Origin of the sequence: Streptomyces sp. NPDC058086, assembly GCF_042885015.1 — a bacterium.
Classification (GTDB): domain Bacteria; phylum Actinomycetota; class Actinomycetes; order Streptomycetales; family Streptomycetaceae; genus Streptomyces.
The window spans coordinates 207497-248582 of the sequence record NZ_JBHVST010000005.1 but is presented as its reverse complement, the minus strand read 5'-3'; the positions used below and the strand labels follow the sequence as shown (position 1 = coordinate 248582).

The following is a 41086-nucleotide window of genomic DNA, read 5'->3' as shown; positions in this document are numbered from 1 at the left end:
GACGTACTCGGTCGCCTGGGGAGCCCCATTTCGTCGGTTGCCCTCAGCAGGCGGCAGGTGCGACGGCGGCCTCAGGCCTGCTTCGGGGGTAGCTCGCGTTCACGCGGTGGATCGGCGGGCACGGCGCCGTGTCGTCCCCGCACCCGCGGGGGCATTTCGAAGGTCGCCCATGGCCATGACTGCGGCAGAGGCGTTGTCCCTGCGGACGCAGGGGACTTCGACGTCGACCTTTCGTCCTCCACCACCCGCCCTCCCGACGCCCTTGCCCAGATGATCGATTCCGAGGGGTCAGTGGTCGGTAATCAGGGATCGGGGGATGGGTCGGCCAGTGGCGAAGGAGCCTCACCAGCGCCGGCGGGTCGTGGACATAGTTGCGTCGCTCGCCGGGTAGCGCGACCGGATCATCTTGACCTGAAGTGGGGTTGAGATTTCACGATGGTGCGGTGACTGATAACGGAATCACCCTGATCGACGCGTGGGAACTGCCCGAGGACCGGATCGACGAGTCCATCGCACGCTGGCGGGAGCGCGTCGGGCTCATCCACACCGCCGCCGGTTTCCGGGATGCGCGGCTACACCGCAGACTGTTCCCGGAGTCCCGGCTCGGCCTGGTCAATGTGGCGCACTGGGACAGCATCGAGGCCCGGGACGAGGCTCTGGCGAATCCCGGCTTCACCGCGTCGGCAGCCACCGCCGCCAGTTATGCCACCGTGCACGGCGGATGGTACGAGGTGGCGGCCGAATTCCGCGCAGTGGGAAACGGTTCGGGCGAAGGGCCGGGAATCACCTTCGTCAATGCCTTCGAGCTGCCCGCCAAGCGGATCGATGAATTCCTGCCTCACTGGCTCGGCCGCGCAGAGCTGCTGAGCAAGGCGCCCGGCTTCCGGGACAACCGGCTGCACCGTGCGGTGGCCCCGGACACTCGCTTCCAGCTGGTCTGGATCGCGCACTGGGACAGCCCCGACGCATGGCGCACCGCAGACAACGACCCCCGCTTCCAACAGCGCCTGCCCTCCTCCCCTGACTTCGCCATCGCCGACCCCGCACTCTTCCGGGTTGTCGTCGGGTTCTGAGCGCGGGTCGTACGCTCCCGAGCCGTTCGCCTTGGTGGTCGGATCCGCCAAGTAGGCAAGGGGCAACCAATACGAGTAATCCGAACGCCGGGCGTGCGCCCTCGATGCTGTTCGAGATCGAGTTGGCCCTTGAAGGTCTCATTGACCGACTCGGTGACCTGCCGCAACGGCTTGAAGAGGGGAGCGCCGGGCCGCTCCGGCTCGGTCTTGCGGACCGACCGCAGCAGCCGGATGTCCTGCTTGGCCAGCTCGTGTTCGAAGCCCCGGCCGAAGTAGTTCCTGTCGCCGATCAGCGTCTGGGCGGGACGCGCGGCGACGAAGCCGGGTTCGTCGGACAGGAGATCCAGCAGGGTCTCGCGCTCGTCAGCCTTGGCCCCCGTCAGGGCGAACGCGACCGGCAGGCCCTGACGGGTGCACACCAGGTGCAGCCGCAGGCCCCAAAGGAAGCGGCCGTGACTGGCGCAGTACCCGTACTCGGCCCATCCGGCCAGGTCGGAATGTTTGACGGTCTCGCGTGAACGGCCGCATTCCACCGGCGTGGAGTCCACCATCCACGCGTCGTCGCTCCACACCGAGGTATCGGTGGCCAGGAGCCGGGTGACACGCCGAAGCAGTCCGACGGCTTTGCGCAGCCGCTTGTTGTAGCCCGGGTTGCTTGGGCAAGTACGGGAAGAGATGCCGCAGGTGGGAATGGGCGTGGCGGAGCCACCTGACCTGAGAGGTCACGAGGGTGTCCAACTCTGTCTTCACGCACTGACGTTGGACGCCCTCGTTCTATGCGCGCAGCCGATCCCTTGGAATCGATCAGCCAGGGCCTGGGGCTGGCGACCCGCCTGACCGCGGTACACCAGAGGGCTGCTCGCACCGCTGTACCCCCGGAGGCGCGCGGACCGCGATGGCCGTCGCCGCGACGCTGGCCCGGTCTGTTACGGCCCGGAAGCCGGTGTGCCGGTGCTGATCTGTTCACGAGTCCGCGTTCTGGCTCATGTGGTGCCTCGCGCGCCGATGCCGAGCAGGCGCTGCTCGGCATCGGCCTCCACATCGTGGACAGCGGCGGAGAGGCCGTTCGGCCGTGCCGGGGTGAAGGGGCCCGGCACGGCCCGTGGGTCGTGGCTCAGTTCACGGTGAGGACGGCGGAGTCGTTACGGCTGTTCGGATCGAAAGCGGGCCGGTGGGAGTCGGCCGGATCCGGTCCCCAGACCAGCTGGACGCCGCCCTGGGCGTGCGTGACCACGTCGTCGACCCGGAGGGTCAAGGAGAAGTTGGTGACCTGTGCCTTGGGCACGATGATGCCCGGCAGACTGCAGACATACGGCCCCTTTGCCTCGGCGGCCGGGTTGTTCTCCTGCCACGGGGCGCAGTTGGCCGAATGACCGACGGCGGTGGTGCCGGGCGGGAGCGTCACCCAGGCGGTGGGCACTCCCTCACCGCCGCTGCGGTCGTACAGGGTCGCCGGACCGTTGGCGGTCAGGTGGAAGGCGAGGGTCGCGGTTGCGCCCGCCCCGGCTTGAGCACTCGCGCCGGACACTGCGAAGTCGGCCGTGTTGCGGGCCCTCAGGGTGGCGATCCAGTAGTCGGTGACGCTGCCCGTCTGCGGCAGGGAGACGGAGCCCGCCGGGACCGAGGACCGCCGGCCCGCCTTGACCACCTTCAGTTTGAGCGCGACCCCCTTGCCCCACGTCCACTTGATGCCCTGCCCGTCCGGCCAGCCCGGCTGCCCGAGAGGCGCGGTGAGCGCGTCGAGGTAGGTGTTGAGGGCGGTGGAGCCCACGTGCAGACGCACCGGGGCAGCCAGGGCAGCCGTCTCGCCGATGTTGATGACACCCTTGGGGTAGCACTCCGCGAAGTGGATCGCGCCGTTGAACCCGTACTTGCAGTTGGAGTAGTGGTCGGCGAAGTCCAGGCCGGGTGAGGCCGCCAGGACGGTCTGCACACCGCGGGCCGGACGGTTGCCCACGTTGGTGAACCGGACCGGTTCGGCGACGTTGCTGCCGACCTTCAGGTTGGTGTGGTCGGCGAGGTGGTCAAGGCCGAAGGACGGCCCTCCCACGGTGACCGATCCCGTGCCGCCCACGATCCGCGCATGAGCGGACCGGCCAGTGATCTTGTACGTTCCCGTGGCGCCCAGTCGGCTGCCCCTGAGCGCGGTCAGGGTCAACCGGGTCATTGACCCGAGGCCGATGTTCGGGTTGGAGCCCGACTCGAACGACTCCGAGCACGTGGCGACCAGGCCATGGGCGGTGCAGTTGCTCGAGAACGCCACCTTGGCGATCTTCGACAGACCTCGGGCGTCCACGGTCAGCGTGACATCGTGTGCCGTCAGGTTCTTGGTCTTGGTGTGGAAGTCGAAGTACACACCTTCCGTGGCAGGAGCAGTCGGCAAGGCCGCCGGTGTCGGCGCGTCAAGAGTGAGCACCGGCCGGCCGGAAACAGCACCGGCCGGGCCGGCGCCCAGCAGCGATGCGGCCAGACCCGCAGCTGAAACGAACACTGCGGCTAAACCGGTGACGGAATTACGTCTCATCAACATCCTTACGTTTGAAGGGGCTTTACGCAGGCCGCCGACCGGCGGTCAGCGTGGTGCGGCCGGGGCTGGAGTCCCGCCCGGTCGGTTCAGTGAGTCATCCGCCCGTCTCCTTCGCGGCTGTGGCTGGAGCACGGCATCAGCAAGCCGGTCGCGCGGCCACACCACACCCCGGTGGTGACGCGATGGTTCACAAGGAGGTCTCTTCCCACTCCCAGGGCTTGGCGTAGATCTTCTGCAGCAGTTCGGCGAAGGCATCGCTGTCGTAGAGCAGGCCGTTGTACTCCGTCGGGATCTGCTTGCCGTTGATCACCGCGGTGGGCGTTCCCGGTCCTTCGGGGTCCTTCGCTCCCCCGGCCCGCTCGTACGCTTTCTGGGAGGCGGTGACGAAGGAGCGGTACGTCATGTTCTTCACGGCCGCGTTGAACTCCGGGCCGCGCAGGCCCTCGACCTTGCCGGCCAGTTCCAGCAGATAGGCGTCGGTGTAGCCGTCGGTGCTCTCCTCGGGCTGGTGGGCGTAGAGCACCTCGTGGTACTCCACGAACTTGCCCTGCTCCAGCGCGGCGCGCAGTGCGTTGACCGCCTTCTTCGACCCGCTGCCGCCGGCCCGGTCGTCCAGGAAGGAGGCGAGGGTGTACTCGGTTCTCGTCCGGCGGTCGAGCATCGCTTCCCGCAACTTCGAGGAACCGCCGGTGGTCTCGAACTTCTCGCAGTACGGACAGCGCGGATCCTCATACAGGTGCACGGTCATCTTCGCGTCCGGATCGCCCACCAGGATGGTGGTGCCGTCCTTTCCGAGCCTCTCCGGCAGTTTCTCCGCGCTCTCGAACCCGGGTTTGGCCTGCGCCGCCCGCTGCCCACACCCCGCCAGCGTCAGCACCGCGGCCGCGCACAGCACAGCCCACCGTCCCCCACGCGCCATGCGTCATCCCCTCCCCAGAGAACAACGCGACCTTAGATCACCGGTATGACAAACACCCACGCCATTTGCCCTGAGGGACCGTCAACCACCGGCACGGCGGCCGAATACGAAGAGGAAGCGCAGGGCGTGCCGGTCCTGCGCGCGTGGCTCGGGAACGGCCATGACCTTCCATTGCTCGCTCTGTTCGGTCCGCCAGCCGATCTCCCCGTTCCACCAGGCGTGCGCTCCACCTGGTGGCCAGACTCTTCCTCGTCCTGACCAAGGCCGGGAGACTCCGGCCGTGGCATAGGCACGCGTCTGTCGGCCGGTCTCGCGATCACCGCTCCAGACCGCCGTCATCGGGCAGTGGGCTGCTCCCTGAGGCACGCGCCTGCTCAGGCTGAGGTGCTGCTGCGGCAGGCGCAGCCAGCAGGCTCTCCATGAGGGCCTGGTAGCGCTCCAGGTCCCCGGCCCAGCCGGGCAAGGTCACCCGCGGCGCCGGCAGCCCGGCCGCCGCCCTCGCGATGGTGTTGAAGCTTGTCGAGTCCGCCCAGGCCCGTTGGCGCGCGATCACCGGAGCCCACCTCGTCGCCCTTGTCCGAGCAGGAGCCCGCTTCGAACGTGGTCGGCTCGTCGGACGTTCTGAAATGATCGCGGCGTGATATCGAACACTGACGGGCCGGCTGTCTTGGCTCCGCGCGAAGTCTGCATACCTGTCCCCGCTGGCGGTCGGCTGTGGGCCGAGCGCAGCGGTCATGGCAGCCCAGTGGTGCTGCTGCACGGCGCTGGCATGGACTCTCGCCTGTGGGACGCCGTTGTTCCCGAGCTGGCTCGTCACCGCGACGTGATCCGCTACGACGCCCGGGGGCTGGGACGCTCCACGCCACCGGGTGAGCCGTTCAGCGACATCGACGATCTGCGCGCCGTTCTTGACCACTTCGGTCTGCGTCAGGCTGCCCTGGTCGGGTTGAGCATGGGTGGGGAGACCTCGCTGGACTTCGCCCTCACCCACCCGGAGCGGGTCACCGCACTGGCCTTGATCGGCGCCTCGGTCAGTGGTCACGTCTGGCCGCGAAGCCCCGAGTTGTCGGCCTACGCCACGGCGCGCCGGGAGCAGGACACGGCAGCCCTGGCAGAGCTGGAACTGTCGATCTGGGCAGCGATGGGCCACACGGCTCCTGGAGGAGAGCTCATCGAGGCGATGGTGATCCAGAACGCCAAGCGGCGCGTCGTGAGCGAACAGCACTCCAGCGCGGGCCCCAATGCCGAAGCGCGCCTCGGGGACATCGCAGCACCAACGCTGGTGGTCCACGGCGACCGCGACCACCCGGAGATCGGTGTGATCGCCGAACGGCTCGTCACCAGCATCCCCGACGCCCGCGGCGAGGTGATTCCGAACGCCGACCACTACCTGCCGCTCCGCACACCCGAATCCCTCACCAGACTACTGCTGGCACACCTGCCCTGACACAAGCTCCGTCAACGGCCGCACCCACAACCATTGCCAATTGCTCCTCATGTCGAGGGCAGCACCCGGAATCACGAAGTGACGCTGGTTCATCCACCAGGTTTGAGCCGGTTCACTACTTACCGAGCTTCATCCACTGGTTCACTCTCGCTACACCTTCTGACCTCGCCAGCCGGGCCCGCACCGTCTGGTAGTCCCGGCACGTCCCGCCGATGTCAGGGCCGCTTGCCACCCGCCCCGGCGATCCCCGGGGCGGGCTGCCCCCAGCTTCACCAGGCCGCTGCGACGGCCCGGCGGAGAAGGTCTTTCACCTCTGTCCCGTCTCACATGATCCGGTCTGCGAGCAGGGCTGAGACCTGGGGCGACCAGATCAGTCGAGACGCTGGGTCACTGAAAGTCACAGCGGACCTGGCCCAGGAAATCTGGATGTCCGGTGTCGTCTCGGTTGATCTGGTCCAGCCAACCCGCGACACAGGCCGACAGGGCTCGTAGCTCCTCCCCCGCTCACGGTCTTCGCAGGCACCCGCGACCTGATCCCCCCGAGAGCCGCCGCCTTGCGGACCGGGCCGACGTGGGGGGGGGGGTCCAACCCCCACCCCGCCCGGCCACCCCGCCCCTCCCCCCCCCCGCCCCGGGCCGGGTGGCGGCGGGGGGCGCGGGGGGGGTGCCCACCCCCCCCCGCCCCCCCCGCCCCCCCCCACGTCCATCCGCTCCTGCCGACCTCCGAGGGAGGCGCCTCCCGCCCCGACCCCGGGCCGCAGTACTTTCCCCGACGGCCCTCACGCCGCCGCGTCGTACACGGCCCGCAACCGGACGCCGCCGCTGGTCCGGGGCCTCGGGGCGCGCTCCGCGAACACAGTCAGACGCAGCACGAGATAGCGGCCGATCCCGACGAGCGCGGTGGCCGACAGGTACACCGTCTGCTGCAGGACGAGTCCGGCGCCGGGACGGAGCACGGCCAGCGAACCGACCGCGGCGGACGTGACCAGCCAGCCGAGGGCAATGGTTGCCGCGCTCTTCAGATGGCCGGCCAGACCGGGCCGTCCGTGGCCGAACGAGACGCGGGCGTGCAACTCGGTGGCGACCACGGTGGAGGCGACGGTGGTCAACGCGTTCGCCGCCATCCACGGGATCCACTGCGAAAGCAGGACCAGGGCCGCCGAGGCAGCCAGGGTGACCCCGCTGCCCAGCCCGGCGAAGCGCCCGAAAGCGGCCGCGTGCCGACGGATCAGTCGCAGGCCGTTCATGGTGATCCCCTCCCGGGCCGCTGCCCCTAGGCCCTGTCGTCAAATTCCCGTCTGCCCCGCGACGCCATGCACGCACTCTCACCGCACCAGGCACAGACCCAAGTACGTCCAGTACGAGGGCCTGTGCCCGGCACGCCGAGAGCACGCACCTGACGCCGCAGGACCCGCCCTCCGGGCGGACGACGGGAATTTGACGACAGGACCTAGCGGGGCCGTCGTTGTCATGCCGCAGAGCGTGGCCGACCCACCATTCAGCGCGGTTTCAGAGCGTTCTCAGGGGTGCCGGCGGTGGTGAAACCGGTGCGGCGATACACCGCCGCCCGTCTCGACCGTCATCAGCTGCTCAACGGCCTGGAGTTGGGGAAGCGCCCCGAGCCAGCCATGCCCGACGGGTGGACCACCGTCACCGTCAAGGCCGCCCGCTCAACCACCACGATCTATGGACCCTGGAGGGAGTTGGCATCCGCGAGGAAAAGCAGCCGATGATCCTCGGGCTGCGACGCGGCCGGCAACGAGGTCGCACACCGCAATGAGCGACGACCAGGCCTCGACGGTCCAGATCACCTGAAATGGTTTCTGCTTGTTGTTCTCCGGGGCCCTTATCTACGTTGCGCACAGGTGCCCACAGCTGGCGCAGCCGATCATGGTCGGTTTGGCGGGACTGACCTTGCCGGCTGCCGTACTCGGCATCATCGCCACCCATTGACCTGCAGTTCTTTTGCTGCTGGGGGGCTGAAGTGGATCAGTTCCGCTTGCCCTGGGCCGCACCCGCACGCTGTTGAACAGCACGACCACGTCAACAGCCATTGGCGGAGCGCGGGGTTCACCGCGGTGGTTGAGCCGTTATGCGCCTGTCGTCGAGCCGGGGCGGACGATCATCAGGACCACCACGATCAGCCAGGTGAGGGCGAACAAGCCGGTGATCATCGACAGGCGGGGCAGCCGGGCGATCAGGGACTGAGCGGCGGTCGACGTCTGGTCGGGCTTGTCGAGCTGGGTGACCACGTTGTCCTGGGTGCCGAGCACCGCGATGCCCAGCAGGACGGCGGCCACCGCTGTCAGAGCCATGGAGGCGATGAGCCAGGCGCTGCCCATCACGCCCATCACCTCGGCGGTGCCGATACCGAGGGCCGGGACGGAGATGCCGACCACGGCGTAGACCCGGCAGATCCGGTGCAGTAGCCGGACCGATCCCTCGGCCGACTGCTGCTCGGGTCCGTCGGCAAGTGCCTGGCGTGCATAACGCGGGAACAAGCTCGCCGCAATGGTGACCGGTCCGATGAGCAGGATCGCCGCCAGCACGTGGATGCTGAGCAGGATTTTGGCCATGGCGGTGTCTCCTTTTCGCGCGCACGCTGGCGCGGGGCGTCAGGCGCACGGTTTCAGTCTGGCTAAAAGTGGCCTGATGGTTGATCACGGCGTCGCCCGGGGGTCCGGCCGTCCGTTTGACCGATGCTCGGTTCGCGGGCGGTGCCGGTGTTGATGCTTGTGCTCAGCGATCAACACCGGCTGTTCCGGGTGAGGTTGTTCGGCCGGAAGTCCTGCGGGCGCCTCACACCGTCCCGTTGACGTACCGCTTACGCTTCGGCGGATGTCCGGGGACTGTGAACCTTGTGGCGGACGAACAGCGCCGCAGGCACGGCCATGACGATCAGTACGACTCCGCCTATGGCGTTGCCCAAGTGCACGGCGTCGGTGAACGCCCTCGGTACCGCGGTTCCCACCACGCGAGCGAGGGACGTGGGGAGGTCTGTCGCGCCGCCGCCGTGTGACGCACCCTCCACGATCCTGTCCGCCTGCGGCGAGGGGATGCCTGCCTCGACGAGACGGTCATGCAGGTTGCGGGGGAAGCGACTGGTGACGACAGTTCCGAGCACACTGGGACCGAGCACCGTTCCCAGCTGACGAGCCATGTTCACCGCTGCTGCCGCCATGCCCTCCTGCTGTGGCGGGACACTGTTGACCGCGGCAGCCGTCGAAGGCGCCGTCAGGAGGCCCGCGCCGATGCCCGCAATGAGCAGCCCGGGCCACATCGCCCCGTAACCTCCCGAGGCATCGGTCGCGAGCAGCGCGAGAGACCCGGCTCCGATGAGGACCAGACCCGCGGTGATCAAGGGTGTGAGGCCGACCCGGTGTACCAGCACCCGGGCGGCCACCACGGTGACCAGGAGGAACGTTCCGAACAGCGGCAGCAGGCGCACGCCGACGTCGAGGGGGCTGGTCTGTCCCACGCGTTCCATGTAGAGCACGCTGAGCAGGGCGACACCGACCAGTCCGAAAACGCTGACAGCAGCCACGCCCATGACGGCCGAGAAGGAAGCGCTCCGAAAGAGTCTCAGGTCCAGCATGGGGTCGGGGTGACGAAGTTCTACGCGCACGAACATGAACAGGGATACGGCGAAGACCACATACATGGTGATGATCGGCGCCTTGGTGTATCCGGCGGCGCCACCCTGAATGATCGCGTAGGTAGCAGAGGCCGTCATCACTGTGCCCAGGACAAGGCCCGCAAGATCGGGCTTGCGCGTGGGGTGTCTGGACTCGGCCACGAAGACCGGGGCCAGGAGGAGGGCCGCGCCGGCGATGACGATGTTGGCGATGTAGACGGCGTGCCAGGAGAAGTGTTCGAGCAGGGCTCCGGCGAGGATCGGGCCGATGGCCAGGCCCACTCCGGAGCACGCGGCCCAGATGCCGATCGCGGAGGTGCGCTCGTGCGGGTCGGTGAAAGTGGCACTGACGATCGCCAGGCTCGTCGGCAACACGGCTGCCCCGCCGAGGCCCGCGATGGCCTGTGCGGTGATGAGCATGCCGGCGCTGTCGGCGAAGACAGCGACCACGCTGCCGGCCAGGAAGACGGCGGCACCCAGACGGAACACGCGTCGACGCCCCACGAGGTCGCCGAAGGTCCCGGCGGACATCACGAAGCTCACGACAGCGAGGCTGTACGCGCTGGTGATCCATACCAGCGTGCTCGCGGTGACGTGCAGGTCGCTTTGGATGTCGCCCAGGGCCGAGATGGTGGAGGTGACGTCGACGAAGGCCATCATGACGCCGAGACAGACCACCAGAAGGCCGAGCCAGCGGGCCCGCCCGCTGCCTGGCACCGTGGCGCGGTAAGCCTGAGCCGGAACGGACGCCGTCATCGGACTGCCACCGCCCTTTTCTGCGAGACGCCCAGCGACACCACACCCGCGACAGCCATGAGGGCCATCGTGACCAGCCATGCGTGCCGATAGGTCTCCAGGGAGGCTCCACCGGAGGCGGTGCCGAGCATGGCGACCAGGATGCTGATGCCGACGACCGAACCGATCTGAGTCGACATGGTCACGATCGCGCTGCCGGTGGCGGCCTGCTCGGGGCGCAGACCGACCGTCGCGGAAGAGACGACGGTCGGGAGCGCCAAACCGGCGCCGAACCCGAAGAGCAGCCAGCACGGGAGGACTCCGGAGGCGTAGTTCGGGTCGTTGTGCAGCAGAACGGCGAAGAGAAGGATGCCGGCAGAGGCGATCGCGCTGCCGGCCGCCGCGATGACGCCGGACGGGATCCGGAACCGGCGCTGGAGGGTTTCACTGGCCGTGGCAGCCAGGGCGAAGCCGATCGGGCCGGGAAGACTGGCGCACCCGGTTTTGATGGCGGAGTAGTGCCAGTGGGTCTGCAGCCAGAGGATCGTCGACAGCAGGAGGCTGCCGAACGCGGCCACTTGCAGCATGCCGGCGAGGTTCGCCGAGGCGAAGATGCGGTCACGGAAGAGAGAAAGGTCGACTACCGGCACCTGGTGCCGTGACGAGCGGAACAGAAACGCCAGCAACCCGACCACTGCCACAACCAGGGACATGACGACCCGGGTGTCCGACCAGCCCCAGTCGGGCGCCTTCACCACGCCGAGAGCCAGGGCACCGACCACGACGATCAGCAGGACGCCGCCGAGCAGGTCGGGGATGCGGGCGTCCTGTTCGTGCTTGGCGTTGGCCACGAGCCGGGCGGCCAGCGCGATGGCGAGCAGCCCGACGGGAATGTTCACCAGGAACAGCCACCGCCAGGAGACCTGGACCAGCAGCCCGCCGAAAATCGGTCCGCACACCCCGGACAGCGAGCCTGCGGTGAACCAGATCTTGACGTACCGCTCCACCTTGTCAGCGGGTGCGCTCGTCAACACCAGGCCGAGGCTGGCGGGGGTCAGCAGGGCGGCGCCCACCGCCTGAAGGGCACGGAAGACAACCAGCACCCATACGTCGCCGGACAGGGCCGCCCCGAGACTCGCCGCTACGAAGACGGCCATGCCGAGAAGGAAGCCGCTCTTGCGTCCGAAGCGGTCGGCGAGCCGCCCCGCGGGGACGAGAAGGGCGGCGAAGACGATCGCGTAGCCATTGAGCACCCAGCTCAGGTCCGACAGAGAGGTCGCACCCAAGCCCTGCCCGATGTTCGGCAGACCGACGTTGGTGATCCACACGTCGAGTTGGCCGAGGAAACTCGCCATGGCCAGCACAGCGAGGATGAGGGCCGGCCGTGCTCTCGATGTACCCCCGCCTTCTGTCTGCGCTCGCGCAGGGGCCATCTGATCTTGCGAAGACATGCGTCTCGTCCGTTCCGTGGGCTTTGAGGGATGCCGTGAGTGACTGGCGGCAGAGTTCTGGACCGCTCCGTCAAGAACCCTACGAAGTTCTGGAACGACATGTCAAGAATGCTCGTGTGACCTGTAAACTGGCCCCATGGGACGCCCACCAGGATTCGACAAGGACAAGGTCGTACAGGCCATCGAGCGACAGTTCCGCCGTACCGGATACGCCGGTACGAGCGTTGACGACATCGCCAAGGCCGGCGGGCTGGGCCGCGGCAGCCTCTACGCCGCCTTCGGCGACAAGAGCAAGCTCTACCTGCAGACGCTGGAGGCGTACTGCGACCGCAATGAGACCGCCTGGGCGGCCGTACTCGAAGGCCCCGACGAGACCGCGTTGGAACGACTGCGGGCATATCTCGTGAAGTCGGCGCGATTCGTCCACGACGACCCCGACCGGCTCGGCTGCATGGTGACCGGCTTCGTCATCGAGGGCGTCGACCACGATCCGCGGGCCAACGAACGAGTCCGACAGGCCCTCAGGAGAATCGAGGGTTCACTGACCGAGTGCGTTCAGGCTGCACAGCGCCATGGCGACCTCGAACCCGAGGCGGACGCCTCCGAAATCGGCCAACTGCTCATGACCGTCAACCGCGGCATGGAAGTGATGGCCAGGGCCGGGCTCGACTCAGCCGCCCTGGAGCGCGTTGCCGATCACGCGTTCGGAGGACTCCCGCTCACGGCACGGTCCCGGTCCCAGCAGACGCCCCGCCCAGTCACCTCAGACGCTTCCTGAACGTTGCGCGCTTGAGGGTCCGCACTCCGCAGTACGGTCAGCGTTCTGCGGCGAATGACTCGATGTAGCCCAGGGCCCCGTACAGCGCGTCACGCAGGGGTGTGGACTCGCCAGCCGCCTGGTCCAGCAGTGCTCCTCCCTGGAATGCGGCGGCGAGCAGGTGGGCGAGTGCGGCCGGGTCGGCCTCCGCCCGCAGTTCGCCGCGCTCGCGCATCTTGCTCAGGCCGCGCTTGAACAGCTCCTGCCACCGCTCGAAGCCGTGGGCCACCGCGTCCCGGTGGGAGGGCTCGGTCTTGACGACCTCGGCGGCCAGGGAGCCGAACGTGCAGCCGCCGCGCAGCATGTCCTGCGAGGAGATGTAGGAGTCGGCCCACCGGCGCAGGGCGGCGAAGCTGTCCAGCTCGCCCAGCTCGGGCGCCTGGTGGCGGGCGACGATACTGTCGGCCTGCCAGGCGAGCACCGCGCGCACCAGGGACTCTTTGGTGGGGAAGTGGCGCGTCAGCTGCGAGCCGCTGACCCCGGCGGCCTCCCGGATCTGCTCGTTGTTGGTGTTCTGCGCACCGTGTTCGTAGATCAGCTCGGCGGCCGCCCTGACGATGCGTTCGCGTGTGGCCAGGCCTTTGGCGGTCAGCTTCCGGCCCGGCGCTTCGCCGGTTGTGGTCATGGTGACCATCGTAGCGCAAAAAGGGGCTTGACAACCCATTCTGCGAGATGTCTCCTGGAGGCAGACAGAAAAGGGCTGCCAAGCCCATTCCTCTGGGGAGGCGGACAGGATGTCCACACAGGCTGCACCGCAGGCGGTCGCGACAACACCGCACACCGGCCCGGCCCCGGCCGCCACCGAGGTGGGTCACCCACGCCGCTGGAGCATCATGGCGGTGCTGGGAGCCGTCGCCTTCATGGCACAGCTCGACTTCTTCGTCGTCAACGTCGCCCTCGACGGGATCGGGCAGTCGTTCTCGGGCACGGGCGTCGCGAGCGTGTCGTGGGTTCTGTCGGCCTACGCCATCGTCTTCGCCGCCATGCTCGTGCCCGCGGGCCGGATCGCGGATCACTGGGGGCGCAAGAAGATGCTGCTGTCCGGAGTGGCACTCTTCACCCTCACCTCCGCAGTCGCGGCCGCCGCACCCAGCCTCGGCGTGCTGGTCGGCGCCCGGGCTCTCCAGGCCGTCGGCGCGGCGATGATCGTGCCGACCTCGCTCGGCCTGCTCTACCCGAGCTTCCCCAAACGCCAGCACACCCTGGTGGTCGGCCTGTGGGCGGGCGTGGGCGCGATCGCGGCCTCGGCGGGCCCGCCCGTCGGCGGTCTGCTCGTCACCCTCGACTGGCGGTGGATCTTCTTGATCAACGTTCCCGTCGGCATCGCCACCCTCGTCGCCGGCGCGCTGCTGCTGCCCGAGGTGCGTCAGCCCAAGGGTGCCGCTGTGCCGGACGCGGCTTCTGCCCTCGCACTGTTGCTGGCCGTGAGCCTGCTGGTGCTCGCCACCGTCCAGGGGCCGGGGTGGGGCTGGACGGACATCCGCACCGTGGCCCTGTTCGCCGCAGCCGCCCTGGCCGCTGCCGCGACCGTCGAGCGCACCCTGCGCGCCAAGGCGCCGGTGATCGAGAAGCAGCTGTTCGCCGGCAGGCCGTTCACCGCCGCCACCGTGGCCCTGTTCCTGTTCTCAGCCGGCTTCGCCATCGTCCTGCTCAGCACCGCCCTGTTCATGCAGGAGGTCTGGCACTTCAGCCCGCTGCGCGCCGGCGTCTCCATCGCCCCGGCCCCCCTGACCTCGATCGCCTTCGCGATGAACGCCGGCCCCATCCAGCGCCGCTTCGGACGCACCGCCCCCGCCGTGACCGGCACGCTGGCCATGGCACTCGCCGCCGGCTACTGGATCGCGACCGTGCACACCACCCCCGACTACTGGAGCGGCATGTTCCCGGGCCTGATCCTGATCGGCCTGGCCGGCGGTCTGACCCAGGCGCCGCTGTTCGCCGCCGCCGGCACCCTCGCACCCGAACGCGCCACCACCGGCAGCGCCGTACTCAACATGGGCCGGCAGATCGGCAGCGCCGTGGGCGTGGCCCTGCTCGTCGCCCTCACCCCCCAGGCCACGACCACCGGGTTCGACCATGCCTGGTCCGTCCAGGCCGGCGCCGGCATCGCCGCAGCAACCGCGCTGCTCGCCCTCCGGCCCCGCCACACACCCTGACCACAGGGCCGCGGCCACTCGGCTCGGGCCCGCAACCACAGCCTCCTGCTGGACGGGCATCGCACCGCCTCACTCATCTTCTGCGACACCCGTTCGAAGGACTGACGCTGGAGTTCCCGCCAGCTCCCTCTCAAGAAACGGAGATCACCCTCATGGAACGCAACCTCCTCGTGATCGGGGCCACCGGCAAGACCGGCGGCCACACCACCGAACTCCTGCTCCAGCGCGGCCACCGCGTCCGCGCACTCGTCCGCGGCCTCGACGGGCGCGCCGAGCGGCTCGCCGCCCTCGGAGCGGACGTCGTGGAAGGCGACGTCCTCGACCTGGACTCCCTGGCCCGGGCGACCACGGGGATCGACGCCCTGTACTTCACCTATCCGATCCATCCCGGCCTGCTGGACGCCACCGCGAACGTGGCCCAGGCGGCGGAGGAGAACGGGGTCCAGGCGATCGTGAACATGTCGCAGGTCTCCGCCCGCCGCAACACCGCCAGCAACGCGGCACGTCAGCACTGGGTCGCCGAACGCGTCCTGGACCACTCCCCGGTCCCCGTCACCCACATCCGCCCGACCTTCTTCGCCCAGTGGCTGATCGACACCTGGGCCGACGGAACCGGCGAACTGCGCCTGCCGTTCGCCGACGGACGCCACGCCCCCATCGCGGAAAGCGACCAGGCGAAGGTGATCGCGGCCATCCTGGAAGACCCCGCCCCGCACGTCGGCCAGATCTACCCGCTGTACGGAGCCGAGGAGCTCAACCACTACGAGATCGCCGAGAAGATGTCACGGGCGCTGGACCGTGAAGTCACCTACGTGCCCATCGAACTCGACGAATTCGCCGCCATCCTGCACGGGCGCGGCGCGCCGGACCACCTGATCCAGCACCTGCTCGCCGTGGCCGTCGACTACCGCAACGGCGTCTTCGCCGGCACCAACGACCTGGTGAGGACGATCGGCGGCAGCGACCCCCTCGACGTCGAGGGCTTCATCGCCCAAAACCGCGCAGCCTTCGACCTGCCCACTGCCTCAACACCGGAGTAGACAATGAGCGTTTGGTTCATCACTGGATCGTCCCGGGGCTTCGGCCTGGAGATCACCCGTGCCGCCCTCGCCGCCGGCCGCCAGGTGGTCGCGACCGCGCGGAAGCCCGAAACCGTCCGCGAGCAGTTTCCCGACGCCGGCGACGCGCTGCTCACCGTGCCGCTGGACGTGACGGACCCGCAGAGCATCCGGGCGGCCGTTGACGCGGCGGTCGAGCGGTTCGGCCGGATCGACGTCCTGGTCAACAACGCCGGCACCGGACTGCTCGCCGCCGTCGAAGAGTCCGACGACGCCGCAGTACGCGCGGTGTTCGAGACCAACGTGTTCGGCCCGCTCGCCGTCCAACGCGCCGTACTGCCGGTACTGCGGCGCCAGCACTCCGGCCACGTGATCAACATCAGCTCCATCGTGGGCTTCGCCACCGCGCCGGGCTGGGGCATCTACGCCTCCACGAAGTTCGCCGTCGAAGGCTTCACCGAGACCCTCCGCACCGAACTGGCCCCCCTCGGCATCCATGTGACGCTCGTGGAACCGGGCTTCTTCCGCACCGACTTCCTCGACCCCACCAGCCTGCACACCGGCCCCGACACGATCGACGACTACGCGCCCACCGTCGGCGCCATGCGTGCAGCCGCCGCGAGCCTGAACCACGCCCAGCCCGGCGACCCGGTCAAGGCCGCGCGCGCCATGGTCGAGATGGCCGCCTCCCCCGAGCCGCCCCTGCGCCTCCCGCTCGGAGCCGACACCCTGCAAGCCTTCGACGCCAAACTGGACACCTTCCGCAAGGAGATGGACGCCTGGCGGCACGTCGCCCTCTCCACCGATCACGACTAGGACAACACCACCGAATCCAGCTTCTTCGGCACCACGGTCCAAAGCCCTTCAGGAGCTTCGGTCGCGCTTCGATCACCCATGACCGGAAGGACGTTCCCGTGACCGCACAGCAGCCGTCCGTACTCGCCCACCATCAACCCCCGATAGTCCACCTGGACCCGGCCCGTCGCCGCCATCGCCTCCAGCCGCGCCCCCTGCTCCCGCTCGGCGGCCGACGCGCGGACCGGCCGGTGATCTTGTACGTTTCCGTGGCGCCCAGCCGGCGCAGGGAGCCCACGGCGTCGCGGCCACACGTCCGGCAACGGCCGGTCGTCGCGGGCCGGTTCGGCTCGTGCCCGCCTGTGGCCAACTTGCCCTCTCATCGGCTCCTGCGCACCTGCGTGTTGGGCGGCGTGATCAGTGAGTACCGATACGTGGCTTGACCGGCCGACGAGTTTCCGAACGGCACACCATGTCCGGCGCTGTCGTCGGCCGCACACCCCGCAGCGATCCCTGAGCCTGCTCCACGGCTCCGTCGCCCGCACCGTGGATGCGGTGAGGGATTCGGCCAACTAGCCTCCGTCTAAGGCCAGTTGACCCGCTCTTTCCTGCTCGCGGGTCGACACGCTTCGGCAGGCGGCTGATACGTTGAACCGTGGCCCGACACAACGGACGGAAAGCCGATCCACAAGGGCCGCAGCCCACCCCGCTGTGGCGAAACCGGGACTACAACATCTGGTGGTCCGGGGTGGCGGTGTCGAGGCTGGGCACCAGTGTTTCCACCTTGGCGTTCCCGTTGCTGGTCCTGGCTTCCACCGGGTCCGCCGCCGCTGCCGGGAGCGTCGGCACCTGCGGCAGTGTCGGTCTGGTGGCCGGTCTGTTGCCCGCGGGGGTGGCCGCCGACCGCTATCCGAGACGTGCTCTGCTGATCGGGTCCTCACTGGTCCAACTGGCCGCCATGGGTGTCGTCTTCTGGATCGTGGCCGCCGGGCGCCTGTGGCTGCCGCTGATCGCGGTTGTGGCGCTGGTGCAGGGCGTGGCGTCGGCGGCGTTCGCCGGCGCGGCGACACCACTGGTGAAACGCATCGTCCCAGCGTCACAGGTCAGGACCGCCTTCGCCCGGGTCGAGGCACGCGACTACGGTGCCCAGTTGGCCGGAGCACCGCTCGGCGGGGCGCTGTTCTCATGGGCACGCTGGGCACCGTTCCTCGTGGACGCCCTCTCTTTCGGGGCCGTCGCCCTCGCCTGTCTGTTCCTGCGCACCCCCCTGGGACCCGACGCCACCAACCGGCCCGCCGGCCGCCCTGCGCTGCGCCACGACCTGGGCGCGGGGCTGGCATTCATCCGGGGCAGCGCGTTCCTGCGGTACGCACTGCTGTGGATGGCGCTGATGAACCTGTTCTTCACCGGAATCGGTTTCATGTTCATCGTCACGTTGCGGCACCACGGCGCGTCGCCCTCGCAGATCGGCGCGGCCGAGTCGATCGCCACCGCGTGCGGCCTCGGCGGCGCGCTCGCCGCCGGATGGGTCGTGCGACGCCTGTCCGGCTACCGGATCATCCTGATCGTCTCCTGGATGGTCGCCGTGGGCGTCGGCGGGATCGTGCTGCTGGCGTCCCGGCCATGGCTGGCGGCCCTGTGTCTGGGCGCGAGCATCCTCTTCGTGACTCCGCTGAACGTCGTGTTCGCCAGCGGCATGGTGGCGATGGTTCCGGACGCGATGACCGCACGCGTCATGACATCGGCGAACATGGCCTCGCAGTCGTGCGGCTGGCTCGCCCCGGTGGTGTGCGGGGCGCTGGCGGACGGTCTCGGAGTCCAGGTCCCTCTGATCGCCATCGCCGTCGGCCTGGCGCTGCTGGCGGTCGCCAACCATGTCGTGCCGGTCGTACGCCAGTTGGGCGAACCGCCGGAGGGCGGCGGGGAATCGGAGTCCCGCGCCGACCCGGACGGGCAGACCGTCCTGTGAGACGGGCCGCCGGCCCGGGGCTCGGCGGCGTCACCCGGCGGCGGACGCTCCCACGACCAGGCAGGTGTAGTCCACGCCGATCTCCCCGCCTTCCTCAGCGTCGAGGAAGGCGGCCACCGCGCCCAGCAGCCGCCGCCGCAGCGCCTCGGGCAGGGCGAGGTGGCGGCTCTCGGTGGCCAGCAGTTCGCAGAACTGCCGGGAGGTGAGGCGGGTCTGCCAGGGCACGGCGGTCCTGGTCACGTGCCGGAAACCGTGGGATCGCAGTTCCTCGGCGTAGCCGTCGAGGTCGGACTCCGACAGGGAGACCCGGCCGCCCGGCCCGGCCGGCAGGCCGCCGGGGAGGACAGCGGCGTAGACCTCGTTGAGACGGGGCGCGTCGCGCAGCGCGTAGGAGCCGAAGTTCCAGGCGAGCAGGATGCGGCCGGTCGCGCCGAGGCATCGCGCTGCCTTCTGCGTCCGTTGTCCGGGGCGCAGCCAGTGCCAGGCCTGGCCGCACGCCACCAGGTCGAACCGCCTGCCGTCCGGCTCCCATGTCTCGAACGCGCCGACCTCGACCGCCAGCCCGCCTGCCGAGGCGACCTCCGCCATCCGTGCGTCCGGCTCGACCCCGGTGACCTCGTGGCCGAGCGTCGTCAGGGCGGCCGCGAGCTTGCCGGTTCCGCATCCGATGTCGAGTGCGGTGCCCGGCGGGCCTGCGCCCAGGGCGGCCAGGGCCCCGGTGAGGGCTTCGAGGGGGTAGCCGGGGCGCAGCCGGTCGTAGTCGTGCGCGCGGGCGCCGAAGCTGGTGGGTGCCCACGCCGCTCGGTCCGTCACATCAGTCCTCCGATCAGGGTCACGAACGTGTGCTGCGGAAGGAAGAGCACATAGGTGCCCACCGAGGCGAGGCTGAAGGGTACGAGGCGTTTGGGCAGCAGTGCGGTGAAGGCGGCGTGCGTGAGGAGGCCGAGAAGTGCGCCCGCCGGCCAGGTGGCCGGGAAGATCAGCAGGAGAGGGAGCGCGGCCTCCACGGCGATCGTCGCCAGTGAGGGCAGGAGCCAGCGGCGGGCGGCGAGCGAGGGTTCGGCGGTGGCGACACGGCGCGTGAACCAGTCGGGGAAATAGTATTCGCGCCGTCCCGGGGGCAGTTCGTCGCGCAGAGAGGCCAGTTGCTCGAACATCTTCTGCAGAGTGTCCCCGCTGGTGAACTGGCGGGAGGCGGCCTTGAACCAGGCGCTGCTCCAGTACACCTGGAACATCAGCACGACGGCGGCGGCCTGCGGCCAGGAGGGTCCTGTTGGCCCGGGTGCCCGCGCGGGATCGAAGAACGCGGCCGGGGACGGGGCGTCCAGCAACGACTGCAGGCTCAGATAGGCATCGGCCCCGGAGGCGAAGACGAAGGGGACGCACATCATGCCAAGGAAGAGGGTGTTGAACTTGCGGTCGAAGGTGAACTCGAACATGCACCAGGCGGCCACGACTGCCGCGGCGAGCGGGGTGAGCACCCCCGCCAGCAGACACAGCACCGCCACGGCCCGGGCGGCGTAGAAGACCTTGAACGCCGTGGGGCTCAGCAGCACCTTGACGGCCATGTCGTCCTGCTCGTACCGCCAGCGCACCAGTGACTTGGGGTGGAGGTCGAAGAACCGCGCCATGCCGTAGGCGTGGTCGGCGGTGATCTTCCACAGCAGGGCGGCTGCCAGGATCAGGCGGAAGCAGCACAGCGCCGGTCCGGACGCCGTGCCGTGGACCGGAAAAGCGGTCGGCAGCAGGTCATGCACGCACGATCCTGCCGTTTCTGACCGCGATCCTGAGGTGACCGAAAGGCACCAGGAGTACGCCGTCCCCGACCACACGCAGGCCGTGTTCCTCATCGAGGTAGCGCACCAGCGAGGCGAGCGCGTCCGGGGAGCCGAAGTGGTCCTGGCGCAGTTCGTACTCCCAGGGGCAGACGGGCCGCCCGTCGCGTACGTCGTGCAGCCGGGCGCGGTAGCCGCCGATGTGAGAGAACATCGCCCAGGAGCCGAAGGACCCCGGCGCGGTGAAGAACCCGCGCCACACCAGCCAGACCACGGCCCCGCAGGCGAGGACCGCGGCCGCGACGTCATTGACCATGCCGACTCCTTCGAGAGGTCGGGTCAGGAGGTTGGGGCACCGGTCACAGGACCATGGACGGGACGGGCCACCGATCGATGAGGCAGGGAGCCCACCAGTCGAGGCCGCCGAAGTCCAGTACGAGGTGCTCGGCGCGCAGCGCCACGAGGACATCGGGATCGACGCCGCTGACCTGCTGCTGCTCCAGCAGGGTCACTGCTTGCACATATGCGGGCTGGAGCAGGTTGAACCGTTGCAGCACTCCGTCCCGCCGGTCGCGGATCTGTACGAAGCCGGGGCCCCGGCGCCAGACGCAGCGGCCGATGTAGAACCGGTTGCGCCACTCGGTGAGACGTTCGGCCGGGCGGGCGCCGTCGAGGGAGGCCGGGGGCTGAAGGTGTGTCAGGTCGCGTGCGGTCAGGGCCGGATCGGCGCGCCGGCCTGCCCGCAGTTGCCAACGCACCAGCAGGCCGCGGGCGGTGGCGACCCGGACGAAGTCGAGGGCGCGCAGATCGCGGGGGGTGGGCGAGCTCAGGTTGACGGGCTCGTGGAGTTCGGCGTAGCGCACGCCGCGCGCGTACAGGTCGTGCACTTGACGCGCGGGGAGCGAGCCGTTCGAGGTCGTGGACGGCGGGGTCAGGAGATCGTCACGCATGTGGACTCCTCGGCCAGTTCCAGGGCCAGCTCGGGTCCGCCGCTCTGCGAGTCGCGCCGGATGCGGCACAGCAACTGGTTCTCGTCCTCGGTGGCGAGGTGGACGGCACGGTCGGCCTCGACGAAGATCAGTCCCTGTCGTCGCCAGTCGCCCAGCAGGGCCTCGACGCGGTTCTCGTCCCAGGTGCGACCGACCTGGACCGCGCGGCGTACCAGTTGAGCGACGGACCTGGGGTCGTGCAGGGCGCGGAACAGTTCGGCCTCGACGGGGTCCTCCAGGGTCATGGACCGCCAGGAGAAGCCCGGCCGGGAGTTGGTGAGCGTGATGCGGTGACCGAGGTCGACGTAGGACAGGCTGCTGCGGATGTAGTTGTCGGCCCACTCCTGAAGGGCTTCGGCGAGCCGTTCGGCGAGCTTGCGGTCGATGCCCTGGGCGGGGGTGTCGAACAGGTAGGCGAGATCGGCCAGTTCGGCCTCCGGGAGGTCATAGGTGATCTGGTACTGCGGGTTCGGGTGCCGGTCGGCGAAGCCCAACTCAGGGCGGTCGAAGTAGGGGCTGAAACGCTCCAGCGCGATCCTGTTCGCTCCGGTGCTGGGGTGGAGGTGGTGCAGGGCCGGAAACTGCTCGATGAGGGGCAGGTAGTCGTCCTGGGTCTCACCCGGGAACCCGTACAGGTAGTTCCACGCCACCGACAGCCCGTGGGTCTCGGCGTCCCGGAGGAACCGGATGTTGTGGGTGCCGCTCACGCCCTTGTCCATGATCTTCAGCACGCGGCTGCTGAGGCTCTCGATGCCCGGCTGGACGCTGACCACACCCGCCGCACGCATCTGGGCGATCTGCGACAGCTTCATGTTCGACTTGACCTCGTACTGGATGCGCAGGTCGAAGGGGGCCTCGGCGAGCTTGTCCAGGACGGAGTCGAGGTAGGACATCTCCAGGATGTTGTCCACGGCGTAGAAGTCCAGCACATGGTGGCGCCCGGCGAGCGTGAGGATCTCCTCCAGATAGGTGTGGGGGCTCTTGCTGCGGAAGGTCATCGCCGAACCGTTGAGCCCGCAGAACGTGCAGTGGTGCTTCTCGCCCCACCAGCAGCCGCGCGCGCCCTCGACCACGAGCACCGGCTCGTACCAGGACTGCACTCGCGAGCGCCTGAGGCGCTCGAAGTAGGCGTCGAAGTCGGGCGCGGGGATCTCGGACGGCGCCAGGAGCCGCTCGGTGGACGGGTTGCTCACGCTGGCGCTGCCGTCGCGCCGGCACAGGCCGGGTATGTGCGAGGTGTCCGGCTCGCCGTCGGCGCGAAGGGCCTCGACAAGTTGTGGGAACGTCCGCTCCGCCTCGCCGCGTACGACGTAGTCGACGAAGTCGAAGTTGCGGTGCAGCGCCTCCCCTTGCGGGCCGTCGCAGTTGGCTCCGCCCATGACGGTCGTCGTGCCGGGGGCCAGTTCCTTGATCCGGCGCAGCAGGGCGAGCGACGCCACGTTCTGCTGGAACGTCGAGGTCGCGCCCACGAGATCGGGACCGTCGGCGACTATCTGCCGTGCGGTGGCTTCGATGAAATCGGGAACGATCCGGTGCAGTCGAAGACATGTCTCCAACTGGTTGTCCGTGATCTTTCCCTTCAATCCGGCGGTGAACTCGTCGACCCGCCACGAAGGGTCCTTGTAGAGGGCAGAAGAGAACACCCAGTCGCCGCATCCCAGAAAGTAGCTGTGCAGGGAGAAAAAGCTGAACTCCGGGGCGCCGAGTCCTCCTTGCTGGTCCATCCAATCAGCGAACTCGATGTTGGCGTAGACGGTCTTCGTCTCGATTTCCGGGAATGTGTCAGCGATCCTTCGCGAAAGGATCCCGAGTGCGAGCGAGGGGGTTGCTGTCGTGGCCCACGGCATGCAGACCAGCGTGATCTTCATATGCCCTCCGGCGTGAGCCCGTGTCTCCCGGGCGGAAGCACGGAGCAAGGCTTGGAAGCGAGGCCGCGCTGGTCAGAAGGTGACGTACACCATCACCGATATCACCGTCGAATCGACGTCTTCGCGGTTTTCCATCTGCGGGTTGTTGTGCACAACGGTCTTCTCCATGACCCTCCTCCCCCGGCCGCTCGATGGTGACAGGGCGGGCATGGCATTCGGCTCGCCCCGACGAGGTGACCCTGCCATGCCGATGTTCTTTGAACGCTTCCGGTGCGACCGGATCCTCGGGTTGCACCGGAAGCGTCTGAAAGACCCCCCGGGAATACGGTCGGGGTCCTTCTGGACAGCGTCAGAAACTGACGCTGACTCCCACTGTGACCAGGGCAGAATCCGGATCGTCGATCTGCGGGTCGTTCTCCACGACGGTCTTCTCCATGATGTTCCCTCCCCTCCGCCGCTCGATGGAACCGGCACTCGAAAGGTGCGAAAACAGCGCCAGCGCGTCGTAACTCTTTCGAAAGTGTGGTGGCCGTGGAACGGCCTGTCGTGCCCTGTTCCACTCAGCGGAACCGAAGGCCCGAAACGGCCGGTCCGCCGCCCCGGCTTACTGGGGCCGGACCGGGATGTGGCCGGACGGCCTGCCGGAGGTGGCCGCGGAGCTGAGGCGGTCGAGGATTTTGGCGCGCAGGGAGTCGTCGTCGGGCAGGCCGAGTTCGCCGGTGAGGGACAGGGCCCGGGTCCAGGCGTCGCGGGCCGCGTCGGGCTGGTGGGCGCTGCGGTGTGTGTCGCCGAGGCAGAGCAGACAGGCGGCCTCACTGTGGCGCTCGCCGGTGGCGCGGAACAACTCCGCCGCCTGCCCGTAGCAGTCGACCGCCTGCTGGTACCGGCCCAGGTGATGATGGATGTAGCCCAGACTGTCCAGGATGTGGGCCTGCCCGTCCACGTCCCCGGCCTCGTGCGCGAGCTCAAGGGCCTGCTCGCAGTGTGCCAGCGCGCCGAGGTGGTCGCCGAGGTTGGCCTGCCGCCAGCCGATGTGGTTCAACGCCGCGGCCTGTCCCGCCCGGTCACCCGCCGTCCGGTAGTGCTCCAGGCTCCGGTACGCGTGCTCGAGCGCCTGCCGGGGGCGGCCCTGTGCCCCCGACATCCGCGAGAGATGCTGATGTGTACGGGCCTGCCCCGCGTCGCTGCCCAGCGTGCCGAACAGCTCCAGTGCCCGCAGGTAGTGCTCCCGGGCCGGCCCCGGGCGCTTCAACCGGTCCAGTGCCAGCCCCAGACCGCGGTAGGAACCTGCCTGTCCGGCGAGGTCGCCCTCGCGTCGGGCCGCCGCCAGCGCGCTGCGCCCGGCCGCCAGCAAGGCCTGCCAGTACCCGTGCCGGTCCAGAAAGCTGGTCAGCACCGTGACCAGCCGCCACACATGGCCGTCGAAGTCCGGCGGCGGCTGCCGCACGATCTCCAGCAGCACCGCGTGCTCGGCGACGAGCCAGGCCCGTGCCTGCCCATGGTCGGCGGGCTCCCCCACGTTGGACCCCGGCGCGGCCGGCCCCGTCGCCACCGGATTGGGCTGCGGGGTCACCAGAACATCGGCCGCCCTCGCGGTGTGCAGGTAGTGATCCATCATCCGGTGCAGCGCCGCCCGCCGCACCCGCTCACCGTCGTAGGCGGCCGCCAACTCCCCGGCGTACACCCGCAGGAGGTCGTGGAACGTGTACCGCCCCGGTACGTGCTCGACCAGCAGGTGTCCGCCGGTCAGTTCACTCAGCAGTCCCCGGGCCCGTTCCGGCGACACCCCCGCCAGCGCGGCCGCCGCCGCCTGTCCCACGTCCGGCCCCGGATGCAGCGCCAGCAGCCGGAACATCCGGGCCGCACCGGTGCTGAGCGCGCTGTAGGACCAGGAGAACACCGCCCGCACCTGACTGGCCTCCTCTCCCCCGTCCAGTGCGTCCAGCGGGCCGCCTCCCTGCCGCAGTTCATCCGCCAGCGCTCTCAACGGCCTGCGCGGCTGTACGGCCGCACGGGCCGCGACCACGGCCAGCGCCAGCGGCAGTCCCGCGCACGAGGCGACGATGTCCGCCACGGCCTCCAGCTCGGCCGCCACCCGTCCCGCCCCGAGCCGCTCCGCCAGCACGTCGCGCGCCGCGTCCGGACTCAGCGAGTCGACCGCCAGCAGATGGGCGCCCTCCGTCACCGCCAGCCCGGTCAACCGGTTCCGGCTGGTCACCAGCGCCATGCAGCCGACTGCGCCCGGCAGCAGCGGACGGACCTGTTTCTCGTCCCGCGCGTTGTCCAGCACCACGATCATCCGCCGCCCCGCCAACAGACTCCGGTACAGGCCCACTTGGGCCTCCAGGTCCGGCGGCACCCGCTCGGGCCGCACCCCGAAGGCGTCCAGAAACCCCCGTACCGCCTCCGTCAGAGGCACCGCCGCCCCCTGCGGATCGAATCCCCGCAGGTTCACATACAGCTGCCCGTCGGGGAACGCGCCTGCCATCCGGCGCGCCCAGTGCACCGCCAGCGCCGTCTTCCCGACCCCCGCCATGCCCGACACCACCGAGATCACCACCGCCGCGGAGTCTCCCTCCGCCGAGGCGAGGATCGCCGCGAGGCGGGCCAGTTCTTCGTCACGGCCAGTGAACCCGCGTACGGCCATGGGCAGTTGGGCGGGACGTTCGCCCGGTCGCGCCACCGCGGACGGCGGCTGTATCGGAGGCTTGGGCCGCGAAGCGGACCCGGACTGGTGGCCCCGCAGGATCGCCTGGTGCAGTTGCCCCAGCGCCGGTCCCGGATCCGCACCCAGCTCCTCCGCCAGCCGCTCACGGACGGCGGCGTAGCAGTCCAGTGCCTCCGCGCTTCGCCCGGTGGCGTGCAGCGCTCGCATCAGTGCTTCGGCCAGGGGTTCTGCCAGCGGATACTCACCGAGCAGGCCGGTCAGCGGGCCGATGACGGACGCGGGATCACCCAGGCGCAGCTCCGCGCGGGCCCACCCGACGGCGGTGTCCTGGCGCTGACGCCGCCAGGCCTCGCGCATCCGCGCCGCCCACTGTCCTTGCAGACCGGACAGGGGGTCTCCGCGCCACAGGCCGAGTGCATCATCCAGCAGCCGCGCCGCCCGCGCCGGGTCGGTCCGCTCCACCGACCGTGCCTGGTCGATCAGTTGCCGGAACCGGTACACGTCCACCTGGTCCAGGCGGGCTTCCAGCAGGTACCCGCCCGAGCGCCGCACCAGGCGTAAGGGCTCTCTCGCCGTTTCGGCGGCCTGTTCGCACATCCGCCGGATCCGGGCGACATGGGCGTGCACCGCGGCCCGCGCCCCGTCCGGCGCACGCGTGCCCCAGACCCGCTCGATGACCACGTCGACGGCGACGGGTCGGCCGACGTCCACCGCCAGGGCAGCCATCACCGTACGGCGTTGTGGCGGGCCCACCTCCACCACGCGGCCCCCCACCGACAGTTCCACAGGACCGAGCAACTGCACGTCCACCATGTCGTCTGCCTCCCCTCCGGGAAGCGTCCTCCCATGGACGACAAGCATTCGACAAGGTTTCAAGCCACACTCCAGTGCCAGTCTGCTGGGGTGCGGTCGAACGGACGGGCGATGACCGCGCTCCGTCCGAGCACGGCGGCAGGGGCCGTCGCCTGCCGGCTGCGCAACGGGCAGACAGGGGAGGCGGGAGCGTGACCGGACGTGGAGTGATCGCACCGGGGATGCTGGTGGCGGTGCAGCGGTCGGAGGTCATGCCGGGATATCTTCCGTCGCCGGCACCGGCACCGGCACCGGCACCGGCACCGGCACCGGCACCCGAGTCCGCGGGTGCGGCCGCAGGCACGGCTGGTGCGACTGCCACGGCTGGTGCGCCTTCGGCGGCGGGCGTTGGCGGACGAAGCGTGCTGGAAGGTGCTTTCGCGTTGCTGGAAGCGGTGGAACGGGCCGTGGAGGCCGGGCCGACCAGGCTGGCGTCCGAATGCGGGCTGCCCAAGACGACCGCGTACCGGCTGCTGGAACAGCTGGCGGACCTGGGTGCGGTGGAGCGGTGCCGTGGGAGTTACCGGGTGGGCCTGCGGATGTTCAGCCTCGGGCGCGAGTGGCAGCCGCATCCCCGGTTGAGGTCGGCCGCGAGGGAACCGGTGCGGCGTCTGGTGGAGATCACGGGTATGACGGTGGGGATCGCCGTGCTGTGGAGGGGCGAGACCCTGATGGTGGAGTGGAGTCCCGGCGAGGCCGAGCAGCCGGCCCCGCTGCGGGCCGGTACGACCTGGCCGTGGTTCACCGCGGCGGGCAAGGTGCTGGTAGCCGGGGGCCATCCGAATCCCCTGCTGGGGCCGCTTCCCGCGTCCTGGCTCCAGGAGGCCGCCGCGATCCGGGACCGTGGTGCCGCATTCGACCGGGAGGAAGTGATGAGCGGGGTGTGCTGCACGGCGGTGCCGCTGCTTGGAGCGGACGGCGCCCCGGTGGCGGCCCTCTGCGTCCTGACCGATCCCGCGCACCGCTTGGAACGGCTGGCGGAAGCCGCCCGGCAGACCGGCCGCGTGATCAGCGTGGGCCTGCGTGGCCGGCGAACCGGAAACTGACGGACCGGCGACCCTCTACTCCGCGACTGTCGGGTTCGCATCCCACACATGGTTCATGCGTGAGCGACGAGTTCGGGCGGCGGATCGAGTCTGCCCTGGCATGACTCGCATCATCGCTGACATCTCGGTATCCCTCGGCGGCTTCGTCACCGGGCCCGACCCCGGCGCTCGGCACGGCAACCGTCATTTCGGCCGCGAGAATGAGTGCCGTGATCGCCCCCCCCACAGCAGGCGGCAGCAACCTGGGCTGCGGGCGGTGAGCGTATTGCGGACAATCCGCAACAGGCCGAGACCCAGCAGGACATAGACGCCGCCCCACGCCAGATCCCGGGCGTGCACGCGAGCCTCGGGTCACATGCGTGCCGGCGGTACTCGGACTCACCCCGGCGTATCGTGCCGCAGCAGCATGAGTGTGCCCTGACCCACCGGCCATCGAGACCAGGGCCTTGACCCGGAATCCTGGACACGGCTTGCAGGTCGCGTTGAAGGACTCGGCGAGCGCGTTGTCCGCCGAGCTGCCGACGGCACTCATGCTCCTCCAGGAAGGATGCCGTCGCGACGACCGGTCGGCGCTCCCGGGAGCGGATCGCGAAGATGTCGCGCCCCGTCCTCTGCGCCGACTGCGGCAGACGGCGGTACTCCCCCTGCGTGTCACTTCGGGACCGACCGCTCGGGCCCGCGCTCTGCTGAGATTTGCCCATGCCCCAAAGCCCCACTGCCTCCACACCCTCCCCCGTCGACCGTACCGAGCTCCGCACGACCGTGATCATGACGGTGCTCACCGTGGTCGCGGGGGCGGTCGACGCCATCACCTTCCTGACCATGGGCCGGGTGTTCGCCGCACTCGAGACAGGCAATGTGCTGTTCCTGACCTTCGCGTTGGCCGGATCCGGCCAGGCCTCCGTGATCCGGCCCGCCGTCGCGCTCGCGACGTTCACCGCCGGGGTGGCCACGACCTCCTGCGCGATCCGCGCACTCACCGCGCGGGGACGCCGCTGGTTCCCGGCGGCGCTGGCCACCGAAGGAGGCCTTCTCGCGGTCGCGGGGACCTTGGCCCTGCTGCGCCGCGGGACGGGTTCGCTCGCTCACGATCCCGATCTGGTCGCCCTCGCGGTCGTGGCCCTCGCCATGGGGGTGAGGTCCTCCGTCGTACTGCGCGTGGCAGTACCGGGCATGCCGACGCTCCTCCTCCAGATGTCCCTGGTCCAGCTGGTGGCGGACGTGGCCATCGCGCCACGGGTTCCGGACGGCGAACAGGGGGAGCTGCGACGACTCGCGCGCACCCGCCTCACCGCGACCATCTGCGGCATGTTCGTGGGCGGGACCCTGGGCACGCTCATGGCGCCGTGGGGGACGGGCCGCGCGCTCCTCGTCGTCGCGACGGTCGTCATGGCGCTGGCGTTGCCGGGAGTCCACGCGGACCTGCCCCGCCACCGGCCTCCCCCGGCCTCGGCTTCTTGACGGGTTCGGCACCGCCGCGAGCCCGGCCGGAATCCGGGTCCTGGGTGCGACCGCAGACCCGACCGCTCCCTGGGTGGCGCAGGCCGCAAGGAATCTGGTCATGGACCTCGATGACGCGGGTTGCCAGGCCCGGTTCCTCATCCGGGATCGGGAAGTGAAGTTCCCTCACCAGTTCGACACCCTCCTCGCAGATGCGGGGATCGAGGTCGTGCTCAGCGGCGTCCAGATGCCGCGGATGAACTCGATCATGGAGAGGTGGGTGCAGACCTGCCGCCGCGAGCTACTGGACCGGACCTTGATCCGGAACCAGCGCCACCTGCTCCACGCCCTACGGGAGTTCGAAAGGTTCTACGACGGCCATCGGTCCCATCAGGGCATCGCGAACGCCGCCCCACTGCGCCCGCTGCCCGCACCCATCGCCGAACCGGAGAAGATAGCCCGCCTCGACATACGTCGACACGGACAGCTCGGCGGCATCCTGCACGAGTACCAATATGTGGCGTGACCAGAATGGATGGGGTTTACGGCAAGCGCAGCGTCGACGTTCACGGAGCACCACGAGCGAACAGCCGCGGGAGACCACCCCTGAGTCAGTAGCGGCTCCGGCGCCGTCCCATCCTCCGCTTGACGGCGTTCCGTAGCGCGCCCAGTCGCGGACCACGTGCCGCACGTGATTCCTCGAGCCAGGCAGAGGTGCGAACCGCGCTGCACGAGATGATCAAGGGCGAAGCCCGGCAGGCCCCGGGAAGGGTGCCGAGCCACATTCCGGGGCGGCATCAACCGCTCTGACGCTCAAGTCGCGGTCATCCGCCTTAACGCAAACTTCCGCGCATCAAGAACGGGCGGAGGGGGTGGCGGCCCGACGGAGGGAGCGGGGGCTACTACGCTCAGCGTACGTCGGCCGGTCTGGTCATCTCCGAGGGCGTGTGGATCAGCCGCGACGCGATCGGCTGGCACGACATACCGGGGCTGTTCACCGACGAGCAGATCGCTCACTGGAAGCAGGTGACGGACGCGGTCCACCGCTCAGGGGGCGTCATCTTCGCCCAGCTCTGGCACACCGGGTCCCCCTCGTACCCCGACTTCTTCGACGGCCGGCCGCCTCTCGCGCCGTCGGCCGTCAACCCGCGGCCGCTGGCGCCGACGTCGGGCCGCAAAGCCACCGTGGAGCCCTTGGCGATGTCGGAGCACGACACCCGGCAGACGGTCGCCGACTTCGCGACGGCCGCCCGTAACGCCATGCGCGCCGGATTCGACGGGGTACAGCTCCAGGTCGGCTTCAACTACCTGATCAGCCAGTTCCTGAACCCCCGCACCAATGTGCGCACTGACCGCTACGGCGGCTCGATCGAGAACCGGGCGCGCTTCCTCTTCGAGATCATCGAGGCCATCGGTGTCCATGTCGACCTGCGCCGTGTCGGTGTGAAGGCCAGACCCGCCTGGGCGGAGACGGGCGCATTCGTCGCCGGAAGCGAGTCCCTGGCCGACGACCTGGCTGACCTGGTCGCCTACGGACAGGCGTTCATCACCAACCCGGACCTGCCCGACCGGTTCGCCGACCACGCGCCCCTCAACGAACCGAAGCCGGACCTCTTCTACGGCCGGGACGCCGCCGACTACGCCGACTTCCCGCAACGGGAAAGGGAACGTACCAGAGGCCTGCCCCGCGGTGGAGACGGAAGCCACTGGGAGGAAACTGGCGAGCCGACGGCGGAAGCGGGCCGCCGGCACGATTCCGCCTGGTAACCATGAAAGCGTGCCGATCACGAGAGCCGGTGACCGAACATGAAGGTCGCAGTACTCGACGACTATCAGAACGTCGCCCTGAGCCTGGCGGACTGGGATTCCCTGCACGCTCAAGTAGAAGTCTTCAACGAGCCGTTCAGCGACGAGACGGAAGTCATCGCGGCGCTGGCCGACCACGACGTCATCGTAGCCATGCGCGAGCGGACGCCGTTTCCGAGTTCGACACTGAGCCGGCTGCCCAAACTCGCCCTGCTCGTCACCACAGGCCCCGGCAACGCCGCGATCGATGTCGATGCCGCCCGGCGGCTGAACATCACCGTCAGCGGCACGAGGTACTTCCCCCACCCCACGGCCGAACTGACATGGGGACTGATCCTCTCAGCAGCCCGCCTGATCCCCCAGAACGTGGAGTCGGTACGTCGCGGCGGCTGGCAGTTGGGCCTGGGAACGAGCCTGCACCACGCCACTCTGGGAGTCCTGGGCCTGGGACAGCTGGGCACCCGTGTGGCAGAGATCGGCAAAGCCTTCGGCATGCGGACCATCGCCTGGAGCCAGAATCTCCGGCCGGAAGACGCTCAGGCCAAGGGCGTGACCTACGTTTCACGCGACGAGTTGTTCGCCCGCTCAGACGTGCTGAGCATCCACGTCGTGCTCAGCCGGCGCACACGCGGGCTCGTCGGCGAACGTGAACTGCGCCTGATGAAACCCACCGCGCTCCTGGTCAACACATCACGCGGGCCCGTGATCGACGAAGCCGCCCTCCTGGACGCGCTGAACGAGCAGAGGATCGCGGGCGCGGCACTGGACGTCTTCGATCGCGAACCGCTGCCTGCCGACCACCCTCTGCGCTCCCTGCACAACGCCCTGGTGACCCCGCACATCGGATACGTCAGCCGGGACCTGTACGAGGTGTTCTACCAGGACGCAGTCGAAGACATCGCAGCGTGGGCCACAGGCTCTCCGCTACGGACCCTGACGTGACCATACGACTGGGTCTCGACCGTCCCGTCATGGGACGGTCCGCTCACCGGCGGTGGCACGCCAGGATTCAACACCGGCGCCGGGACGATCCTCTGCGGTGCGGGCCGTGGTCTTCCCCACCCACCGGTACATCGTGCCCGCCCGGGAAGACGGACGCGCTCTCAAGGAACCGGTCCTGATCTCCATCGATCTCACCGAGATCTCCGTCGACTGACAACGAGCAAGCCCGACTTCACCCCGACGCCCCTTCTGGTACCAGCCAAGGAGCCATGAACATGCGCGTTTCGAACTCACGACGGACGCTCCTTTCGGCGGCCATCGCCGGGTTGGCCGCCCTGTCCCTCACCACGCAGCCCGCGTCCGCTGCCACCTTTCCCGCCTCTCATCCGCGCGTCCTCGTCGAGTACGACCTCGCATCCGGACAGCAGTCGGCGAACGTGGTGGTGACTCCGAACGGCAAGCCGAACATCGTCCTGTCCAGATCCGCACAGTTAGAGGAGGTCACACGGGGCGGGCACCGGCGGCTGCCGGCCTCCCTCCCGCAGCGGGCCGACGGCGGCGTCAACACCCCCGCACTCGGCTACAGCCTCGCCACAGGGCTGGTACGCACCGACGACGGCACGCTCTACGTCGGCTACGCGGCCGGCGACGACTCCCTCACCGGCATCTGGCGCATCCGACCGGGCGGCAAGCCCCAGCGCATCATCGCACTCAGCGCCGCGAGCTTCCCCAACGGCATGGCGCTGGACGAGCGCACCGGCCGGTTCTACATCGCCGACTCCACCCGCGGAGTCATCTGGCGCGCCCCCATCGCCGGCGGAACCCCCACCGTCTGGGCCTCCGGGACGGCCTATGAGCCTGCTCGGCGTCAACGGAGTCAAGCTGCACAACGGCGCGGTGTGGGTGTCGAACTCCGACCAGGCCGCGTTGCTTCGCGTACCGGTCAAGCCGGACGGCAGCGCCGCAGCGGCACAGACCCAAGCGGAGGATCTCGGCGCGCCGGACGACTCCCTTCGCGTACGGGCCGCGCTGCGACTTCGTAGTCATGCGGCCCCCCGGACGAGTTCGTACCGCTCGAACTTCGGCGCCAGCCGGACCTTCCCGGCCGTCGGCTTCAGCCGGAACGGCGGCTTGAGGGTCGCGCTCCGGTCGCCCCGCGTGTCGCTCCAGACCGGCGCCTCACCGGCGGCGAGCCGCAGGTAGCCCTGCCTCAGCCGCGCGACCTGCTTGCCCTTGCCGACCGAAACCTTGACCGTGCCGCCGATGCTCTCGCCCATCTCGGTATGTGCACGGTGAGGCAGCGCGGTGGTCATCCGACACCAGTTACGAGGTAGTGACAATCGGGGGCCAACTTCTTGGCGCGCCGACTGCTCTTCTTCGGTGAAAGCGCGCCAATTGGGCAGCTATGAACCTGGTTGACGCAAAGGGAACGAAGAAATCCAAGGAGACTTGAGCATGAAGCTTGGTATGAAGCGGCTCGCGGTAGTCGGCGCGCTGGGTGTGGCCTCAGCAGCACTGGCGGCATCCCCGGCGTTCGCGAAGAGCGACATCTCGATTCAGGCCACCCCCCACACCGCGCATGCCGGCCACGTCGTGAAGGTACACGGCCAGGGTGACGACGACGCCGAGCAGTACACCATACTCGTCGTACAGGAGCGGTCCGGCAAACCCGGCCACTGGGGCCACTGGCACCCCGTCGCGCGGAGCTTCAACGGCGATGCGCGCGCAAACGTCAAGGCCACGCACACGGGCGAGCTGCAGTTCCGTTCCGTGCTGTACTCGACCGACAAGCACCACCAGCACCCGAAGACGGACCGCACCTCCACGCCAGTGACGGTCCACGTCGTCCGCTAGCCGACGCACCCTTCGATGACCGTGGCCAGTGCGGGCCACGGGTGCGGGCAGGTGCAGTCCCCTCGGGCGTGTTCGTGGTCTTCGGCCATTGCCGCCGGCGCTCCGCACACGCGTGCACGGAATGTGTGAGCGGGCGGCCCTTCTCGGCCGCCAAGCACTGGACCGCCGACGAGGCAACCCCGCACCGTGTACGGATCTGGGATACAGCCGGTCAGAGGCCAGTACATCGACGTACGTCCGGTGCACAGAGGACAGCACAGCGGAGCGCTACGCGCGCGACCGAAAAGGGAAACTCGAAATTCGGTGTGGCCCTGCACGGGTGGCGGTGTACCGGGCGATGAATCAGATTCCGGTACACCGCCATTGCCGCCTATTCGGTGCAGTCAATCTTCCGCTGCGCCTCCGGAAGAATCATCAGCCGTCATACCAGCCGTACTGAGTGATGGTGCCGTGACCGCTGCAGCTGCCCCCGAAGTCCCAGAAACCGGGCCCCTGCAGCGGGCCATGGATGTCCGTGCCATCACTGCAGTGAGTCCACGCCCCGGTGCGGCCGTAATCGACGGTGACCGTTGCACGCCAGGACACCCCGTTGAAGGAGTACGTGTTGAAGCCGTGGTTCGGGACATGCATGGGGCTTACTTTGCCCGACTGCCAGACGACGTGGTGCGTCACGTCCGCTGTTGTCGAGTTGGGCGTCGCCGCCTCAGCTGCGCCACCCATGGCGACGGTGCCCGCGATGGTCGCGGCTCCAAAGAACAGGCTGATCGCTTTTCTGTGCACGGGTCAGTTCCCCCTGTCGCAAGTTTGGTCATGTGCACGCTATTGAGATTTCCTGAGGCGAGTCAACTGCACCAAGGAGTTGAAATAAGCCAAAGGAGACAGAGAGAAATGGAACTTGTTTCCTCATTTCATCCAGACATCATTTAGGCTGGTGGGCAAGGTGTTCCCATGGACAAGGTTCGTGAGAACGGAACCTGGTGGCTTCGTCAGCGGTTCGTAACGACGTGAGTTCCCGCCGAGACCGCCCTGCACTCGGGTGCGGCGGTCATGGTCACAGCCAGCCGCGGTGAGCCGCGAGGAGGCCGGCCTGGAAGCGTGTGGGGGCACCCAACTGGGCCATCACACGCTGAATGCGCCTTTGCGTGGTGCGCTCGCTCCAGCCCTGGACCCGGGCGATCGCGGCGTCGGTGAGCCCGGCGGCGAGCAGCGTGAGCAGGTGGCCGGTCTCCACGTCGGGTCCGTCGGCCGCAGGTTCCTCCGCGGTACCGGCGTGCGGCGCCTGGCCCGTCACGGACACCGGAACGGCTCGCTCCCACTCCGCCTCGAAGAGTGACTCCAGGGCCACCAGCATCGGCGAGCTGTGCACCAGGTAGGCGGCAGACTGTCCGCCCGGCGCGAGACTGAAGTGGATAACAGCGTCCCGGCTGTCGCAGATGACGAGCTTGAGCGGCAACTCGGCTCGGACCCGCGCCTGTTCGCCGGCCCGGACGCTGGGCAGGATGTCGTCGCTCAGACGGCCCGGCCAGGCCACCGCCGCACGGTCGTAGACCACCCGGTGCGCCACGCCCGCACGCTGCTGCTGGATCTGTCCCTCGAAGTTGCTGCCCGGGCGGTCGACATACGGGGGCCGGTCGAAGACCCGTACTTCGCGGCGTGCCTCGGCGGTCAGCCGCCGTACCGCAGCGATGACGTCGGTGCGGTCGGTGAGCAGTTCGACCGGCATGTCGGGGTGGCTGATCCGGGATGCCTCGCGGTGAGCGTCCATCAACTGGTGCACCAGCAACCGGGCCTCGCCCAGTTGCTCTTCCCGTCGGCGGATGAGGGCGGTCACCGCGACATCGGGTGCCACCGCGGTGAACCGGGGTGGCCGCCCGGCCGCTCGTGTCGCCAGGCCGTTGTTGACCAGCGCGGCCAAGAGCCGTGCCACGGCCGGCGTGGACAAGCCGCAGGCGTCCGCCAATTCGCGGGCCGTGGCCCGCGGCAGGCCGACCAGCACGGCGTACGCTCGCTCTGTTTCGTCCGTCAGACCCAGCACGTTGAATGCCATGCGTTCTCACCGTTTCCATGGCGGCTTCCGCCAGCTGGCGGGAGACGGCCACCTCTGTCGCCTTGTGCGGCTCGTGTCGTGATCGACATCGTCCCTTCCGGTAAGGAGGTGCCCTCCGGCGGGCTCTGTGCTGCGGCGCCTGGCTGCCCTCCGGAAGCCGCCTGGTCCGGCGGCGCCGATGTACCGAGGCGGTCCCGGCCACCCTCGCGACCGTCGCCTGAAGAACTGCCGCGAAAAGAGGATGTGACACGACTTCGCCGGCACCGTCCTACAAAGGATCAAGTCGCCTGTCCCCATCAGCGGTCGAGTTGTCGCGGAGATCCGGGCGGCCAAGTGTCAACAGCCTTGTAAACGGCAACAGCTTCTGGCAGCCGCCCGCGGCGGAGCCGAATACCCGTTGGGCCGGAGCATCCATGGCATCCGACGGCCGTCTCATTCTGTGATGTGGCTCCGGCAGACAGGACGCGATCCAATCCTTGCCGGATGACGTGTCAGGAGTACGCGGAGTGCCGGCGGGACGCTGGGCGACGGCCGTCATCGCGTCACTGTGCTCCTGCCCGCGCCGGCGGCCCGGCGAGGACGACGTTGCCCGGCGTCGGCGTCGGCGTCGGCGCCGACGCGGCATCGGTGAGCGGCTGGTTCATGCGGCGCGGGTGAACGCCACCGCGAGAGGACCGCGGTTCCGTCTTGCTCAGCACGTTGAATGCCGCGCAATCAAGCCGTTTCGGTGGCGACTTCTTGCCAGTTGGCGTAAGTCCGCCGCCCTCACGATCTTGTGCCGGCTTCGCCAGGTTGACAGATTCCCCAAGGCGTGGGCGCTGTCCGGGGGGTGGCGCCTTCTCTGTGCTTCCTCCTGAGTTCTTTTGCGAGAAGTGGAGTGCCCATGAAACGGCGGAGAAGAGCGATCGCTCGCGGTGTCGCCACCATAGCCAGCGCGGCCGTACTGCTCGGCACACCCGTGCAGTACGCGGCGGCCACCGGAGCCCAGACCCCAGCGGCCGATTCCGTCGCGAAAGGTACGTCTGCGGGGGCTGCGCTGCCCTCCACCCCCGGATCCTCAGCGCTCGGTCCCTGGCGCTCGTTCCTGAAGCCCACGCCCGCGCAGTCGGCGAAGAACAGCCCTCATCAGGTCCTGGTGGTACTCGGCTCGGCCACCCAGGTGACGGGCACGTCGCTGGGCAAGCAGCGCAATCTGCAGGTCCGTACCCCGCTGACCTCGGACACCGTGGTCAACACCGCACTCCACCGGGCCGGCGCGGTCTCCATGCGGCCTCTGATACCGGGTCTCGCGGCCGCCCAGGCCCAGCAGTTGCGCTCAGCCGCCCAGGCGAAGCTGGGCTCCGGGGCGATCGACCTGTCCAGGGTCCAGGTCGTCCAGCTCGCCGGCGGCGACGCCAAGGTGGCGGCCCGGACGCTGGCCGCCACGCCCGGTGTCGTCTACGCCGAGCCCGACCAGACCGTCTCCCCCATGAACACCGGCTCCGTGCCGCTGCCCTCCTCGGTGGGCGCCACGGCGGGGAAGGCCGGCTCGTCGGCGAAAGGGCACAACAGCGCAGCGACCGGCTCCGACGGTGTGCCCGGCAACGCGGCTCTCGGCACCTCTCTGCAGAGCTTCCTCAACGCCGGCGGCGTCAACGCGACGGGTGCCTTCAGTGTGTTGAAGCAGAAGTTCGGCCAACTGCCCGGCACCGGTGAGACCATCACCAACGTCTCGGTCGGCGACCTCACCGACGCGGGGACGCCCAACCTCGCCGGGAGCGGGCCGACGACCGTCGTCCAGAACGGCCAGCGGTACCTGGACATCCCCTCGATGCCCTTGATCCCCACCTACACCGCGGACGCGACCGGCGCACTCGACCCGACGGGCTCGGCCCAGGGGCAGGACCCCGCGCTGGGTGAGGTGCTGCTGGACTTCTCAGTGATGGCGCCGCTTCCGCACGATCTGCAGCGCCCGGGCATGCAGGGCAGTGGGCCCTCCGACCTTCTGGGCATCGCCCCGGGTGCCAAATACCGGCTCGTCGTCCCGCAGCAGCCGACGTTCAGCCAGATCGCGGTGGCGCTGCTGGCCGCGGCCCGGCAGCAGCCGCGACCCGCCGTGATCACCGCCAGCCTCGGCTACGGCACCGACGCTCAGGGGCTCCCCGGCCGCTACCTGGAGGACGACCCGGTCCAGCAGGCCGTGATCGCGTCGATCGTGCAGCAGTACGGCATCACCGTGGTGGTCTCGTCGAACGACGGCACCAGGCTGTACACCAACGCGGCCGTCGGGCCTGACGGCGGCAGCACCGCGACCAACGTGACCCGCAAGGCCGCCGACACCACCCGGATCGACGACGACCAGCTGTCGACCACGCCCAGCAAGGTGCTGGACTCCGGCGCGATCGCCGCGGGCGGCACCACGACCGACGACACGCTGTCCGTGCCGCCGCAGAACGGCGGAGCCGCGTCGGCCCACGGGACCTGGGCGACCACCCGGCTCAACGGTTCCGGGGTCTTCTCCTCAGGATTCGGCACGCGCGTGGACGTCTCGGCGCCCAGTGACGGCATCCCCGCCTTCGAGCATCAGGGCCAGAGCGCGCAGTCCGTGACGGAGGTCCTCAGCGGAGGCACTTCGGCGTCGGCGCCCGAGATCGCGGCCGCTGCCGCGGTCGTGCTGCAGGCCTCCCGGCTGACCGGGCAGCACCCGTCGCCCGATGACGTCCGTTCGCTGCTGGAGCGCACCGGCCGGGCCGTGCCCACGCCGCCGCAGATCGACCAGCCGCTGCACGTGGGTCCGCAACTCGACGTCACAGCCGCTGTGCAGGCGGTCCTGGCCAAGGTGCACGGCAGCCACGCCGACACGGACACGCCCCGCATCGTCCGGCTCTCAGTAGCGCACCGCCAGACCATGGGCGGACTCGGTACCTCGTACCTGGAAGCTACCGACCCCGGACGCATCGACCTGGCCGGACCGGGCATGGGCTCCAGCGCCACCGGGGAGGGCCTGGTGGGACCGGTGACCATCGGCGCCGACGTGACCGGCCTGTCCAGCCGGCAGGGCGTCAGTTACGTGCTGCGCATCGGGAACAAAGAGTTCACCTCCGATGTGTCGGCGATCCGGCTGACCCCCACGCAGATGCTGACCGCGGCCGGACTTCCGGTCATCTCCCCGACGGACCGTCAGGTCTCGCTCACCTTCGAGGTGCGCCGCGGCCACCGGGTGCTGGCCTCGGCCACCCACGAGCTGACCTTCGGCCCCACCGACGGCGGCTACGTCGAGTCGCTCGCCCCGGTGGTCCAGCCCGTCGTCAAGGCGGGGCACTCCGTGCAGGTGAGCTACGACCTCACCGGAGTACGGAACGTCAGCTCGCCGAAGTTGGTCGTGTCGGGAGTCGGCCACTGGAACCCCGCGGCGGCGCCCATCTTCTCCGCCTCCTACACCGCCCCGCTGACGGCACTTCGCGGCACGGTCACCGTCCCGGCCGGCGCCTTCTCCGCCGGCGGCGGCATCTACGGGATCGGTATCCTCGAGAACCCCACAGGCAACTCCAAGCGTGGCCCGCTGTACGGCGAGTTCGCCTCGATCCGGGTCGACGGCGGTGACCCCTCGCAACGCCCGGCAGCGCCGACCCTGGCCTCGAAGACATCCGGAGAGTTCGGTCACCTGCTGGAGATCAACCGGGCCGCACCGCAGTTCTCAGTGCACTACGACGTATCGGGGGTCAAGGGCGCCACCGGCACGCTGCTGGAGTTCTCCGCGCCCGGGCCAAACATGTACAACTCGTACAACCTGGTCAGCAACCAGAACGGCACCGCCCGCGACCACAACGGAGTGGACAGCCCGGCCACGCTCGACCACTCGCTGAAGGGCACGCAAGGCACGGCGACGCTCGACGCACGGGCGCTCAAGCTGCCCTCATCGGTCAACTACGACCTGCGGGTGTTCGCCGTCGACGAGCACGGCAAGATAGTCGGGCAGGCCTCGCCGACGTCGTTGCTGGGATACGACGACGGACTGGCCCCCGACGGCACCAATCTGACCGACTTCGCGATCGTCCCTGGTGGCACGTCCGTCGCGTCGGTCGAGAGCCCCACCGGTGAAGGCTCGGTGTACGACTACAACGCCGCCACCGGGACCTATGGGCGCAAGTTGACGAGCGACCCCGCGTACGGCTCCATCTACGAGGTGTTCGGCGTCGACTCCGCCCATCACGCGCTGGTCCTGCACAAGCAGACCACCACCGGCCAGCAGTGGCTGGAGACCTACGACACGAGCACCGGTCAGGAGGTCGGCAGCTCCGTCCGGGTCGACGACCAGTACCTCGTGACGGGCGGGCGCGTGGACGCCGAACGCCACCGTGCCGCGGTGCTCGCCTACCGTTCGAGCGACGGGGCGAGCTTCGTCCTGTCCGTGGACACGGCGACCGGCGCTCTGGGCACCCCCCTCCAGCTCGACCCCACCCCGAACGGCTTTTCCAGGTACGGCCTGCTGGACGTGGACGAGTCGACCGGAGTCTTCTCCGCGCAGTTGACCGGGAGCGTCATCAACTGCTTGGCCTCGATCGGTTCCGGCACAGTGGCAACGGTCAACCTGGACACCAGAACGGTCACCCACAGCCAAGGCGGGACCCCTTGCGCCGCGGACCTCGCCTCCGACCAGAAGGGCAACCTCTACGAAACGTGGTATCACTCCTTGAGCGTCAACTTCCCCGGCACCGGGTACTTCGGGCAGCTCGGCGGCGGTGACCCGGTGAACCTCGGAGCGGCCCAGGGGGCCCTCGCGCTCGCCGTCGACGGCGAGCACCAACTGGCGCTGCTCGCCTTCCGGTACCCGAACCTGAAGCCGACGGGCGGCTTTCAGCAGTACGGCTTCACCGACAACAACGCCACCGGCCGCATCGCCGTCGTCGACCCGAAGACGGGCGAGACGGTGGGCACCGTGACCGGCGTCGAGTACCCGCTGTTCGGCAACTACAACGGTCGGCTCAACAACCACCACGAGCGCGTCATCCAGCTCGACCCGGCAACACGGACCGGCTGGACGTACGCAGGCGACGGCAGCCAGATCCAGCAGTTCTCCTACTGATCTCTCCCATGGATCTCTCCTACTGATCCGATTCGCTGCTCGACCACCCGGGTCCGGGGGGGCCCCGGCGCCCCCGGGCCCCCGGGGGTTTTGGGGGTGCCGGGGGGGCCGCCCCCGGCCCGCGCCCGGGTAGAAGTTCGGGGGGGAGTTTTG

General features: G+C 69.2%; 31 protein-coding genes and 4 pseudogenes. 18 read left to right on the top strand and 17 right to left on the bottom strand.

Annotation, left to right across the window (positions count from 1 at the left end; genetic code table 11):
* Positions 1-443: 443 nt before the first annotated feature.
* Entirely contained in the window at positions 444-1073 is a 630-nt protein-coding gene (locus ACFVWD_RS06355; protein ID WP_389594226.1) for an antibiotic biosynthesis monooxygenase family protein, read from the top strand.
* A 68-nt stretch (positions 1074-1141) separates the two neighbouring features.
* On the opposite strand, the pseudogene ACFVWD_RS06350 reads toward ACFVWD_RS06355, so the two are convergent.
* The 3 genes and pseudogenes from ACFVWD_RS06350 to ACFVWD_RS06340 form a co-directional block, all read right to left on the bottom strand.
* Positions 1142-1841: pseudogene (locus tag ACFVWD_RS06350) on the bottom strand (IS982 family transposase); the annotation flags it as partial.
* Positions 1842-2187: 346 nt separating this feature from the next.
* Positions 2188-3456, bottom strand: a complete 1269-nt coding sequence (locus ACFVWD_RS06345; protein WP_389594225.1) for a hypothetical protein — start codon at positions 3454-3456, stop codon at positions 2188-2190.
* 331 nt (positions 3457-3787) lie between these two features.
* Positions 3788-4519, bottom strand: coding sequence for a DsbA family protein (locus ACFVWD_RS06340; RefSeq protein WP_389594224.1), 732 nt, complete (start codon positions 4517-4519; stop codon positions 3788-3790).
* 461 nt (positions 4520-4980) lie between these two features.
* Between ACFVWD_RS06340 and ACFVWD_RS06335 the strand changes: the two are divergent.
* Both ACFVWD_RS06335 and ACFVWD_RS06330 read left to right on the top strand, forming a co-directional pair.
* Positions 4981-5160, top strand: a pseudogene (locus ACFVWD_RS06335) (IS256 family transposase); the annotation flags it as partial.
* Positions 5157-5966 carry an alpha/beta fold hydrolase gene (locus ACFVWD_RS06330; RefSeq protein ID WP_389594223.1) on the top strand — a complete coding sequence of 270 codons (810 nt, stop codon included), beginning with the start codon at positions 5157-5159 and terminating at the stop codon, positions 5964-5966. The pseudogene ACFVWD_RS06335 and the gene ACFVWD_RS06330, both read left to right, overlap by 4 nt.
* Before the next feature lie 779 nt (positions 5967-6745).
* Here the strand turns inward: ACFVWD_RS06330 and ACFVWD_RS06325 are convergent.
* Positions 6746-7213, bottom strand: a complete 468-nt coding sequence (locus ACFVWD_RS06325) for a hypothetical protein (protein ID WP_389594222.1) — start codon at positions 7211-7213, stop codon at positions 6746-6748.
* A 300-nt stretch (positions 7214-7513) separates the two neighbouring features.
* Here ACFVWD_RS06325 and ACFVWD_RS06320 point away from each other — a divergent pair.
* Positions 7514-7723: pseudogene (locus ACFVWD_RS06320) on the top strand (Zn-dependent oxidoreductase); the annotation flags it as partial.
* 333 nt (positions 7724-8056) lie between these two features.
* Here ACFVWD_RS06320 and ACFVWD_RS06315 read toward each other — a convergent pair.
* The 3 genes from ACFVWD_RS06315 to ACFVWD_RS06305 all read right to left on the bottom strand — a co-directional run bounded on the left by ACFVWD_RS06315 (position 8057) and on the right by ACFVWD_RS06305 (position 11690).
* Entirely contained in the window at positions 8057-8542 is a 486-nt protein-coding gene (locus ACFVWD_RS06315) for a DUF2269 family protein (protein WP_389594221.1), read from the bottom strand.
* 248 nt (positions 8543-8790) lie between these two features.
* Positions 8791-10356: an MFS transporter gene (locus tag ACFVWD_RS06310; RefSeq protein ID WP_389594220.1), complete on the bottom strand. Its 1566-nt coding sequence runs from the start codon at positions 10354-10356 to the stop codon at positions 8791-8793.
* Positions 10353-11690 carry an MFS transporter gene (locus ACFVWD_RS06305; RefSeq protein ID WP_389594219.1) on the bottom strand — a complete coding sequence of 446 codons (1338 nt, stop codon included), beginning with the start codon at positions 11688-11690 and terminating at the stop codon, positions 10353-10355. Before ACFVWD_RS06305 ends, ACFVWD_RS06310 begins: the two co-directional genes overlap by 4 nt.
* Positions 11691-11922: 232 nt before the next feature.
* Here ACFVWD_RS06305 and ACFVWD_RS06300 point away from each other — a divergent pair, with 232 nt between their 5' ends.
* A complete protein-coding gene (locus tag ACFVWD_RS06300) occupies positions 11923-12564 on the top strand; it encodes a TetR/AcrR family transcriptional regulator (protein WP_389594218.1) in 642 nt (213 codons plus the stop codon).
* A 37-nt stretch (positions 12565-12601) separates the two neighbouring features.
* Here the strand turns inward: ACFVWD_RS06300 and ACFVWD_RS06295 are convergent, their stop codons facing one another.
* A complete protein-coding gene (locus tag ACFVWD_RS06295) occupies positions 12602-13228 on the bottom strand; it encodes a TetR/AcrR family transcriptional regulator (protein ID WP_389594217.1) in 627 nt (208 codons plus the stop codon).
* Between the two features lie 109 nt (positions 13229-13337).
* On the opposite strand from ACFVWD_RS06295, the gene ACFVWD_RS06290 reads away from it, so the two are divergent.
* From ACFVWD_RS06290 to ACFVWD_RS06275, 4 genes are all read left to right on the top strand, one after another.
* Positions 13338-14759 carry an MFS transporter gene (locus ACFVWD_RS06290; RefSeq protein ID WP_389594216.1) on the top strand — a complete coding sequence of 474 codons (1422 nt, stop codon included), beginning with the start codon at positions 13338-13340 and terminating at the stop codon, positions 14757-14759.
* Between the two features lie 152 nt (positions 14760-14911).
* Complete coding sequence (locus tag ACFVWD_RS06285; RefSeq protein WP_389594215.1) at positions 14912-15799, top strand: NmrA family NAD(P)-binding protein; 888 nt, start codon at positions 14912-14914, stop codon at positions 15797-15799.
* A gap of 3 nt (positions 15800-15802) precedes the next feature.
* Positions 15803-16633 carry an oxidoreductase gene (locus ACFVWD_RS06280; RefSeq protein ID WP_389594214.1) on the top strand — a complete coding sequence of 277 codons (831 nt, stop codon included), beginning with the start codon at positions 15803-15805 and terminating at the stop codon, positions 16631-16633.
* A 634-nt stretch (positions 16634-17267) separates the two neighbouring features.
* Positions 17268-18581 (top strand): MFS transporter, encoded by a 1314-nt coding sequence (locus ACFVWD_RS06275; RefSeq protein WP_389594213.1) that lies wholly within the window; start codon positions 17268-17270, stop codon positions 18579-18581.
* Positions 18582-18611: 30 nt separating this feature from the next.
* Here the strand turns inward: ACFVWD_RS06275 and ACFVWD_RS06270 are convergent, their stop codons facing one another.
* The 6 genes from ACFVWD_RS06270 to ACFVWD_RS06245 all read right to left on the bottom strand — a co-directional run bounded on the left by ACFVWD_RS06270 (position 18612) and on the right by ACFVWD_RS06245 (position 26694).
* Positions 18612-19394: a class I SAM-dependent methyltransferase gene (locus ACFVWD_RS06270; RefSeq protein WP_389594212.1), complete on the bottom strand. Its 783-nt coding sequence runs from the start codon at positions 19392-19394 to the stop codon at positions 18612-18614.
* Positions 19391-20338, bottom strand: a complete 948-nt coding sequence (locus ACFVWD_RS06265) for a hypothetical protein (RefSeq protein WP_389594211.1) — start codon at positions 20336-20338, stop codon at positions 19391-19393. The genes ACFVWD_RS06270 and ACFVWD_RS06265 overlap by 4 nt, the downstream gene beginning before the upstream one ends.
* Entirely contained in the window at positions 20331-20672 is a 342-nt protein-coding gene (locus ACFVWD_RS06260; protein WP_389594210.1) for a hypothetical protein, read from the bottom strand. Before ACFVWD_RS06260 ends, ACFVWD_RS06265 begins: the two co-directional genes overlap by 8 nt.
* Positions 20673-20715: 43 nt before the next feature.
* Positions 20716-21306, bottom strand: coding sequence for a DUF5825 family protein (locus tag ACFVWD_RS06255; RefSeq protein WP_389594209.1), 591 nt, complete (start codon positions 21304-21306; stop codon positions 20716-20718).
* Complete coding sequence (locus ACFVWD_RS06250; protein WP_389594208.1) at positions 21288-23213, bottom strand: RiPP maturation radical SAM C-methyltransferase; 1926 nt, start codon at positions 23211-23213, stop codon at positions 21288-21290. The genes ACFVWD_RS06255 and ACFVWD_RS06250 overlap by 19 nt, the downstream gene beginning before the upstream one ends.
* Positions 23214-23817: 604 nt before the next feature.
* Positions 23818-26694, bottom strand: coding sequence for a BTAD domain-containing putative transcriptional regulator (locus ACFVWD_RS06245; protein WP_389594207.1), 2877 nt, complete (start codon positions 26692-26694; stop codon positions 23818-23820).
* A gap of 401 nt (positions 26695-27095) precedes the next feature.
* On the opposite strand from ACFVWD_RS06245, the gene ACFVWD_RS06240 reads away from it, so the two are divergent.
* From ACFVWD_RS06240 to ACFVWD_RS06210, 7 genes and pseudogenes are all read left to right on the top strand, one after another.
* Complete coding sequence (locus ACFVWD_RS06240; protein ID WP_389594206.1) at positions 27096-27779, top strand: IclR family transcriptional regulator; 684 nt, start codon at positions 27096-27098, stop codon at positions 27777-27779.
* Between the two features lie 100 nt (positions 27780-27879).
* Positions 27880-27957: pseudogene (locus ACFVWD_RS06235) on the top strand (dihydrofolate reductase); the annotation flags it as partial.
* Between the two features lie 521 nt (positions 27958-28478).
* Positions 28479-29240: a YoaK family protein gene (locus ACFVWD_RS06230; protein WP_389594205.1), complete on the top strand. Its 762-nt coding sequence runs from the start codon at positions 28479-28481 to the stop codon at positions 29238-29240.
* A 100-nt stretch (positions 29241-29340) separates the two neighbouring features.
* A complete protein-coding gene (locus ACFVWD_RS06225; RefSeq protein WP_389594204.1) occupies positions 29341-29745 on the top strand; it encodes an integrase core domain-containing protein in 405 nt (134 codons plus the stop codon).
* A 419-nt stretch (positions 29746-30164) separates the two neighbouring features.
* Positions 30165-30986, top strand: a complete 822-nt coding sequence (locus ACFVWD_RS06220; protein WP_389594203.1) for a hypothetical protein — start codon at positions 30165-30167, stop codon at positions 30984-30986.
* 39 nt (positions 30987-31025) lie between these two features.
* Positions 31026-31967, top strand: a complete 942-nt coding sequence (locus tag ACFVWD_RS06215; protein ID WP_389594202.1) for a D-2-hydroxyacid dehydrogenase family protein — start codon at positions 31026-31028, stop codon at positions 31965-31967.
* 275 nt (positions 31968-32242) lie between these two features.
* Positions 32243-33010, top strand: a complete 768-nt coding sequence (locus ACFVWD_RS06210) for a hypothetical protein (protein WP_389594201.1) — start codon at positions 32243-32245, stop codon at positions 33008-33010.
* Here ACFVWD_RS06210 and ACFVWD_RS06205 read toward each other — a convergent pair whose 3' ends face one another.
* A complete protein-coding gene (locus ACFVWD_RS06205; protein ID WP_389594200.1) occupies positions 33011-33244 on the bottom strand; it encodes a hypothetical protein in 234 nt (77 codons plus the stop codon).
* A gap of 178 nt (positions 33245-33422) precedes the next feature.
* Between ACFVWD_RS06205 and ACFVWD_RS06200 the strand changes: the two genes are divergently transcribed.
* Entirely contained in the window at positions 33423-33821 is a 399-nt protein-coding gene (locus tag ACFVWD_RS06200) for a hypothetical protein (RefSeq protein ID WP_389594199.1), read from the top strand.
* 414 nt (positions 33822-34235) lie between these two features.
* On the opposite strand, the gene ACFVWD_RS06195 is transcribed toward ACFVWD_RS06200, so the two are convergent.
* Both ACFVWD_RS06195 and ACFVWD_RS06190 read right to left on the bottom strand, forming a co-directional pair.
* Positions 34236-34601: a hypothetical protein gene (locus ACFVWD_RS06195; protein ID WP_389594198.1), complete on the bottom strand. Its 366-nt coding sequence runs from the start codon at positions 34599-34601 to the stop codon at positions 34236-34238.
* Between the two features lie 271 nt (positions 34602-34872).
* Entirely contained in the window at positions 34873-35868 is a 996-nt protein-coding gene (locus tag ACFVWD_RS06190; RefSeq protein ID WP_389594197.1) for a TrmB family transcriptional regulator, read from the bottom strand.
* An 883-nt stretch (positions 35869-36751) separates the two neighbouring features.
* On the opposite strand from ACFVWD_RS06190, the gene ACFVWD_RS06185 reads away from it, so the two are divergent.
* Positions 36752-40933, top strand: coding sequence for a hypothetical protein (locus ACFVWD_RS06185; RefSeq protein ID WP_389594196.1), 4182 nt, complete (start codon positions 36752-36754; stop codon positions 40931-40933).
* Positions 40934-41086 lie beyond the last annotated feature (153 nt).

Excerpts from the sequence above, each read along its gene's own strand:
- ACFVWD_RS06340 (WP_389594224.1), bottom strand. The coding sequence starts at position 4,519 with ATGGCGCGTGGGGGACGGTGGGCTGTGCTGTGCGCGGCCGCGGTGCTG.
- ACFVWD_RS06325 (WP_389594222.1), bottom strand. The coding sequence starts at position 7,213 with ATGAACGGCCTGCGACTGATCCGTCGGCACGCGGCCGCTTTCGGGCGC.
- ACFVWD_RS06315 (WP_389594221.1), bottom strand. The coding sequence starts at position 8,542 with ATGGCCAAAATCCTGCTCAGCATCCACGTGCTGGCGGCGATCCTGCTC.
- ACFVWD_RS06310 (WP_389594220.1), bottom strand. The coding sequence starts at position 10,356 with ATGACGGCGTCCGTTCCGGCTCAGGCTTACCGCGCCACGGTGCCAGGC.
- ACFVWD_RS06305 (WP_389594219.1), bottom strand. The coding sequence starts at position 11,690 with ATGGCGAGTTTCCTCGGCCAACTCGACGTGTGGATCACCAACGTCGGT.
- ACFVWD_RS06300 (WP_389594218.1), top strand. The coding sequence starts at position 11,923 with ATGGGACGCCCACCAGGATTCGACAAGGACAAGGTCGTACAGGCCATC.
- ACFVWD_RS06295 (WP_389594217.1), bottom strand. The coding sequence starts at position 13,228 with ATGACCACAACCGGCGAAGCGCCGGGCCGGAAGCTGACCGCCAAAGGC.
- ACFVWD_RS06290 (WP_389594216.1), top strand. The coding sequence starts at position 13,338 with ATGTCCACACAGGCTGCACCGCAGGCGGTCGCGACAACACCGCACACC.
- ACFVWD_RS06285 (WP_389594215.1), top strand. The coding sequence starts at position 14,912 with ATGGAACGCAACCTCCTCGTGATCGGGGCCACCGGCAAGACCGGCGGC.
- ACFVWD_RS06280 (WP_389594214.1), top strand. The coding sequence starts at position 15,803 with ATGAGCGTTTGGTTCATCACTGGATCGTCCCGGGGCTTCGGCCTGGAG.
- ACFVWD_RS06260 (WP_389594210.1), bottom strand. The coding sequence starts at position 20,672 with ATGGTCAATGACGTCGCGGCCGCGGTCCTCGCCTGCGGGGCCGTGGTC.
- ACFVWD_RS06255 (WP_389594209.1), bottom strand. The coding sequence starts at position 21,306 with ATGCGTGACGATCTCCTGACCCCGCCGTCCACGACCTCGAACGGCTCG.
- ACFVWD_RS06250 (WP_389594208.1), bottom strand. The coding sequence starts at position 23,213 with ATGAAGATCACGCTGGTCTGCATGCCGTGGGCCACGACAGCAACCCCC.
- ACFVWD_RS06245 (WP_389594207.1), bottom strand. The coding sequence starts at position 26,694 with ATGGTGGACGTGCAGTTGCTCGGTCCTGTGGAACTGTCGGTGGGGGGC.
- ACFVWD_RS06230 (WP_389594205.1), top strand. The coding sequence starts at position 28,479 with ATGCCCCAAAGCCCCACTGCCTCCACACCCTCCCCCGTCGACCGTACC.
- ACFVWD_RS06225 (WP_389594204.1), top strand. The coding sequence starts at position 29,341 with ATGGACCTCGATGACGCGGGTTGCCAGGCCCGGTTCCTCATCCGGGAT.
- ACFVWD_RS06215 (WP_389594202.1), top strand. The coding sequence starts at position 31,026 with ATGAAGGTCGCAGTACTCGACGACTATCAGAACGTCGCCCTGAGCCTG.
- ACFVWD_RS06210 (WP_389594201.1), top strand. The coding sequence starts at position 32,243 with ATGCGCGTTTCGAACTCACGACGGACGCTCCTTTCGGCGGCCATCGCC.
- ACFVWD_RS06205 (WP_389594200.1), bottom strand. The coding sequence starts at position 33,244 with ATGGGCGAGAGCATCGGCGGCACGGTCAAGGTTTCGGTCGGCAAGGGC.
- ACFVWD_RS06200 (WP_389594199.1), top strand. The coding sequence starts at position 33,423 with ATGAAGCTTGGTATGAAGCGGCTCGCGGTAGTCGGCGCGCTGGGTGTG.
- ACFVWD_RS06190 (WP_389594197.1), bottom strand. The coding sequence starts at position 35,868 with ATGGCATTCAACGTGCTGGGTCTGACGGACGAAACAGAGCGAGCGTAC.
- ACFVWD_RS06185 (WP_389594196.1), top strand. The coding sequence starts at position 36,752 with ATGAAACGGCGGAGAAGAGCGATCGCTCGCGGTGTCGCCACCATAGCC.